Origin of the sequence: Arthrobacter sp. HY1533, assembly GCF_027568515.1 — a bacterium.
In the GTDB taxonomy this organism is placed as follows: Bacteria; Actinomycetota; Actinomycetes; order Actinomycetales; family Micrococcaceae; genus Specibacter.
This window is the reverse complement of record NZ_JANKZF010000011.1, coordinates 55820-106565: the sequence shown is the minus strand read 5'-3', so window position 1 is coordinate 106565 and position 50746 is coordinate 55820. Positions and strand designations below refer to the sequence as shown.

Below are 50746 nucleotides of genomic sequence, written 5' to 3'. Positions count from 1 at the left end.
CAAAAAGTTTTTTTGGCCCCTAACCCCCCACCGGGGGGGCCCACCGGGCATTTCCCGGGGGGGGCCCCGCGACGGGGCAAGTGCTGACTGCTTGGTGCTAGTGGGTTCGGCTGGCCCTGCGCAGCATCAGCGCCAGGACACCTCCGGCCAGCAGGAACCCTCCGACGACCAATGGCAGGACCGCGGAGGAACCTGTGTAGGCCAACTCCCCTGCAGGCTCAGCCGTCGGCGCCGGGGTGTTCGACGCCGGGGCCGTCGCCGGCTTGGTGGGCGTGGCGGCGGTGGTGGGAACTCCCGTGGCCGAGGGATTTCCCGTCGGGGTGGGCGTGGCCGTATCGCTCGGGGTCGGGGTGGGCGTGGCCATAGCGGTCGGGGTCGGGGTGGGCTTCTGCGGCACCACATTGACGGTGGTGCAGGGCTTGTCCACGACACATTCCGCCGGCGGCACCTGGCCCGTGCCAGTGACCGCGTTTCTCAGGGTTGCGCCATCGGCGTCCTGGTTGACCTTGACCTGGTAGCTCAACCTTGCAGTTGCGCCGACAGGCAGGCTGAACGGGCCGGCTGTGAAGATGGCGCCGTCAGGATCGGCCACAGGAACGGATGCTCCCCCGCCAACCACCAGTGTGGCGGAGCTGGGGACGAAGGCAGCATGGTCCAGAACGCCGGAGAGGTCGTCACGGAAGGTGACATCCCCAACCGCTTGATTGCCTGTGTTGCGGGCCTCAACGGTGTAGTTGATGGTGTCGCCCGGGCTGACCTCGCCGGACCGGTCGGAGGTCTTGGCCATGGTCCAGCTTGTGAGCGGCGCCTGCGGGGCCTTGTTCGTGACGGTGCAGGAGGTTATGGTGCCGGCTTCAGCCGTGACCTCAAAGCCGGTGTTGCCTTCGGCGCTTGTGTTCGCAAGCTGCAGTGGATTGCCGTCGCGGGTGCACACGGCGTTGAAGCCGTCTTTTTGCACCACGGAGTATCCGGGCAGTTGGCGTTCGGTGATGGACACCTTCACGGGAGCCTTCTCCGGGAAGGCCATGGTCATGCCGGCCTGGCCGTTGGCGCCAGTGGTCAGGGCCGTGGCCTCGGCAGCTGCGGGGGCCACGTCAAAGGTCCAGCCCTCGCCGGGTGTGGTCTCGGTGGAACCGAAGGCCTCCACTGCCTTGTTGATGTTCAGGCTTCCCGTGCAGCCGGTCGTGGCGATGTCCTTGAGGGTCTGCGCCAGTTCAGCGTAGTTGGTGGTGAAGTAGTCGGCCCCCGCGGTTGGGCCCGAGATCTGGGACAGGCGTCCGGCATCGGCACCGTTGACGCCAACAGCCATGACGCGCGTGCCTGCATCTTTGAGCCTGTTGGCTTCGGGCACAGCTGCGGCCAGGGATGCCGCCACATTGGCGCTGCCATCCTGCCCGGTGCCTCCTGTGCCGTTGGAGGCCGTGCCGGCCGTGTTCAACGGGTTGCTTCCGTAGAAGGTGGGCACCCCGTCGGTGAAGAAGATGACGCCGTCGTAGGTTTGGGTGGGCACGACGCCCAGGCCCTGCTGCCAGTTGGTCCCGCCGGCCCACGTTCTGGCGTCGCCGGGGCGGACCAGGGAATCGATGCTGCCGGAAACGCCGGCGGCACCTTGGGCGGAAACGAGCGAGGTGGCGGCGAGCTCCTGCTTGGCAAAGGTGGCAAAGCTGTAGACGCCCATGGTGGTGGCGGTGCCCTGCAGGGCCGAGACCGCGGCAATGCTGGCGTCCTTGACTGTGCGGACATCGGAATCACTCATGGACGAGGACATGTCAAAGACCATGGCCAGGTTGAGGCCGCACTTTTGCGGCAGTTCAGGGTTGGGCTGCACGCTGACAGCAGCCTGGGCCGCCGGAGTGTCGGTTGCGGCAAGTGCGGGCAGTGCGGTTGCGGCCATGGTGCCGGCGACGGCGAGGGCAGCCGCGGCGCCGGCGATCTTGGGTCCCCGCCAAAGATTGTTCTTCATCATGTGTGGCAAATGTCTTTCGGCTCATGCCAACCGCATTTCCGGTTGAGTCAGTGAGTGAGAGTGAGCCGACGGGGATTCATGACGCGAAAAACCCGCCCGGAGTGAAACGTGTTCACTCCGGGCGGGTTTTGGGGTTTTCTTGCGGCGGTGCGGGCGCCCGCCCTACTTCTTGGAAATGTTGACCATTTGCTCGCGGTCCACGACCTTGATGCGCTCGCGCACCACGTCGAGGCCGGGCTGGCCCGTCCAGTTTTCGCCGAGCAGCTTCTCGTGCGCGTCCAGCTTGTTCCACCCTTCCCAGGTGGTGAATTCGACCCCGCGGGATTCCAGCAGCTCCACAATCTCCGACTCATCCGGCCGTTCGGCGACTGGCAGTGCCAGCCGGTCCTCAAGCAGGCATCCGATCGTCTCCAGGGCGTCACCCTTGGTGTGGCCGATCAGGCCAACGGGGCCGCGCTTGATCCAGCCCGTGGCGTAGAGACCTGGAACGTGGGTTCCGTCGGCACCGAGGACGCGGCCGCCGTCGTTCGGGATGACACCGCGGCGGGAATCGAAGTCCACCTCCGGAAGTTCGGACCCGAGGTAGCCCACGGCGCGGTACACGGCCTGGACGGGGTAGTCGATGAACTCGCCGGTCCCGCGGGCGTTGCCCGTGCCGTCCAGCTCGTTGCGCTCAAACTTGATGCCGGTGACCGAGCCGTTCTCGCCCGTGATCTCCACGGGGGTGTGGAGGAAGTGCAGGTGGAGGCGGCGGGAAGCGGGGGTGCGCGTCCCGTCATGCTCCTCGGCGAGCCAGTTGGTCAGGGTGTTGACCATGGTCTTGACCTGGTTGTTGCTCCTGATGGCGGCGTCGGAGGCGTCGTCGAAGTCGAAGTCCTCCTCGTAGAGGACGATGTCCACGTCTCGCGAGTGGCTCAGTTCGCGCAGTTCCAGCGGTGTGAACTTCACCTGGGCGGGGCCGCGGCGGCCGAAAACGTGGACGTCGGTGACGGGCGATGCCTTCAGGCCGGCATAGACGTTGTCCGGAATTTCGGTGACCAGCATGTCCTCGGCGTGCTTGGACAGCACCCGGGCCACATCCAGCGCCACGTTGCCGTTGCCGATGACCGCGATCTCCTTGGCGTTCAGGGGCCATTCGCGGGAAACGTCCGGGTGGCCGTCGTACCAGGAGACAAAGTCCGCGCCGCCGTAGGAGCCGTCCAGCTCAATGCCGGGGATGTCCAGCACGGCATCCTTTGTGGCGCCGGTGGCGAAGATGACGGCGTCGTAGTGGCTGCGCAGGTCCGCCAGGGTGATGTCCCGCCCGTAGGTCACGTTGCCGAAGAAGCGGATGTCGCCGCGGTCCAGGACCTTGTGCAGGGCGTTCACGATGCCCTTGATGCGCGGGTGGTCCGGGGCAACGCCGTAGCGGATCAGGCCATACGGCGCCGGCTGCGACTCGAACAGGTCAATGCTGACCTGGACGTCTCCGCCGGCCACTTCCTGGGACTTCGTCAAAATGTCTGCCGCGTAGACGCCCGCCGGGCCGGAGCCAACGATGGCAACGCGGAACGGGCGGGTGGCACTCGAGTTAGCCAAGAAAGTAGTCCTTCCGAACTGTGAATCGCAACATCAGCTTGCTTGCTGGCTCAACTGTTGCACAGGGAGGCGCGAATCAAGCGCCACCATCCCAGTCTAAATGTCACGCCGCAGGCCCGTAAGTGGGGCCCTGCGAAAGTGACCAAGCCCTCAGCGGGCCCAACTTCGGCACAGGACATGGCCACCTGCTTTCAGGTGGCCATGGCATTTAAACGGCCAAGGTGTTGTTATGGGGACTGTGAGCGTCAAAGAAACCCCAACCAGCAATGTACGCAAGAACCGGGCGGTGTCCGGCAAGCCCGTCCGCAGTGAAGGAGCAACGGGGGTGCTGTACGGCGTAGGCGCCTACGGCCTGTGGGGGCTTTTGCCCATTTACTTCCTGCTGCTCATGCCGGCCAACAGCGTTGAGATCGTGGCCAACCGGGTGGTGTGGTCGCTGTTCTTCTGCGCCCTGATCATCACAGCCACCCGCGGTTGGGGAAAGGTGGGTGCGGCGCTGAAGAACCGTCGCATTATTGGCACCCTGGCGGTTGCCGGCTTCCTGATTGCCATCAACTGGCTGACCTATGTGTTTGCCGTGACTTCCGGCAGCGCCATTGAGGCGTCCCTTGGATACTTCATCAATCCACTGGTCTCGGTGTTGATTGGCGTCCTGGTCCTGAAGGAAAAGCTCCGGCCGCTGCAGTGGGCCGCGGTGGGCGTTGGTTTCATTGCCGTTGTGGTTTTGACGTTCAGCTACGGCAAGCTCCCGTGGATTGCCCTGGTGCTGGCGTTCAGCTTCGGCAGCTACGGTTTTGTGAAAAACCGGGTGGGCGGCAAGGTCGACGCCATCACCAGCCTGAGCGTTGAAACAGCTGTGCTGACGCCCTTTGCCATCGCCACAATGGTTGTCCTGACGGTTCTGGGCCAAGCCACGTTGACGGGATACGGCCCGGGCCACTTCTGGCTGCTCGCCGCATCCGGCATCATTACTGCCGTGCCGCTGCTGCTCTTCGGCGCCTCCGCAAGCAGGCTGTCAATGACGGGGATCGGGCTGCTGCAGTTCATGACACCTGTCATCCAGTTCGTTGTTGCGCTGACCATTTTCGGCGAGCACATGAGCCTGGAACGCTGGATCGGCTTCTCGATCGTCTGGGTTGCCCTGCTCATCCTCATCGCCGACATGCTGCGCAACTACCGCAAGACTTCCCGCCTGAAAAAGCTGGCCCCGGCCCAATCCTGAGCCGTGCCGGCCGCCGCAACGAAAGGACATCCCATGGAAACTGAGGAATTTGACCTGCTCGTGGTGGGCGGCGGCAAGGCCGGCAAGTCGCTGGCCATGGACCTGGCCGCGGCCGGACAGCGCGTGGCCATGGTGGAGCGTGGCATGATCGGCGGCACCTGCATCAACGTCGCCTGCATCCCCACCAAGACCCTGGTCAACAGTGCCCGCCTGCTCGCACTGACACGCCGTGCCGCCGAGTTCGGGATCACGGTGCCCGGCTCCCCCGCCATCGACCTTGACCGGCTCCGTGACCGCAAGCAGGACGTGGTGGGCACCATGGTTGCCGGGCAGCGCAAGTCGTTCCTGGCTTCCGGCATGGAGCTGGTCATCGGCGAGGCCCGCTTCACTGGCCCGCGCACAGTCGTCGTCACGGACGACGCCGGCACGCGCCGCACACTCTCCGGCACCAACGTTGTGGTCAACACCGGGATGGTGCCCCAGGTGCCGGACATCGATGGCCTGCGGGCCGCGGACCCCCTGACCAGCACCTCCATCCTGGCCCTGGCCGCGCTGCCGGAGAGCATTGCAATCCTCGGCGGCGGCTACATTGGCTGCGAGTTCGCCTCAATGCTCGCCATCATGGGCGTCAAGGTGACCATCATCCAGCGCGGGCCGGCCCTGCTCCCCCGCGAGGACGCCGACGTCTCGGCCGCCGTAACGGCAGCGCTGGAGGCCGACGGCGTGTCCGTGCGGCTGGGTGCCGCGGCCGTCTCGGTGGCCCGGAACAACGGGACCGTGGCGGTCTCCCTGGCGGACGGCACCACCGTGGAAGCCGCCGACATCCTCGTGGCGGTGGGCCGCGAACCCGTCACCGGGGCGCTGGGACTTGAAGCGGCCGGCGTCGAACTTTCAGCCAAGGGCCTGGTCACTGTGGATGAATTCCTGCGCACCACGGCGGAGGGTGTGTGGGCCGCCGGGGATGTGGCGGGATCGCCGCAATTCACGCACGCCTCGTGGAACGACTACCGGATCCTGAAGGCCAACCTGGCGGCCGGGCCAGGCACGCAGCTGCGCAGCACCCGAGACCGCCTGGTCCCCTACTGCGTGTTCACCACGCCCGAACTGGGCCGCGTGGGATTCTCGGAAGAGGAGGCGCGCGCCACAGGTCTTGAGGTCCGGGTGGCCAGGATGCCGGTTTCCGCAATCCCCCGCGCCCGCACCGTGGGCCAGCTGGACGGCCTCTGGAAGGCCGTGGTGGAACGCGGCACGGACAGGATTCTGGGCGTTTCCCTGCTGGGGCATGAGTCCAGCGAGGTCATTGCCGTGGTTCAGATGGCAATGCTCGGCGGGCTGGCGTACCAGCAGCTCCGGGACGCCGTGATAGCCCACCCCACCATGGCCGAGGGCCTGCAGCTGCTGTTCAGCGACGCGTTCCTGGAACAGTAGTCGCCGGCCGACGGTGGTCGAGCTTGTCCAGACCCGGGTCTCGACAGGCTCGACCACCGGTGTCCGTCAGATTCCCTGCGCCACGAAGTCGCGCGGGACCACCACCATGGGCACCGGCAGCGAGCGCAGGATCTTGTTGGCGGTGGAGCCCAGGAAGATCTTGCGGTTCTCGGCCAGGCGGCTGGAACCGACAATGACCAGTTCGCCGGACTTCCAGCCGATGCCGTCAATGGCCTCTTCAATGGTGCGCCCGTGGGCCAGCGTCACGGTGACCTTGGTGCCCGGGACCTTGGCGGCCGCCGCGGTCAGCACCGTGTTGACGTGCTGGCGGGCCGGACTGAGGGCGTTGTCCAGGTTGAAATCGGTCTGCCCCAACTGGTCGATCTCCACCACGGAGACCAGGCGCAGCGGGACATTGCGCCGGCCGGCTGCGGTGGTGCCGACGTCGAGCACGGCCTGCCAGCCTTCGCGCATGCCGGTCATGACTGTCAGTCGGGTGAGCGGGGCCCGGCGGTTGTAGCCGCGCGGGGCAAGGGCCACAGGGACGGGAGATGCGTGCAGCAGCCCGTTGGCCACCGAGCCCACTGTGAATCGCTTGAACAATCCGTTGCTCGCCGCACCCACCACGATCAGGGCGGCATCGTCCTCCCGGGCCGCATCGATCAGCCCGTGGACAAAGGAGTCGGCCTCGCGGACGGTGTAGCTGGCGGCGACATCGTCCGGAACCAAGCCCAGGGCGCGTTTTTCCAGTCCTGGATCGGCGGCCTTGGCACCGCGGACCACGTTGACCAGGTGCAGTTCGGCGCCCTGGGTCCTGGCAATGACGGCCGCAAGGGCCACGGCGTCGTCGCCGCGGTCATCCGGGCGGTACCCCACAACATATTTCATGAATCAACCCTTCGCACAGGCCCGCGGCACCTCGTTGTGCACGGCGGGCATTCGTAGCACTGACTGTACAACCGGCGCCCCGCGCAGGGAACAGTGCCCCGCGGGCGGGTTCCATCCGCAGGGCCTCCGGACGGGACGCGCACCCGTCAGGGGTGGTGCTGCCCAGGATTGCCCACCGAAATGCTGACGGGCTCGAGGCTGTCCTCGGGCACGGGTTCTCCCGGCCCGCGGCGGGTGGTGGCCAGGATCAACAAGGCCCAGAAGAGGGCTCCCGCACCGACGGTCAGCAGCGGCCCGCCGGCCTGGCCCACAACGTAGGTCCACGCCTGAACCGCATAGGACTGGCTCTCCAACAGCTCGACGGTCCTGCCCTCGGCAAGCGGAAAGGCCTGCGGGGCAAACCAGGTCCACACCCCTGCGCACGCCAGCACGGCTCCCGTCCACAGCGCGGCCGGCACCGACGGTCGGCCGGGCGCTCCGTTCCCGTCCGGCCGCACGACCAAGGTCAAGACAAGGATTGCCAGCCCCAGCAAGAGCAGCTGCCAGGATGCCTGCTGGAAGACCATGTACCAGGAGATGAAGTTGTTGCCCTGGTTCATGGCCTGTGTGTACAGCATCTCGGCGAAAAGGCTTTCACTGAACATGGCGACGGCTCCGCCGGCCAAGGCCGCAAGGCCCACCGCGGCCGCAGCAATGTGGAACCACCACGCGTGTCCCGTGTAGTGGCGCGACGCCACCAGGAACAGTGCCGCCAACATGCCCAGGCCGGCGGTGAAAAGGGCCGGCGCCCCCGGGGCAATGGCAATGCCCCAAGGAACCATCAGTATTCCGTGGAAATCGGACGGATCGGTGCTGCCCGCGGCCGGAATGAGGGCGGCGGCCAAGAGGCAAAACGCTGCCGCAGCGAAAGTGAGCCCGATGGCGGAAAGCCCCAGGACCCAGGACCTGGCGCCCCATCGCGGTTCGGGCACCAAGGGCAGGTGCCGGGTTTGCGGTTCAGCACTGGTCTCGGGGGCTTCAGTGGGAGGTTCGGGCTGCACGCCCTCCGGAGCCGCTTCGGGCCATGCCTGGGCCGGTGGCACCGGCTCCCGCATTGGCGCCTGCATTGGCGCCTGCAGCAGCCCGGGCTCATATGGCTCCTCCGTGTGCCCCTCGCCGCCAGGCTGGAACATCGCCGGATACCGCTGGTCAAATCCCTGCTTGCCCATGCCACCCCACTGTGCCGCAACAATCGGAAAATGTTACGTCCACCCTACCCACCCAGTCCGCGAACGCTTGCCGTGACCCACCATTCGCCCTAGGGTCGGAAATAATTACACTCACAGGGCAGGGGACGCTCCACTATGACCAAGCGACTAATGGCGGCTTTGATGGCGGTGCTCGCCATGATTGGGGCAACCATGGCTGCGCCCCTGCCGGCCCTGGCCGCAACACCCGACAACGGCGCCGTCGCCGCGAAACTTGCCGCCAATCCGCAACTTGGGGGTGCCATCACACCGCTGCGCTGCAACCTGCCCCAGGGGGGCTGCTACCAGGCCTACCAATCCGGCAGCATCTATTGGTCCGCGGCCACCGGGGCCCACATCACCACCGGTGCCATTGCCCGCAGGTGGGGGTCGCTGAACTGGGAACGCGGACAAATGGGCTTCCCGAAGACCGACGAGAACTGCACGCTGGCCAACGGCGGCTGCGTGCAAACATTCCAAGGTGGGCGCATCTACTGGCAGTCCACTGCCGGGGCCAACGCCGTGACCGGCGCAATCGGGTCCGCCTGGGACCGTTCCGGCGCAGAACAAGGGAAGCTCGGCTATCCCATCAGCGGCGAAAACTGCACCCTCATCAACGGTGGCTGTGTGCAGAAATATGAAGGCGGGTACGTGTACTGGCGGCCGTCCCTGGGCGCCCACTCTGTCCACGGGAGCATCGGCAACAAGTGGGTTCAGATGGGCTACGAGCGCAGCCCCCTGGGATACCCCACCAGCGAGGAAAACTGCGGCGGGGCGCCGCTGCGCTGTGTGCAGTATTTTCAGGGCGGCACCATCAACTGGCCAACAAGTGCCGGAGTCAGCGTCAATCCCTACCAGTCCAGCGTCGGGGTGGTGGTCAACAAGCGCCGCCCCAACTCACCCATCAACCAGACACCGCCAGACCTGGTCTGGGTCGGGTCCCAAGTCATGCGCAGCGAAGCCGCAAACCAACTGGCTCAGTTGATTTCGGGCGCATCTGCCGCGGGCGTCCCCATCACCACGGTCAGCGGTTTCCGCTCCCACGCAACGCAGACCTCGCTGTACAACTCCTATGTGGCCCAGTATGGGCAAGCTGTCGCCGACACCATCTCGGCACGGCCTGGCTACAGCGAACACCAAACCGGCCTGGTCATGGACATTGGCAACCCGAGCGGGGCCTGCTCACTCCAGGCCTGTTTCGCCAACACTGCGGCCGGGCAATTCGCCGCTGCCAATGCCTGGCGCTACGGCTTCATCATCCGCTACACCAGCGGCTTTGATGCCATAACGGGATACACCTACGAGCCCTGGCACCTTCGCTACATTGGGGTAAGGGCCGCCACCGACATGCACAACCGCGGCTACCGGACGCTGGAACAGTACTTCGGTTTGGCAGCCGCCCCAACGTACTAAATCCCTGCAAACGACGGCGGCACCCGGGTGGGCCACAAAGGCCAAACCGGGTGCCGCCGTCGCGCTTTAAAGCGCGTGTTTCGTTGGCTAGGCCGCTGCGCGGATGGCGTCGGAGAGGACGTCCAGGCCGTCGTTCAGGAGCTCGTCGCTGATGACCAGCGGCGGGAGCAGGCGGATCACGTTGCCGTAGGTGCCGCAGGTCAGGATCACGACGCCGGCCTGCAGGCAGGCACCGGCGATGGCCTTGGCGGCCTCGGCGTTGACTTCCTTGGTGGTGTTGGCCGTGCCGGGCTTGACCAGTTCGATGGCCATCATGGCGCCGCGGCCGCGGATTTCGCCGATGATGCCGGCCTCGCCCATTTCGGCAACGAGTGCCTCGAAACGCTCGGTGACGATGCGCTCGATGTTGGCGGCGCGGCCGTTGAGGTCGTGCTCCTTCATGGTCTTGATGGCTGCCAGGGCGGCGGCGCAGGCGATCGGGTTGCCGCCGTAGGTGCCGCCGAGGCCGCCGGGGTGCACGGCGTCCATGAGGTCGGCGCGGCCCGTGATTGCGGAGAGCGGCAGGCCGCCACCGATGCCCTTGGCCATGGTGATGATGTCGGGGACAACGCCCTCGTGCTCGGAGGCGAACCAGGCGCCGGTGCGGCAGAAGCCGGACTGGACCTCGTCGGCGATGAAGACAACGCCGTTTTCCTTGGCCCAGGCGGCCAGGGTGGGCAGGAAGCCGTCGGCGGGGACAATGAAGCCGCCCTCGCCCTGGATCGGTTCGATCAGGATGGCGGCGACGGAATCGGCACCAATCTGCTTCTCGATCATGGTGATGGCGCGGCGTGCTGCCTCTTCACCCTTGATGTCCGCTTCCTCGCGGTACGGGTAGCTCATGGGCACGCGGTAGATCTCCGGTGCGAACGGGCCGAAGTTGGTCTTGTACGGCATGGCCTTGGCGGTCAGCGCCATGGTCAGGTTGGTGCGGCCGTGGTAGGCGTGGTCGAAGGCAACGATGGCGTCGCGGCCGGTGGCCAGGCGGGCCACCTTGACGGCGTTCTCCACGGCTTCGGCGCCGGAGTTGAACAGCACGGTGCGCTTCTCGTGGGTGCCGGGGGTGAGTGCGTTGAGCTCCTCGGCAACAGCCACATAGCCCTCGTAGGGGGTGACCATGAAGCAGGTGTGCGTGAAGTGGCCAACCTGCTCGCGGACGGCGTCCACCACGTTGGCGTCGGAGGCGCCGACGCTGGTGACGGCGATGCCCGAGCCGAGGTCGATGAAGGAGTTTCCGTCAACGTCCTTGATGATGCCGCCGTCGGCATCTTCAACGTAGACGGGCACGCCCGAGGCAACGCCGGCTGCAACAACTGCCTTGCGGCGGGTCTCAAGCTCAACTGACTTCGGGCCGGGGAATGCGCCGAGGATCTGGCGCTTCTGCTCGAGACGGAACTGGATTTCAGACATGGGGATACCTTTCAAAAGGGAAGTGCAAAAGAAGTTGTGTGGGCGGACTCAGGCGTCCAGGTTGCTCATGACGTGCTTGATGCGGGTGTAGTCCTCCACACCGTACATGGACAGGTCCTTGCCGTAGCCGGAGAGCTTGAAGCCACCGTGCGGCATCTCGGCCGTGAGCATGATGTGGGTGTTGATCCAGACTGCGCCGAAGTCCAGGTCGCGGGAGACGCGCATGGCCACGCCGTGGTTGGAGGTCCACACGCTGGAGGCCAGGGCGTATTCGACGTCGTTGGCCAGCTCGACTGCTTCTTCCTCAGTCTTGAACGTCTGCACAGTGATGACGGGGCCAAAGGTTTCCTGCTGGACGATGTCGTCACTCTGCTTGACGCCGTCCACCACTGTGGGCTCGAAGAAGAAGCCCTTCTCCCCCACGCGCTTGCCGCCGGTGACGACGGTGGCGTAGTCGGGGATGTTCTCAACCACGTTGACCACGGCGTTGAAGTGGTTGATGTTGTTCAGCGGGCCGAAGTAGTTCTTGGAATCGTCCGCGTTGCCGGTTTCCAGGCCCTTGGCGGCCGTGGCAAGTGCTGCCACGAACTCCTTGTGGGCGGATTCCTCCACGAGCACGCGCGTGATGGCCGTGCAGTCCTGGCCGGCGTTGAAGAAGGAGTACTCGGCGATTTCCTGGGCGGTCCGGCCCAGGTTGGCGTCGGCGAAGACAATGGCCGGGGCCTTGCCGCCCAGTTCCAGGTGGGCGCGCTTGAGCCCCTTGGCGGCACCCGTGGCGACGGCGATGCCGGCACGGACGGAACCTGTAATGGAGACCATGGAGGGGGTCTTGTGGTCCACCAGGGCTGCGCCGGTGGCGCCGTTGCCCAGGACAAAGTTCAGCACGCCGGCCGGGACAATGTCCTTGGCGATGTCGGCAAAGACCATGGTGCTTTCCGGGGTGGTGTCGCTGGGCTTGAGCACCACGGTGTTGCCGGCGGCCAGGGCGGGGCCGATCTTCCAGATCATCATCAGGAACGGGTAGTTCCACGGGGTGACCTGGGCAATGACGCCCACGGGTTCGCGGCGCACATAGGAGGTGAAGTTCTCCATGTATTCGCCGGCGGAGCGGCCTTCAAGCAGCCGGGCTGCGCCGGCGAAGAAGCGCAGCTGGTCGGCGCCCGCCCCGACTTCCTCGGAGGCAATCATGGCCTTGACCTGCCCGGTGTTGCGGTGCTGGGCCTCAACGAGCTCGTCGCTGCGGGCCTCGATGGCATCGGCAAGCTTGAGCAGCACCGCCTGGCGCTGGCTCGGGGTGGCGTGCTTCCACGTCTTGAACGCGGTTGCTGCTGCGGCCATGGCCGAGTCCACATCAGCCTGGCTGGAGACCGGGGCCTTCGCCACAACTTCCCCGTTGGTGGGGTTGACGATGTCCAGCGTCTCGGTGCCGGTTACGGGGACGAATTCGCCGTTGATGAAGTTCTGTAAGGTTTGGACCACAGTGTTCAACCTCTTTAAGTTCGGTGCGGGTGGTGCGGCATGTCAACCGCTTATGCGAAAGCCTAAGCCCGCGGACCCCGCAATCGAATAGCCAATTGCACCACAATGCGCAATCGGGGTAGTGCGTTTGTATAGTTGCACCATGGCACTTTCCTTGGCAGACCTGCTGGTTGTTCCCAGCCTGCACCTGAAGAACCTGGGTTCCACCCGCACTCCGCTCAACGCCCCGATCGACTGGGTGGCCGTCACGGAGCTGGAAAATCCCCAGTCGTTCCTCAGCGGCGGCGAACTGGTCCTGACCACGGGGGCCCGGCAGGGCACCGCCGACTCACAGCGTTCCTTTGTCCGGCAGATCAAGCGCGCGGGCGCCGTCGGAATTGGCTTTGGCATTGGTTTTGAGCACGCCACGGTGCCCGCGGCGCTGCTGGCCGAGGCCAACCGCTGGGCCGTCCCCGTGGTGGAGGTCCCGTACAGCACGCCGTTCATTGCCATTGGCAAGCTCGTGGCCGACGCGCGGTCCTCTGACCACTACACAAAGCTGGAACGGCTGCTGCGCGAGCACCAGGTGCTGGCACGAACCCTGCTGACCGGCGGCGGGCTGGCGGCACTGCTGAAGAAGCTCGCCTCCATGGTGTCCTCGGACCTGGTCATCACCCAGTACGGCGGCCAGGTGGCGTCCACGCACCCCGATGCAGTTCCCGACGACGGCGCCTGGCATGCCGTGGCGCTGTCCACGGGCAAGCGCGATTCAAGCACGCTGTGGCTGCGCAAGCCCTTTCACGACGACGGGATCGTGGACTATGCGCGCGGGCTCATCAGCATTGAGTTGAACAACCTGGTGCAGCGGCGCCAAAGTGCACGGCAAATCGCCGGACAGGTCCTGGCGGACATCATCCGGGGCACGCTGGAGCCGGCCGATTCCGCGGCCCGCCTGGAAAACCTGGGCATCCTCCCGACTGCCAAGAACCTCGTGCTGCTTGTCAGTGCCGAGGAAGGCAGCTTCCCCACCTTGTCGACCATCACGCTGCCGCCGGGGCTGGAACGCGCAGTGGCCGCCACCATCACCTCCGAGGGCAGGTCGGAGCTGCTGCTGGTGGTGCCCGCCCAGGCCGGGGATCCGGCCACGCTGGGCAGGGCGCTGAGCCGGCAGATGAACAGCATCGGCATCAATGCCCCCGTGGGCATCGGCGGCGCATATTCCCAGGCCAACGGCCTGCGCTGGAGCTACTTCGAGGCCCGGGAGGCAGCAACGCGCGGCCTGGACGTCAACGTGCCGGAACGGCTGAGCCTGACCTCGCTCCTGCTGGCCAGCGAGGACGTCCCCATGGCCGACATGGCTGCGGAGGCGCTGGGTCCTCTGGCCGCGTTTGACGAGGCCCACGGCTCCGAGCTGCTGGACACCCTTGAGTCGTACCTGCGGCTCAATGGCTCCGTGGCCGCCGTGGCGGAGGCGTTGGCGCTGCACCGGAACACTGTCCGTTACCGCCTGACGCAGATCGCGGAACTGACCGGCTACGACCCGGCCCTGACGCCCGACCGGGTGCAACTGTGGCTCGCACTTGCTGTGCGTCGGCTTTCGCCACACTCCTAAACTGGCCGGTGGCCGGCTGTGGGGCCGGACTGCCTGTCCGGGTTGGCGCACCCCTGGCCCGTGGGGTCCGGCAGCTGCCAACGGCGCTGCCTTGCCCACGGGCCATTGCCGGGGAGCGGGCCGGCTAGCCCATGCGGCTCATCCGGCGCAGCGTCAGCAGCACCAGTCCGGAGACCAGTGAACCGACGGACCAGAAGATGGGCCACCAGCCGGAGCCTGTGTAGGCAAGCTGGGCCGGTACGGCACTGCCGAGTGCGTGGATGCCCGAGCCCATGGCCTGCAGGCCGGCGGTGTGCACCGTGTTGACCGACGGCGCCGCAGGAACCACGGGGGTCACGGGTGTTACCGGAGTAACAGGCGTTACGGGGGTTACGGGGGTTACGGGAGTCACCGGTGTAACGGGTGTAACCGGCGTTACGGGGGTTACCGGCGTGACCGGCGTGACCGGGATTTCCGGCGTCACCGTGTTGGTGGCGTGGGAACCATTGGAAATGGCGTTGCCCAGGACGCCCACGGCGTTGCCGGAAATGTTCACCGGAACCGTGACGGGCAGGGACACCTGGACGTTGCCCAGGACGTCACCCAACAGGCCGCCCAACAGCCCGCCGTCGTTGTTGCCGTAGCCGTTGCCGGACCCCTGTGTGGAGTCCTGCTCAACTGCCGGCACCGTGGTGGTGTTGGTGGCCTCGGAACCATTGGAAACCGCATTGCCCAGGACACCCACGGCGTTGCCTGAAATGTTCACCGGAACCGTGATGGGGGCGGCCACCTGGACATTGTCCAGGATGTCGCCGACCACTCCTTCGAGCAGCCCGCCGTTGCTGCCGTTGCCGGAACCCTGCGTTGATTCCTGTTCGACTGCCGGCGCCGCGGTGGTGTTGGAGGCCTGCGAACCATTGGAAACCGCGTTGCCCAGAACACCCACGGCGTTGCCGGAAATGTTCACCGGAACCGTGATGGGGACGGCGACCTGAACGTTGTCCAGGATGTCGCCGACCACCCCGCCCCCGCCCTGGGAAGGCGCAGGGGCGCCCTGGCTGGATTCCTGGTTCACTGCCGGCACCGTGGTGGTGTTCGTGGCCTGCGAACCATTGGAAACCGCATTGCCCAGGACACCCACGGCATTGCCGGAAATGTTCACCGGAACCGTGATGGGGGCGGCGACCTGGACGTTGTCCAGGACGTTGCCAGCCACACCCCCAACGACTCCGTCCAGCAGGCCGCCAAGAAGGCCCTGCGAGCTGTTGGAAGCCTGGGCCAGCTGGCCCTGGACTGCTGCGGGGGAACCCGCTGTTGCGGAACTGGATGAATCTGCAGCACTGGCTGCACCTGCGCCGAGGGCAAGAAGCCCTCCGGCAAAGACCGCTGCACAGAGCGATCGGCGAATGATGACATGCATGATGACAAACTCCTGACGGGGATTTTTGGCCCTGCCTGCGATTGCAGAACAAGGAAAGACCGTGGCCCTCCCGAAGATCGGGAATGGCAGGCGGTCATCTAGCCAGGTGTTGAACCGGGGTTGTCGGGCATGGAGGCAGGCAGGGGCCAGTCGGCATTGGGCTGCGCCGCGCCACCGCCTGCGGAGGGGAAGTAGTTGGAGAATCCCTGCTGGGCGGCTGCGGGCCCGGCTGAGCCGCCAGGGCCGCCCGATCCGCCAGCGGTCAGGCTGGAGGAGGGGGCTGCTGCGGGAGCCGTGGCGACCGCGGGGGCACAAGGCCCAAGTGCGGAGCCGCCGGAATCAGCACTGCAGGATCCAAGGGCGTTTCCGCCGGTTGGTGCGGCCGTGGCAGACTGGGCGGCCAGACCGCCGGTGGTTGATGAGGGCGGCATGAGGGCGGCGGTGAGATATTGGGCCAGGGATCCGGCGCTTGTTGCAGCTGCGGCCCCCCGTGCGGGATCGGCCTTTGCCCCGGCGGCACTTGCCACGCCGTGGGCGGTGGGACCGGCATCTGGAATTGCAGTTCCCGGTCCGTCGCCGCCCGGCAGGACTCCACTGCCGCCGTCGTGCCCGGGCAGGCCGGGAACCACAGTGCCGGGACCACCTGGCGTGCCAGGGGTTTCAATCCCTCCGGGCGTTCCGGGGGTGCCTGGAGTGCCAGGGGTTCCGGGAATGACCGGCACGGTAGGAGTCCCAGGTGTCCCGGGAACCACCGGGGCCACCACGTTTTCAACAACCTCGGCAACACCGCCGGTGACGCCGTCCACAATTGGCTTGACCGTCCCGGTGATGGGATCCACCACGGGGGAAACGATTTGGACAACTGGTGCCGTGGCTTGGTCCACCGCCCCCAGGACCGGCGAGGTGACGGAGCCGACCACATCGACAACAGGCGGGATCACGGTGTTCGTCACCTGGCGCACGGGGGCAACAACGTTGCCAACAACAGGCACCGAGGAGACTGCGGCTTCAACCTGGTCCGTCACGGCGGCGACCGGGGCAACGATCTTGCCCACCGTGTTGCTGCCCGTGACGTCCCTGACAACGGGAACCTGGGCCAGTGTTTCGTCAACAACGTTGACCACCGGGTTCAGGATTCCGGACAACAGGCCCTTGCCCTTGTCCGGAACATGCTTGGCGGAGACCGAGGTGGAAGATGAGCCCGAAGAGGCGAATGCGCCGGAGGACCCCAAGACAATCAACACGGCCGCAAAAAGTGCGGCTCCGACAGCAAGCCTCAGGCAGCGCGCAAACGAGAAGACAACATGCGGTGACATTTGACTGCCAACCACTGCGCCCACCCCCAAGTTTGCTGCCGCTGTCGAGACCTGCCACTGGTGATTCGCACCGCCCGAGGGGCGATGCAGGAGACCACCCTGCCGCCAAGAGACCAATTGCGGCGGACAGGAACCTGCCCCCACCATACGACTCCCGCATCGAGAACTCCATAGCTGGGTCCAAAATTCTGTGTGTGACGCCAAGGCCCGCTGATACATCAAACGTCCAACGTTTTACTATTGAAGGGATGTCACAAACTCTCCAGCACCCCCAGCAGTCCCCCACCATTTCAAACACCACCACGGCAAAGGACCCCAACAAGCGCCTCGTTGCCGTCCTGGGAATCCTCGCCGTCGCCCTGATCGGGCTGAACCTGCGTGCAGGAATCTCAAGCGCCTCCGCCCTGTTCCACGACCTACAGCAGGTCCTGGGCTACGGCGCACTCACGGCGGCGCTGCTGCCGTCCATCCCAACACTCTGCTTTGCCATTGCCGGCGCCGCCACCTCGTGGCTGGTCCGCCGCGTGGGCGTGGAGAAGGGCATCGCGATTGCCCTGGCCACCCTGACCCTTGGCCTTGCGCTGCGCGTTGTCCCCAGCACGGGCATGCTGGTGCTGGGAACCGTGGTGAGCATGTGCGGCCTGGCCGTGTGCAACGTGGCCATGCCCTCGTTCATCCGCGAGCACTACGCCCACCGCACCGCCGCCATGACAGGCGTCTACACCATCACCATGTCACTGGGGGCCACCACGTCGGCCGCAGTCAGCGTCCCGCTGGCACTGCAGCTCGGTTCGCCGTCGCTGGGACTGGCCGCGTGGTCCATCCTCTCCGTCGTGACCATGCTGGCGTTCCTGCCGATCGCCCTTGCCGCGCACCGCCGCCCCGCCGTCGCCCCCGTGCCGCACGCCTCTCCATGGAAGCTCCTGGCGACCCGCCAGGGCATCCTCATCACGGCGTTCTTCACCATCCAGGCCATTGCCGCGTACTCCATCATCAGCTGGCTGCCGCTGATCCTGATTGACGGCGGGCTCGACCCCGCCACCGCAGGCCTCATCCTGGGCCTGGCCCAGGTGGTCTCCGTGGTCACCAACATTGGCCTGCTGTCCCTCGCGGCGAAGCCCGGCGGATTGCGCCGCGCCTTCATGCTGGCCAGCGGCTCGTACCTGCTCGGCGCCATCGCCCTGCTGGTGCTGCCTGCCCGGGCCGCCGTTGCCCCGGCGCTGCTCCTGGGGTTCGGCTTTGGCGTGTTCGCCCTGGTCCTGGTGGTCATCAGCAAGAGCGGAAGCACGACGGCGGAGGCCACCTCCATGTCCACCGTCGCCCAGTCGGTGGGTTACCTCGTGGGGACCATGGGCCCCTTCGGCATGGGCATGGCGCACACCCTCAGCGGCGGCTGGACCCTGCCGCTGGCCCTGCTGGTGGCCGTGGCCGCCATTCAGATGGTGCTGGCCTGGCTGCTGACGGCGTCACGCCCGGCAGCAGTTGGCGCACACAACGGCAAGCCGGAAGAATGACCCGGGACCACCGGAACAACTGAGAAGAGCCCAGCCTGATGTCCGCTGCACCGCACCTGACCCCGTCGCACCGGGAACCACTTGCCCAGGAAGTGACGGCCAAGCTGCGCCTGGCCATCAGCTCGGGTGCGTGGCCCGTGGACGGGCGCATCCCCTCCGAACAGGTGCTCATGAAGGAGCTCGCGGTGTCGCGGGGGACGCTGCGGGAGGCGGTGAAGTCACTGGCACACGTGGGCATGCTTGAGGTGTTGCGCGGCGACGGCACCTATGTGCGGGCCACCAGCGAAATTTCCGGCGCCACGCAAAAGCTCATCGGCCAACACGGCACCCGGCACGTGGTGGAAGTACGGCTTGCCCTGGACACCCAGGCGGCACGGCTGGCCGCCCGCCACGCCACCTCGGGGCAGCTGAGCGCGATGCGCACCCTGCTCGAGGGCCGGCGCGGGGCCTGGGAGAAACAAGACAACGCGGCGTGGGTGGAGTGTGACTGGGAATTCCACCTGGCCGTGGCACGGGCCTCCGCCAACCCGCTGCTGGCAGAGCTGTACGAATCCTTTGGCGACGTTTTCCGGGCCCAGCTGCAGGGGCGGAGCGGCACCCCGGGCCTCGGCTGCCCGCGGGAGGGCCACGAGGAACTGCTGGCCGCCATCGAGGCCCGCGACCCCGAGGCCGCCGCAGCCACGGCCACCGCCGGCCTGAGCACGTAGGTCCTCCTGACGGCTTCCCGGAGCGGGGATGGATTTCGGAGGCCGCCCGCGGCCGAGGAAATCTTACTGCCCGCGAGGGAAGCCGGCAGGAGGACCTCCCCGGCCAAAGGCCGGGGAGGCGGAAGCGGTGTGACTAGCCCACTACGGAAGCGCCGCGGGAAACGTTGACCATGTCTTCGCGGGGCACCACCTTGACGCGCTCGCGCTGCACGGGGCCGGCCTCGGTGGCTGCCGCGCCCAGTGCCTTCTCGTGGGCGTCGAGTTCCAGCCAGCCTTCCCAGCTGGTGAACTGCACGCCGCGGGAATCCAGCAGCTCGGTGATTGCCTCGGGTGCCGCGACGGCTGCCAGCGGCAGTTCTTCGCGGTCGGCGAGCAGGTGGGTGATGGTTTCCAGGGCATCGCCCTTCGTGTGGCCGATCAGGCCAACGGGGCCGCGCTTGATCCAGCCCGTGGCGTAGATGCCCGGAATGTGGCTGCCGCGGGTGTCCAGGACGCGGCCGCCGTCGTTCGGGACAACGCCGCGCTTGTGGTCAAACTCCACGTCCGGCAGGGCCGAACCGAAGTAGCCCACGGAGCGGTAGACGGCCTGGACGGGGTAGTCGATGAACTCGCCGGTGCCGCGGGCGTTGCCCGTGCCGTCCAGCTCGGTGCGCTCGAACTTGATGCCGTTGACCTTTCCGTCTTCGCCGGTGATCTCAACGGGGTTGTGGAGGAAGTGCAGGTGGAGGCGGCGCGAGGCACCCGTGGCGGGGTCGGCGGCGTCGTCCTCCTGCTCGGCGAGCCAGTTGGTCAGGGTGTTGACCATGGTCTTGACCTGGTTGTTGGTCTTGACTGCCTCGTCGGAGGCGTCGTCGAAGTCGAAGTCCTCTTCGTAGAGCACGATGTCCACGTCGCGGGAGTGGCTCAGTTCGCGCAGCTCCAGCGGGGTGAACTTCACCTGGGCGGGGCCGCGGCGGCCAAAGATGTGGACGTCGGTGACGGGCGATGCCTTCAGGCCCTCAAAAACGTTGTCCGGAATTTCGGTGACCAGCATGTCTTCGGCGTGCTTGGACAGCACCCGGGCAACATCCAGCGCCACGTTGCCGTTGCCGATCACGGCAATTTCCTTGGCGTTCAGGGGCCATTCGCGGGACACGTCCGGGTGGCCGTCGTACCAGGACACGAAGTCCGCACCGCCGTAGGAGCCGTCCAGCTCGATGCCGGGGATGTTCAGGTCCGCGTCCTTGATGGCGCCGGTGGCAAAGATGACGGAATCGTAGTGCTTCTGCAGGTCCTCAAGGGAGAGGTCCGTGCCGTAGTCCACGTTGCCGAAGAAGCGGATGTCGCCGCGGTCCAGGACCTTGTGCAGGGCGTTCACGATGCCCTTGATGCGCGGGTGGTCCGGGGCAACGCCGTAGCGGATCAGTCCGTACGGGGCGGGGTAGCGGTCAAAGAGGTCAATGCTGACCACGAGTCCGTCACGCACCTCGGCGCTCTTGGTCAGGATGTCCGCTGCGTAGACGCCTGCCGGGCCGGAGCCGATGATGGCAATGCGCAGTGGGCGTTCCTGCGTTCCGGGCGCTGCTGAAGTGTTCGATGACACGGCTGTGCTCATTTCCTTGGGGTCAAAGGGTCTTATGGTCAAGTTTAAGCGAGAGAACTGTGCGTTTCCCGCGTGCCGTAGTGGGCGGTCGCGAGTTCGGCCGGGGCCAGCGGGCTCACGCGCACCACATCGCCGACGACGACGACGGCCGGGTTGCGCACCTGGCCCGCCTGGGCGAGGGCCACGATGGTGCCCAGGGTGCCGATGGTGACGCGCTGGTTCTTGGCGTAGCCGTTTTCAATGATGGCCACGGGGCAGTCCTTGTCGCGGCCGGCGGCCTCGAGGATTGGCATGGAGCGGTTCAGGGTGCCCACGCCCATGAGCAGGACCACTGTGTGGTCGCTGCCGTGCGGGACGTTTTCAAGTTCCTCGTGGCCGCTGATCATGGTGAAGGCCTTGGCCAGTCCGCGGTGCGTCACGGGGATGCCCGCGGCGGCCGGAACACTGACTGCGCTGGTGACGCCCGGGACAACTTCCACGTCAACGCCGGCGTCGCGGCAGGCGATCGCCTCCTCGCCGCCGCGGCCCAGCACGTAGGGGTCCCCTCCCTTGAGCCGGACCACCCGGTTGCCGTTCAGGGCCTCCCGGACCAGGATCGCGTTGATTTCCACCTGGGGCACGGGGTGGTGTCCGGGCGTCTTGCCCACCTCGATGATCTTCACGTGTTCGCCCAGCGAGTCCAGCAGGCCGCGCGGGCCCAGCCTGTCGGCAACCACCACGTCGGCCTCGGCCAGGAGCCGGCGGCCGCGCACAGTGATGAGGTCCTCGGCGCCGGGCCCGCCGCCCACCAGGGCGACCGAACCGCGTCGGTGATCGAGCTCGTCGAGATTTGTACGGTTGGAGCCCGTGGTGGCGGGCCCTCCGGCCGTGCCGCGGTAGCGGCGCAGCGGCAGGTCGCCGCTTTCCAGGGCTGCGGCAATGGCGTTCTTGATGGCGGCGGCACGCAGCGGGTCTCCCCCGGCGTTGACGGCCACCTTGATGTCCTCGACCGTGGCGACGGCGGGCGTCCATGCGGCGGACTCCTGCGCGTCGGAGTGGTTCACGCACCAGGTCCGGTTGGCCTCGGCGTCGGCTGCGATGCGGCCGTCCACCTCGGGGTTGCCGGTGGCTGCGACGGCGTACCAGGCACCGGCCATATCGGCGGATTCGTAGCCACGGGCGTGCCAGGTGATGAGCCGGGCGTCCGCCAGTTCCCGCGCCGGGGCGCTGAGAACGGGGGCCACGAGCGTGACCTGGGCACCGGCGTCGAGCAATGCCTTGGCACGGCGTGCCGCAACCGTGCCGCCGCCAGCCACGAGGACGGGGCGGCCCAGGAGCCGGAGCGAGGTTGGGTAAAGATCCACAATTGCCATGGAAACGACCTTAGGGAAGTGCAATAAAGCGAAACAAGGGGCGCGTTACACCCGTTCACGCGGCGTCACGGGAGGAAATATTCAACAGGGCGCCGTGGGGTCGCATTTGTGGCCCCTTCCGGCGGGGGAAGGGGCCACAAGTGCGAGTTCACGGGGCGTGGGAGGGCGTGGGGATTAGCGGGTGCTGCCGGCCAGCAGGCCGCGGCCGCGCAGCAGGCGCTTCTCCACGGGGGCGAACACCACGAGCTCCACCAGGATGCCCACGAACAGGATGACGAGGATTGCCGACATCACGATGCCCATGTCGGAGAGCTGGCGGCCCTGTTCCAGCAGCGAGCCCAGGCCGAAGCCCAGCGAGCCGCCCATGGCAATGATTTCGGCGGCCATGAGGGAGCGCCAGGAGAACGCCCAGCCCTGCTTGAGCCCGCCCACATAGCCGGGCAATGCTGCCGGGAGCACCACGTTCACGGCCATCTGCCAGCGTGAGGCGCCCAGGATCTGGCCCACGCGGCGGTGCTGCGGCGGAATCTGGTCCACGCCGGCAATGAGCCCGTTGATGATGGAGGGAATGGCGCCCATGAACATGACGAAGTAGACGGTGGCGTCGGTCAGCCCGAACCAGATGATCGCGGCCGGCACCCAGGCCACGGACGGCAGCACCTGCAGCCCGGAGACCAGGGGCCCGAACGCCCGGCGCAGCACGCGCACCTGCGAGAGCAGCAGGCCAATGGGGGTGCCCACGGCGATGCTGATGACGAAGCCCATGATGCCTCGCTGCAGCGAGGTCCAGACGGCTTCCTGCGCCGTCCCCTCCTGCCACAGTGAGCCGAGCGAGCCGAGCACATCCAGCGGCCCGGGCACCAGGTCGCGGCGGCGCAGGCCCAGAGACACATAGAACTGCCACGCGAGCAGCAGCACAATGAACGCGGCCAGCGGCAGCAGGATCCGCGACCAGTCGACGCCGCGACGCTCCACGGCCTCGGACTGGAGCGAATCCAGGCCGGCCTCGAGGGAGCGCATTTCCTCTTCGGTGCCGCTCTTGACCATGGGGGAGGTGATTGTTTCAGGCATGTTTGCGGATCTCCTGGCGCAGTCGGGCGGTGATGTCGGAGGTGAGCGCCCCGGCCGCTGTGGCATTGGTGCGGTGTTCCTCGGAGACGTCCCACTCCGCCACCACACGCCCGGGCCGGGAGGACAGCAGCAGCACACGCTGCCCCAGCCGAACGGCCTCGCGCACGTTGTGGGTGACAAAGATGATGGTCCGGCCGGTCTCTTTCCAGATCCGTTCCAGCTCGTTGTGGAGCAGGTCGCGGGTGATGGCGTCCAGCGCGGCGAACGGCTCGTCCATGAGCAGCAGCGGCTTGTCCTGCGAAAGTGAGCGGGCCAGCGCAACGCGCTGGCGCATGCCGCCGGAGAGCTCGTGCGGGCGTTTCCCGGCCGAGTGGCCCAGGTTGACCAAATCCAGCAGCTCGGCGGCACGCACCCGGCGCTCGGCCCGGCCCACGCCGCGCAGCTTCAGCGCCAGCTCCACATTGCCCTGCGCCGTAAGCCACGGGAACAGGGACGAGTCCTGGAACATGAACGCCGCACCGTCCTCGGGCACCTCCAGCGCGCCGGAGGTGGGCACGTCGAGCCCGGAGATGATGTTCAGCAGCGTCGACTTTCCGCAGCCCGAGGCGCCCAGCAGGGCCACGAACTCGCCCTGGTGGACGGTTGCCTTGATGTCCTCCAGCACGGGCGCGCCGTCGCCGAAGCGCTTGCCCAGGTTCTCCAGCACGACGGCGGGTGCCCGGCCGCCGCCCGCGGTTGCGCGGGGCTCCGTTGTGGCCGCGGGAATCAGCAATTCAGTCATTCTGCACCCAATCCTGCCGCCGAGGCGGGTTGTCCGCCGGCAGCCTTTAGTACCTTGTTGAGCAATGTCAGGTCGAAGAGGCCTTTGAGGTCCGCGGGCTTGGAGACCCCCACGCCGACACCGTGCTCCAGAAGTGTGGGGAACGTTCCGGCCAGGGGGTCGGCCGTGAACTTCAGCTCCGACAGGGAACGGGCCACCACGTCGGCCTCCAGCGGCTGGCCGATGGCGACGGTGAGGGCCTTGTTGATGACGGCCCCGGCCTGGTCGGGGTGGTTGTTGAGCCAGTCGACCGACTCGACATGCCCGGCCAGCAGGGCTTCAACGGTTTGCGGGTGTTCGGCCAGGAATTTCTTGTTCACGGCCAGCACGGTGGTGCTGAACTGGCCCTTGTCCCAAAGATCGGCCTCGTTGACCAGGACCTTGGCCCCGGCCTGCAGCACCAGGCGCGAGGTCCAGGGCTCGGCGACCCAGGCGCCGTCGATCTTTCCGTCCTGGAACAGGCGCAGGGTCTGGGCGTTGGTGGTGGGGGTGATGGTCACGTCCCCGCCGCCGGTGGCGTTGGTGGCCAGTCCGCGGTCGCCCAGCCACTTGCGCAGGGCCACGTCCTGGGTCCCGCCCAGCTGCGGGGTGGCGATGGTCTTGCCGCGGAGGTCTTCGGCGCCGTTGATGCCGGGCCGGACCACGAACTGGGCCCCGCCGGAAGCCGCCCCGGCAATGATGCGGATGGATTCGCCACCGCTTTGCACGAAGGAGTTCAGCGCGGGGTTGGGGCCAAGGTAGGCGGCGTCGATGGCTCCGGCGTTGAGTGCCTCGACGGTGGCCGGGCCGGTGGTGAAGACCTGTGTCCTCAACTCAGTGGTGCCGAGGCTGTTTGCAATGGTGCCGTTTTCCACGCCCACCAGGGCCGGGCCGTGGGTGATGTTGCCGAAGTAGCCCAGGTTCAGCACTGCGGCCGGGGCCGTTGCCGGGGCTGCGGCCACCACGGCTGCCTCGTTTCCCTTGGCATTGGCGCTGGCCACGGCCGCACCGCCGCCAATGAGCCCCACCAGGGCTGCCAAGACCAGGACTTCCAGCCCGCGCCATTTGCGGCCGGCCTGCTCTCCGGCCGCGATGCGTTTGAGGCGCAGCGCCTGTGCAGGCACGGGGTGTGCCTGCACAGGCGTCGCCGCCTGCTGCGGCCCGGAAGTGTTGGGGATGGTCATGTTTCAACGGTAGGGACAGCGCGGGGCCGCTTCAATGAACGGGACACCCAAGGTCACGCGGGGTCACGCAGCGTCACAAAACGGCCGACTCAGTCCAGGCCGGCACCGTCGATGGCGGGCTTGGACGCCGCGGCGAGGATCTTGTTCAGCGGGCCGAGCTCGAAGATTCCGGACAGGTCCGCCTGCTTGCCGACCCCGGCCGTGACGCCGTCGGCCAGCAGCTTGGGGAAGGTGCGGGCCAGCGGGTCCGCCGTGAACGTGAGCTCGGTCAGCGAGCGGTCAATGACGTCCTTGGGCAGTTCCTTCCCTGCCGCCGACTTCAGCGCGGCGTTGACGGCCGACGCGGCGTCCTTCGGGTGCGCGTTGAGCCAGTCGATTGATTCCACGTTTCCGGCCAACAGGGCGTCCACGGTCTCGGGATGTGCCGCGAGGAAGGTCTTGCTGACGATCAGGATGGTCGTGGCAAACTCGCCCTTGTCCCAGAGATCGGCCTCATTGACCAGGACCTTGGCCCCAGCCTCCAGGACCAGGCGGGAGGCCCACGGTTCGGGCAGCCAGGCGCCGTCGAGCTTTCCCTCCTGGAACAGCTTCAGGGTGCTGGCGTTCTCGGTGGGGTTGATGGTGACGTCGCCGCCGCCGCTGGGGGTCGTGGCCAGGCCCTGCCCGGCCAGCCATGAGCGCAGGGCAACGTCCTGGGTGCCGCCGAGCTGCGGGGTGGCAAGGACCTTGCCGCGCAGCTGTTCGGCATTCTCGATGCCGGGCCGCACCACCAGTTGGGCGCCGCCGCTGGTGGCGCCGGCGATGATGCGGATCGACTCGCCGCTGCTCTTGACGAAGGAGTTGATGGCCGGGTTGGGGCCCAGGTAAGCGGCGTCGATGGCGCCGGCGTTGAGTGCCTCGATGGCGGAGGGGCCGGCGTTGAAAACCTGGGTCTTCAGCTTCGTGGCGCCCAGGTTCTTGGCCAGGATGCCGTTGTTGACGCCGATCAGGGCCGGGGCGTGGGTGACGTTGGCGAAGTAGCCAAGCCGCAGTTCGGCCGCGGGGCCCGCTGCGGGCGCCGCCTGCTCCGGGGCGGACTTGTTGTTGCCGGCGGCCACGGTGGCCACGGCAGCGCCGGCGCCGATGAGGGCCACGAGCGCTGCGAGGGCAACGATTTCGATGCCGCGCAGCTTGCGCCGCTGCTTTTTTTGGCCTGCCGTGACGCGGGTGGTTTTCAGCTGGGGGCCGGCTGGGTCTTGGTTGGCGGGGTTTTGCTCAGACATGGGGATTCCTTGAAGACGATGGGATGTGGGCTCAGCGCTGTGGCGTGCAACATCGCGGCGTGAACCTTGCCTGCCGGGTGGGTCCGGGCCTGGCGGCGGCCGTCCGGGGCGCTCCGGCCGCGGGGGCTGCGCCCGTGGTCCGGGCGGTGGCAAATGTGGTCATGGCACAAGGCTAGGGACGGCCGGGGCGCCTGTTCAACGGTTGCGACGCCCCGCGTCACGCGGATTCACGCGCCGTCACAAACTGCTGCCGCGGGCCACCGTTTTCCGGTAGTTGCTGGGCGTGAAGCCCAGAAAACGCTGGAAGTCCCCGGCCAGGTGGGCCTGGTCCGCATAGCCGAACTCGGCAGCAATGGCCGCCAGTTCCAGTTCGGGATGGGTGCGCGCACGGTCGGCGGCTTCCTGCAGCCGGCGCCGCCGGATCAGGGCCGCCGGGCTCACGCCAACGTACTTCGCCGCCATCCGCTGCAGGGTGCGGGTGGACACCGCGAGCAGCCCGGCCACATCCTCAATGCGGACAAGGTCCGGATTGCCGTCAATCGCCTCCGCCATGGCGTTGGCCAGCAGGGCCTCCCGGGAGACCTCCGGAATCCGGTCCGCCAGCCACTCTGCGAACACGGCCGCCGCATCCGCGCGCCGCTTCTCCGGGTCCTTCAACGCCATGGCCTGGGCAACGGCAGCCAAAAGTTCCGGGGCGTCGACTGGCGCCCTGGAGTCGCGCAGCCCGCCGGGGTTGCCTGCAAAGAATGGCACAGCCGCCGGGCGCAGCAGCGCGCCGACCGCCCAGCCGCGCCCGGCCAGGTCCTGGTGCGAAACGCGGGTGGTGGGCCCGGACAGTTCCACGCCGCCGTGCTGCACCACAAGGTTGCTGGCCGCGAAGGCAATGAGCTGCTGGCGCGAGGTCCGGCCGGGCTCAATGTCCCATTCGGGGATCCAAAACCACTGCACCAGGTGCTCCAAGGCCGCTGGCGCAGGCAGGCGGTGGAACGTTGGAAGACTGGCGGGGTACAGGATCCCCTTGAAGGTGCTGGCCACGCGGCAAGTCTACGGTTGGGGTTGTCGCGAATCTACAAGCCCCGCCCGGGCCCAGGCGCGTAGCGTTGCCGGCATGAGCACATCACCAGACACCGAGACCACCACGGCAGCCAACGGCAAGCACACCAACAACGGCACTCCGCACGGATTCACCAGCCTGACCCCGTTCCTGTCCATCCCCCGGGCCGCCGAGGCCATCGAGTTCTACAAGGATGTTTTTGGTGCACGCACCGTGGGCATCACGGAATTCGGCGGTGTGGTGGTGCATGCCGAGATGGACTTTGGCCAGGGCCGCCTGCAGCTGGGCGAACCCAACCCGGAATACCACCTGGTCCCGGCGCCCGAAGGCGACGACGACTGCTACTCCATTGCCCTCTACTGCCCCGACGTGGACGCCGTGCTGGAGCGTGCCGTGGCGTCCGGGGCCACCGTGCGGGAGGCAGCCACAGGCTTTGTCTCCGGCGACCGCTTTGCCAGCATCCGCGACCCCTTCGGCGTCCGCTGGTCCATCATGACCCGCGTCGAGGACATCTCGGAGGAAGAGAGCACGGCCCGGGTCGCAGAGTGGGCTGCGACGCAGGGCTGACAGGCGGACTATTCGTCCTGCTGGCCTTCCCATCCGTCGCGGAGGCGACGCAGTCGCGCCCGGAGCTTCGGCTCGCGGTTGCGGTCGCTGCCCACTGACTTCGTGGCGTTCACATACGCCTCGCCAAGGGACTGCAGCAGGAGGTCGTCGGCGATGCGCACCTGGCCCGGGTTGAATCGGTAGGCCATGAGCTTGGCAACCTTGCGGGCGTCAATTGACTGGAACCAGTCCTCGGCCGCGGTGACTGTGTCGATGCCGTTGGCGGCGAGGACGTGCACCATCCAGTCGTACTGGTTTTCCTTGCTGCTGCGGTACATGGGGAAGGCGCGGTTCAACACGCCCTGGAGGGATCCGGCGTCGAGCTTCTGGAACTCGGGAACGGGCTCAATGGCCCCCTCGGCCTGAAGGCGCTTGAGGGTGTCGGCGATGTTCACGAACTGCTGGTCGGCCAGCTCGATCAGGGTGGAGGCCATGGTGAAGGCGCGGCTGATCTCCGCGTTGTCGCCGCTGCTGCCCTTGAAGCGGATGTCGTGCTCAAATTCGGCCCAGGCATGCTGCAGGACCGTGCGGATCTGAACCTCGAAGCGGTGGCCGGAGTACTGTGCGCAGTTGACGGGCGGGTTCTCCGCCGGCACCTCCAGGGTCAGGTGCCGCCCGGCGTAGCCAATGCCGCCGTTCTTGCGCATCATGGCTGTCTTGTCTTCGTCGTCATGGCAGATGAAGGCGCTGCTGAGTGCGATCGCCACGGCCTCAATGTCGGACTCCACGAACAGGATCACGCGCACGCCGATGAGATCGTCGAGATTTTCCAGCCCGCCCGGGTACTTCAGCTCACCGGCGTTGTCGCGGCGGGACATCTTCTCGCTGGCCGATGCCGCCGACTTGACCCTGAATTGGACGTCGTGGTGGTTCAACCCGTCGTCGTGGAGCCTGCCAACGATGGTGTTTCGGATGGCCAGCGCTGCCTCCGAAAGGCCCTGCTGCCCGAATCCTGGCTGCTGCACTGCACTGTCCGCCTCGTCCACGGCCACACGTTCGATGGTGTCCCCCTCGCAACTCCCGGGCCGGCGCGCACACCGGTCCTTCTCAAATTCTCCCAGCTTTGCAGGCCTTGTCCAGCCCAACGGGCGGGGCCCTTTTTAGGTTCCGCTGCGGCTTAGTCCCGGGGCCGTGACCAGGGCGGGGAAATCCATTCGCTGCCCACCGTGAAGAGCGACGCCGGTGCCCCCACCGCCTGCACCTTGCCTCCCGTGGGGGTCAGGAATGCGCGCATTTTCCGGGTGAAGTTTCCGGCCGGAAGTTCGCCCTGCCACACGGCCGTGTAGATGTCGCGAAGGGCGGAGATGGTGAACTCCCCCGGCAGCAAGGAGGCGGCAATCGTGGTGTATTCCATTTTTCCGGCCAGCCGTTCCAGCCCGGCGGCGAGGATGTCGGCGTGGTCGAAGGCCAGGGTGGCCAGATCCAGCCCATGGACCGGCTGCCACGTGGCCGCGGCGGCGTCGGTGCCGGGGATCAATTCCGGCAGCTTTCCATCCGCGGCCAGCAGGACCAGGTGCGCCACGGACACGACCCGCATGCGGGGGTCGCGTTCCGGCGCACTGTACGTTGCCAGCTGTTCCATGGCGACCCGGTGCGCGGCCAGGTCCAGCCCCGTTTCCTCGGCGAGCTCGCGGTGCGCGGCAGCCAGTGCATCCTCCGCCGGGCCCACAAATCCGCCGGGCAGCGCCGGGCGGCCCAGGAAGGGCTGGGCGCCGCGTTCCACAAGGGCCACATGCAGCGCCTTGTTGGCCACCGCGAAGACCACCAGGTCCACGGTCAGGGCCACGGGTGGGAAGGCCGTGGGGTCGTAGCCGGAGAGGAATTCGGCTTCCGCTTCGTTGTGCGTGCCCGGGCTCATGCGGCGGCGCCCTGTGCGGCTGCGTCCACGGCGGCCGCGCCCGACCAGGCCGGCGAGCTGAACGTGATTTGCTGCTCCAGCATGGCGTCGATGACAGCTATGGCGGTGGCCAGCCGGCGTTCGCGGCTGCCTGTCACCAGGATCCAGGAGTGGCCGCCCTCGGTGAGTGCCTCCTTGAACCATTCGGTCATCTCGGGGCGGCGGTGCTCGCCCTCGCGCCAGCCGTCATCCTCGAAGTCAACGCCGGTGTGGTCGGTCAGCAGGTACACGTCGCGGCGGGGCAGTGCGGCGAGGGCGCCGTAGGATCCGTAACTGCCGTCGCCCAGGTAGTAGCGCTCCCAGAGGGTGGTGGCCAGGGCGTCGGTGTCCGCAATGACGAGCGGGGCGGCCTCGGCGGCGGCCTGCTCCATGGCCGTCTGGCGGGCGGCGATGACGCCGAAGTCGGTGTCGGTCCAGAGCAGGTCCTCGACCGTGGCGTCCGGTTGTGTGGCCTGCAGCGCCTCGAGCAGCTCGTAGGTGTAGTACCGGCCGTGTTCGGGGACGTCGGCCAGGGCCGGGAACTGGCGGCGATAGTGCTCGGTGAGCGCCTCGCTGAGGGTGGTGGTGCCGGTGGATTCGGCACCCACCACAATGATGCGCACGGCCATTCCGCGGCGGGCGGCCGGCACCAGCTGCTGCCAGTTTCCGGCCAAGTCGGCCCGGCACATGGTCCCGCTGACGGGGTTTGCGTTGCGGGCCGGATCCACGGAAACATGGACGGCGCCGAAGGCCGCGGCCAGGCGGTCCCCGTAGCCCTCCGAGCTGTAGACGGCGTCGATCTTTTCCATGCCGTGCGCCTTCAGGGCCCAGCGCATGTTCTCCACCTGGGCGGTCCAGATCTCATCGCTTGCGTAGTCCACGGGGCAGTCGTTGCGCACGGGCAGCACGGTGACGTGGTCGCCGTCGAACTCCTCCGCGAGCCAATCCGCGCGCTGCGCCACGGTGAGCGACTCGAAGCGGCTGCCCTGGACCAGGACCCAGGTGTGCCGGGCCCCGGCCGTGGCGGTTTCGATCAGGTGCCGGTGGCCGGCGTGGGGCGGGTAGAACTTGCCGATGACGAGGGCGTTTTCAAACATGGCTAGACTCCTGCCGTTGCGGGTGCTGGTGTTTTGGTGGCGGTGCGGAGGCGGTTCCAGCCCACCAGGCCGTAGACGCACAGGGCCAGGAAGCCGATGTACAGGATCGCTGTCAGGGCCAGGCCGCGGCTGAAGTAGAGCGGGATCGAGACCAGGTCAATGACGATCCACAGGTACCAGTGCGCGAAGATCTTCCTGGCCTGGGCGTAGGTGGCCACGAGCGATGCGGCCAGGACGAACGCATCCGGGATGGGCACCACCGAATCCGTGCCCGCGTGCAGCAGGTATGCCACGGCTGCCGTGCCCAGCACGACGGCGGCCACTCCCCCGATTGCCTCGGTGCGGCTTGCGTCGCGGATGGGGAGGTCATTGCTGCCGGTGGTTCCGCTGGCGCCGCGGCTCCACTTGATCCAGCCGTAGACGGCGATCACGGCGAAGATGAGTTGGAGAACCGTTTCGCCGTAGAGGCCGGCCCCGAGGAACAGGATCACGAACGCAATGTTGTTCAGGATGCCGACGGGCCAGTTCCAGATCTTCTGCCGTGCCACGCCCCAGACGCAGGCGGCGCCGGTGGCGAAGCCAATGACCTCAACCCAGGTGACGGGGTTCTCCAGCAGGGTGAAGGCGGTGGCGTTGAGCCAGTCGATGAGCGCTTCCATGGTGTCCCCTTTGCGTAGTTATTATCAACTTGATAATAACCATAGCACAGGGGTTCCCCATGGCGGGCGGGCCCCAAGGACCCAGGTCAGGCGTGCCCCAGGCCCTCTTCGTCCTGCTGCTCCGCCATGAACGCCTCGGGCCCCTGCTCTGCAGCCTTCGGGTCCATCCACACGGCGCTGAACAAGTTCCCGTCCGGGTCCTCGAAATCGCGGGAGTACATGAAGCCGTATTCCTGGGCCGGGCGGGGCTCGGCACCGCCGGAGGCCAGCGCCTTCTCCATGATGGCGTCCACGTCCTCGCGGCTGTCGCGGCTCAGCGCCGTCTGGACCTGGATGGCCGTGGCGGGATCCACGATGGGCTTGTCCGTGAACGTCTCGTAGAACTTCTTGGTGAGGATCATCAGGAAGATGCCCTCATCCACCACCACGCAGGCGGCGTTCTGGTCGGTGAAGTTCGGTTCGATCCGCCAGCCCACACCCTCAAAGAACGCCTTTGAGCGGTCCAGGTCGGACGTGGGCAGGTTGATGAAAACTTGGGTGGGCATGGCTGTGGCTCCCTGGTTTGGTGGTTCCGGGATCGTGCTTGCTTGAACATTTTCATGCTTCCGAACCCCGGGGGCGGTGTCAATGGCAGGCCCCACGAAAAATGATCCCGGTCCCGCTTTCTGACACCGGGATAACGGTGTCAGAAAGCGGGATCGGGATCAGGTCTCGACAAGCTCGACCACCGAAGGGCTAGATGCTATAGCGCTCGTCCTCGTGGTCGCCGGGGTGGTCGTTGACCAGGCCCGCGGCCAGCGTGTTGCCGTCCTGCGGGTCGATCACCAGGAACGCGCCGGTGCGGCGGTGGCGGGCGTAGGACTCCACGGGCAGCGGCGAGGACAGGCGGATCTGGGCCGTGCCAATGTCGTTCAGGTCCAGTCCGGAGGCCGGCTGCAGCTCGAAGGTCTCCAGGTCCAGCTTGCCGGACACGGCTCGGATCAGGCCCTGCACGGTCTTGCTGCCGTGCTTGATGAGCACCTTGGCGCCCTCGCGCAGCGGCTTGGTGGACAGCCAGCACAGCTCCGCGTACAGGTCCTGGCTGACCTCACCGAACGTTCCGGTGGCGGCGATGACGTCGCCGCGGGCAATGTCGATCTCCTCGCTCAGGCGCAGCGACACCGACTGCGGGGCCACGGCACGCTCCAGCGAACGGCCGGCAAAGTCGATGCCCACCACTGTGGCTGTGCGGCCCGAGGGCAGGACAGTGATCGACTCCCCCACCGAGACGCCGCCCGAGGCGACCTGGCCGGCATAGGCGCGGTAGTCGCGGAAGGAGGCACCGGCGTCGTCCGCGAGGGTCAGCTCGGGCGCAAGCGCACCCTGCGGGCGGACCACCAGCTGGACGGGGAAGCGGAAGGGCTCCAGGCCGCGCTCCAGCTCGTCAGTGGTGGGCAGCGTCTCGAGCAGGTCCAGCAGGCTGGCGCCCGTGTACCAGGGGGTGTGGGCGGAGCGCTCCACCACGTTGTCGCCCTCCAGCGCGGACACCGGAATGACCACCACGTCGCCGAGGCCAATGCTCGCGGCAACTGCCTGAACATCGGTCTCGATGGCGCGGAAAACGTCCTCGCTGAAGTCCACCAGGTCAATCTTGTTCACGGCCACCAGCACGTTGGGCACGCGCAGCAGGCGCAGCACTGACAGGTGCCGGCGGGTCTGTTCCAGCACACCCTTGCGGGCGTCGATGAGCACGACAACGGCGTCCGCGGTGGACGCGCCCGTCACCGTGTTCTTGGTGTACTGGATGTGCCCGGGGCAGTCGGCCAGGATGAAGCTGCGGCGGTCCGTGGCGAAGTAGCGGTAGGCAACGTCAATCGTGATGCCCTGCTCCCGCTCGGCGCGCAGGCCGTCGGTCAGCAGCGCCAGGTCGATCTTCTGCGTGCTGCCGTTCTCGCCGCCGAAGCCGCGGTCCGCTGAGGTGCGGGCGACGGCGTCGAGCGTGTCAGCCAGGATGGCCTTGGAGTCGTGGAGCAGGCGGCCCACCAGGGTGGACTTGCCGTCGTCGACGGAGCCGGCGGTGGCAAAGCGGAACAGCGTGGCGTGCGCCAGCGGGGTCTCGACAGGCTCGACCAGCGATGAAGTAATTGTGCTCATTAGAAGTAGCCGTCTTTCTTGCGGTCTTCCATGGCTGCCTCGGAGATGCGGTCATCGGCCCGGGTGGCGCCACGTTCTGTCAGGGTGGAGGCGGCAACTTCGCGCACTACGTCGTGGACGGTTGTTGCGTCGGAGGCCACGGCGCCAGTGCAGGACATGTCGCCCACGGTGCGGTAGCGGACCTGCTTGATGACAACTTCCTCATCGGGGCGCGGCTCGGACACAGGGCCTACGGCACGCCACATGCCGTCGCGTTCGTAGACCTCGCGGTCGTGGGCGTAGTACAGGCCCGGCAGCTCAATGTTTTCCCGGGCGATGTAGCGCCAGATGTCCAGCTCGGTCCAGTTGCTGATGGGGAACGCCCGCACATGCTGGCCCACCGTGTGGCGGCCGTTGTACAGGTTCCACAGCTCGGGGCGCTGGTTGCGCGGGTCCCACTGGCCAAACTCGTCGCGCAGGGACAGGATGCGCTCCTTGGCGCGGGCCTTGTCCTCGTCGCGGCGTCCGCCGCCAAAGACGGCATCGAACTTGTTCCTGGCAATGGCGTCCAGCAGGGGCACCGTCTGCAGCGGGTTGCGGGTGCCGTCGGCACGCTCGGCCAGTTCACCGGAATCAATGAACTCCTGCACGGAGCCCACCTCCAGCCGCAGGCCCAGGCGCTCCACCGTGCGGTCACGGAAGTCAATGACCTCGGGGAAGTTGTGGCCCGTGTCCACGTGCAGCACGGGGAACGGGACCTTGCCCGGCCAGAACGCCTTGGTGGCCAGGTGCAGCATGACCACGGAGTCCTTGCCGCCGGAGAACAAGAGTGCCGGGCGTTCAAACTCGGCAACAACCTCGCGGATGATGTGGATGGCCTCGGATTCGAGCAGGTCGAGCGAGTTCAGCTCGGGCGCCTCGGGCGGGGTCTCGACAAGGGTCTCGACAGGCTCGACCACCGGGGTGTCTGTAATTTGGGTGCTCATACGTGTAGTCCGCATTCTGTCTTGGAGGTTCCGGCCCAGCGGCCGCTCCTGGGGTCGGCGCCGGGGGCCACCTTGTTGGTGCAGGGTGCGCAGCCAATCGACGGGTAGCCCTGGCTGAGCAGGGGGTTCACGGGCAAAAGGTTGTCTTCCGAGTAGCTCAGGAGCTCCTCGTAGGTCCAGGTGGCCACGGGATTGACCTTGACCAGGCCGTTCTTTTCATCCCACACCACCAGCGGGGTGTTGGTGCGGGTGGGGGCCTCGTCGCGGCGCACGCCGGTGAACCACAGCTCGTAGCCCGAGAGGGAACGGCTCAGCGGTTCGACCTTCCGCAGCGCACAGCACTGGGCGGGGTCGCTGGCAAACAAGTTCTTGCCCAGCAGCGAATCCTGTTCCGCCACGGTGTTCAGCGGCAGCACGTCCACAATGTTCACGCGCAGGTTTTCGGCCACCTCGTTGCGCGTGGCGTACGTTTCCGGGAAGTGGTAGCCCGTGTCCAGGAACAGCACGTCCACGCCGGGCAGCTGCTCGGCAACCAGGGCCGGCAGCACGGCGTCGGCCATGGAACAGGCGACGGCGGCCGTACCGGTTGCGAAGTTGCGCGATACCCAGGCGATGACTTCCTGTGCGGACGCGTCCCATGCCAGTTCGGCGGCGCCGGCAGCCGCAATGGCTTTCAGCTCCTCGTGCGAGCGGAGTGCCGGGGTCTCGACAGGGGTCTCGACAAGCTCGACCACCGGGGTCTCGACAGGATCAATCACACGGGTTGTCATTTGAGCAGCTCCTCATCGGCTCGGTGTGCGAACTCGGCAAAGGTTTCTCCGTCGGTGCGGGCGCCAACGTATTGGCGCACAACGCGCTCCACGTAGTCGGGCAGCTCGGCGGCGGTGACCTTCAGCCCGCGGATGGTGCGGCCCAGGCCGGCCTCCACACGATTGTCGGTGGCCAACCCGCCGCCCAGGTGGACCTGGAAGCCGGGGGCTGTGCCGCCGTCGTCCGTGGGAAGCATCATGCCCTTCAGGCCGATGTCCGCAGTCTGGATGCGGGCGCAGGAGTTGGGGCAGCCATTGATGTTCAGGGCAATGGGCTGGTTCAGAACTCCGGTGTCAACGAGGTCCGCCAGACGGGTTTCCAGCTCGCCGATGGCCGTGGCCGCGGTGTCCTTGGTGTTCACGATGGCCAGCTTGCAGTACTCGATGCCGGTGCAGGCGATGGTGGAGCGGCGGAACAGTGACGGGCGGGCGGAGAGGCCCAGGCCGTCCAGCACGGCGATGAGCGATTCCACCTGCTCCTTGGGCACGTCGAGGATGACGAGCTTCTGGTGCGGGGTGGTGCGCAGGCGGAAGGATCCGTGGGCTTCCAGGGCGTCGGCCACGGCAGTCAGGATGGTGCCCGAAACCCGGCCCACGGTGGGGGTGACGCCAATGAAGAACTTGCCGTCCTTCTGCTCGTGGACGCCAATGTGGTCGCCGGGTGAGGTGGGCTTGGGTGCGGCGTCGCCGTCGGGCAGCTTGTGGCCCAGGTATTCGTCCTCCAGGATTTGGCGGAACTTTGCCGGGCCCCAGTCGGCCAGCAGGAACTTCAGGCGGGCCTTGGTGCGCATGCGGCGGTAGCCGTAGTCGCGGAAGATGCTGGTGACGCCCAGCCACACCTCGGCAGCGACCTCGGGCGAAACAAAGACGCCAAGGCGTTCGGCCAGGCGTGGGTTGGTGGACAGTCCGCCACCCACCCAGAGGTCGTAGCCGGCACCCAGTTCGGGGTGGACGACGCCCACCAGGGCGAAGTCGTTGATCTCATGGACCACGTCCTGGGACGGGTGGCCCGTGATGGCGGTCTTGAACTTGCGGGGCAGGTTGGCCAGCTCGGGATCGCCGATGAACCGCTCGCTGACCTCCTTGATCAAGGGGGTGGGATCGATGATCTCGTCCTTGGCAATGCCGGCCACGGGGGATCCGAGGATGACGCGGGGCACGTCGCCGCACGCCTCGGTGGTGGAAAGGCCCACCGCCTCGAGGCGGTTCCAGATCTCCGGCACGTCCTCGACCCGCACCCAGTGCAGCTGCACGTTCTGGCGGTCGGTGAGGTCAGCCGTGTCGCGGCCAAAGTCGGTGGAAATCTGCCCGATGACGCGCAGCTGATCGGTGGTCAGGGAACCGCCGTCGATGCGGACACGGAGCATGAAGTACTTGTCTTCAAGCTCGTGGGGTTCCAGGGTGGCGGTCTTGCCGCCGTCGATCCCCTGCTTGCGCTGGGTGTACAGCCCCCACCAGCGGAAACGGCCGTGAAGGTCGTTCTTCTCGATGCTGTCGAAGCCACCGGCGGCGTAGATGGTCTCAATCCGCTCGCGGACGCTCAGCCCGCCGTCTTCCTGTTTCCAGACCTCATTGGGGTTCAGCGGCGCCGTGCCGTCAACCTTCCACTGGCCGTGGGGCTTGGCCGCCGGGCGGCTCCGCACGGGCCGGGCCGGCTTGTCGGCGGGGGCGGCTGATGCGGTGGGTGCCTCGGCGTTCGCTCCGGCTAGAGCTGTCTGTGTCATAAATCGAGAGTAGGTTGGCCAGGCACCCGGGCCAACCAAGATTGCAACGCTAGTTCACCTTGGGCAACATTTCGTCACACGGCCCATTTGGCCCCGCAATGTGCATTCCTGAGGTGGGCAGGAGGACACTGTGATCCCCAAACTTATGCGCAGCCCCCGCAGCCTGGCGGTGCGCATGGGGGCCTATGCGCCGGGCCTGCGGCGGGCAATTGCGCATAAGTTCACGGTGAAGCGCCTCAGGCCCAGGGTCCCCGGGCCACGGCGGTGTCAAAGTGTTCCAGCGCCAGCTCCGCCAGCAGGGTTGCAGGCAGCAGCGGCCCAGCCACGGAATCGGCACCGGCAAGCGAGAGCTGGTCGTGGAAGTAGCCGGGGGCCAGCAGGTAGGAGGCAATGGCCACCCCTGCGACCCCGGAAGCCCGGAGCTGGGCCACGGCCTCCGGAACGGACGGCGTGGCACTGGCACCGTAGGCGGCCAGGATCCGCTGGGGCCGGCGCACGGCGAGGTCCGCGGCAAGCACCTCGACCTGTTCCGCGGCCTCGGGCCGGGAGGAGCCTGCCGCGGCCAGGACAATGCCCCAGTCGGCCGGCAGCTCCCCCAGGCGCTCATCGAGCAGCTTTGCCAGTCGCGGATCCGGCCCCAACGGAGCAGCCGCCGCGGTCAGCGGCCGGGAAGCAACAGCCTCGGCGATGTCCACCTGCACGTGGTATCCCACAGTCAGCAGGAGCGGCACCACCACGGCCTGCACGCCCTCCGGCAGGGCTGCAACCACGCCGGGCAGTGCCGGTTCCTGGACGTCGACATACGCCTCGAGCACCTCCAGCCCGGGGCGCAGCCGCGCAATCTCGGCCCGGAGCTGGTTGATGCACTCCTGCCCCTGCGGGTTGTTCGTGCCGTGGGCGCAGGCAATCATGACCGTCCGGTGCTCCATGGGGCGTCCTTTCACGAAGTTCTTTTCTGCTGCCAATCTACGTCACCCACCCGGCAGGCAAGGCACCCGCATTGCGTCAGGAGACCCTCTCGCGCACACTGCGGGCGGCCGCATTGGAGATGCCCAGCGCGGACACCGCCCCGCCGGCCAGGAACAGCAGCGCCGTGATCACCATGACCCGGCGGAACGAGCCATGGTCAAGCACCCCGCCCAGCATGACGCCGGCAAACGCCACGGCAAGCAGCCCGGCCACACGGGCCACGGCGTTGTTGATGGCCGAGCCCACCCCCGACTGCTCCGCGGGCACTGCCCCGAGGATGGCCGCGGTCAGCGGCGCCACAGTCATGGACATGCCCACGGCAAACACGAGCTGCCCGGGCAGGATCTGCAGCCAGAAGTTGAACGGTTCGGCCGCCGCCGTCATGAGCAGGTACCCGGCTGCCGCCACGGCGGGACCGGCCGCCATGAAGAACCTTGGCCCGTGCGTGCCGGCCAGCGTGCCAAACCAGCCCGACAGCATGAGCGAAATGACTGCCACGGGAAGCGAGGCCAGCCCCGCCTGCGCTGCCGTGAAACCTGCAATCTCCTGCAGGAACAGCACCACCATCAGCTGCCCCAGCGACAATCCCCCGTACACAAGTGCCGTGGCAATGTTGCCGATCCCAAAGTTCCGGATGCGGAACAATCCCGGCGGCATCATGGGCGCCGGCGTGCGGCGCTCCCACCACAGGAACGCCGCCAGCGCGGCCACGCCCACGGCAAACGGGAGCCACACGGCGGTGCTCCCCCAGCCCAGCCTCCCCTGCTCGATCAGGGCGAACACCGTCCCGGCAAGCCCGACGGCGGCCAGCACCGCCCCGACGGCATCGATCCGCCGGGCGGGGCGTGGCCCGGCGGCGGACGCGGCAGGGAAAGGACCCGGCAGCACCAGCCCCCGGAGCATGAACAGGGTGGCAGCGATGGGCAGGACGTTGATGGCGAAGATGATCCGCCAGCTGGCAAAGTCCACCAGCAGCCCGCCCACGAGGGGGCCCGCCAGGAACGCCGTCCCCGTCCAGGCTGTCCAGGAGCCAATGGCCTTGCCCTGCGCGGCACCGCTGAAGGTGGAGGTGATCAGCGCCAGTGAGCTGGGCACCAGCATGGCCGCGCCGACGCCCTGCACGCCGCGGGACACGATGAGCCACACGGCTGTGGGGGCCAGGGCGCAGGCCAGGGACGCCGCCCCGAACAGGAGCAGGCCGGCGCGCAGGATCCGCACACGGCCAAAGGTGTCAGAGAGCGAGCCGGCGATGAGGATCAGTGAACCCAGGGCCAGCAGGTACGCGTCCACCACCCATTGCTGCGTGGTGATGCCGCCGCCCAGTTCGCGGGTCAGCGCAGGGAGGGCAACGTTGACCACTGCGCCGTCCAGAAATGCCACGAATGAGGCCAGGATGGCCACCCACAGCACGCGCCGCTGGACCCCCTGCATGCGGCTCAGGACTTCCTGGAGAACGCCGTCCGCAGCGACAACTTGCGGGAGTACTCAATCGAGCCGTAGCGGAACAAGTGCACGGCCACGCGCAGGGCCACGGCCCCAAACACAAACAGTTCCACAATCACAATGGCAGCCGAGACCCCGTTGAGGGATCCGAAGGCGTTGCGGAGCATGGCCGTGATGGGCGCCGTGAAGGGGAAGAACGTGAAGACCTGCACGATCACCGAACCCGGGTCGCTGACCACCAGGGTCACAATGTAGAAGGGGATGAACATCATGATCATGACGGGCGCAAACACGGTGCTCGCGTCCTTGGCCGTGGGCATGACGGCGCCGATTCCCACCAGCACGCCCGTGAACAGGATGAAGCCGCCAATGAACAGCAGCGCCCCGACCAGCATGGGCAGGAACTGGAACTGCAGGTTGGAGAGGTCAAAGTCGGGCATGGCCAGCTGGTCCCGGAAGAAGACATAGCCCAGCGCCATGGGCGTGGCAAAAACCAGCGCCTGCACCGCACCCACCAGGAACAGCGAAATGACCTTGCCCACCACAAGGGTCGTGGGGTTCAGGGTGGTCAGGATCATCTCCGTGACCCGGTTTTCCTTCTCCTCCAGCGTGGAGGCCAGCATCTGGTTGGCGAGCAGGATGATGACCACGTAAAACAGCACCAGGAACAGCAGCGGCGGCACCACGGTCTCCAGCCCACCCGACGGCTGCCCGTCCTTGAACGTCTGCGATTCCGTGCTGAAATTCCCCTGCACGGCGGCGGCCAGCTCCGGCGATCCCACCTTCACCTGGGCGGAGAGCAGCACCAGCTGCTTGGCCACGGCCTCGTAGCTGCCGTTCTTGAAGATGCCCTGGTCGGCACCGTAGACCTTCACGGGCTCCTGGGTGAGGTTGGCCGGGAAGCTGAACCAGGCGTTGAGGGTGCCTGCCTTGACGCGTTCGACGGCGGTGGCCGGGTCCTGCTCGGGGGTGCCGCCCATGGCCGTGGCCAACTTGGCGTCAATGAGTCCGGAGGCGTCCGTGTACGTGAAGGCCAGGCTCTGGTTCTTTTGCGCGTCCGCCCGGCTCTGGGTGGAGGTGTTGCTGGTGAACACCAGCCCAAACACGATGCCGAGCAGCACGGGGATGGCCAGGGTGGCGATCCAGAAGCGGCGTTTCTTCACTGTGCGGGTGAATTCAAAGCCCACCACTGTGCTCAGGTTGTGCCGGGCCATCTCAGGCCGCCTTCCCGGCACCAGGTGCGGCGCCGCGCTTCGCCGCCGGGGCACCCTCGCTGCCAGGCGCCTCCCCGTAGACCTGGATGAAGATGTCTTCCAGGCTCCGTTTGGCGGCCACGAAGCCGCGCACCACCACCCCGGCCAGGACCAGTTCCCGCAGCACCTCGGCCTCGTCCACCCGGTCATCAACCGACAGTTCGGCGTAGTTGTTTTCCCGCAGCGTGACCTTGTAGTTGGGCGAGTCGGGGATGTTGCCAGTGTGCTTGAGCCGGATGGTCCGCCCGCCAAACTGGTTCTGGACCTCGTCGATGGTCCCGTAGGCCTCGGCCCGGCCGTCCTTGAGCAGGATGATGGAATCGCACAGGCGCTCCACTTCCTCCATTTGGTGGGTCACCATCATGACGGTGGCCCCGGCATCCTTGCGTTCCTCGATGATGTCCATGAGCAGGCGCCGGTTGACGGGGTCAAAGCCCTTGGTGGGCTCGTCCAGGATCAGCAGTTCGGGCTCGTTCATGATGGTCACCCCGAGTTGGATCTTTTGTTGTTCGCCGCCGGAGAGCTTGTCCACCCGGACATCGGCCTTGTCGGCCAGGTCCACCCGCTGGAGGTACTGCCGGGAGAACGCCACCGCGTCGGCCTTGCTGAGTCCCTTGAGCCGGCCAAAGTAGCCCATGACATCGAGCACGGATTCCTTCTTGTACAGCCCGCGCTCCTCGGGCAGGTAGCCCAGGCGGGAGCCGAAGTCGTCGCTGAACACGCGTCCGTTGATGTGCAGGATTCCCGCCGTGGGCCGGTAAATGCCCAGAAGTGCGCGGATCGTGGTGGTCTTGCCGCTGCCGTTGCTGCCCAGGAAGCCGAACGTCTCGCCTCGGGCAACGTCGAAGGACAACCCGTCTATGACCTTCTTTTGCCCAAACTGCATGTGGAAGTTCTCAACATGAATCAGCGGCTCTGCGGCGTCCATGCTGCCAGCCTAGCCACTTAAGGCCCCTGCGGCGCTGGGAATTGGCCATCAATCAACTCCTGCCCGTACGCTTGACGCGGCCTCCACAGTGGCGGCCCCCACCCAGGAATGCGCCGATGCACCTTGACCTACCGCTGATCCTTGACCTTCTCGGGGTCTTTTTCTTTGCCGTCTCCGGCAGCCTGCTCGCGGCCCGGAAGGGCTTCGACATTGTGGGTTCGGTGCTGTTGGGCTCCATGGTGGGCCTGGGCGGCGGCGTTGTCCGGGACATTGTCCTGAACCAGGGCCCCCCGGCCGCGTTTGCCAATCCCGTGTACCTGCTGCCGCCTGTGGTCGCGGCCGCACTGGTGTATTTCACGGTGAAGAACGTCCAGCGCAGCGGCCGGCTGCTCTTCATGTTCGACGCCGGCGGGCTGGCCCTGTTCTGCATCACCGGAACGCTCAAGGCGCTCGAATCCGGCATGAACCCGGAAGCTTCCATCCTGCTGGGCGTCACCACGGCCGTGGGCGGCGGCATCCTGCGCGACGTCACGGCCAACGACGTCCCGAGGGTTTTCGACCCGAAGGACCTCTACGCCATTCCCGCGTTCGTGGGCGCAGGTTTGGCCACCGGGCTCTGGAACCTGGGGTGGCTCAACCTCGCCACGGGCACCGTCGCCGCCGTGGTGGTTTTCGCGCTGCGCATGCTGAGCCTGCGCTACGGCTGGCACGCCCCGCTGGCAGCCCGCAGCTGGGCACCGCGGCTGGCCCGGCGCAGATAGGATTGAAGCTAAGCGTTTTGCCCGTTGCCAAATGGTGGAGATTTTGATGTCTGACATGTTCGTAGAGAAGTTCCGCGGCTTGGTGCCCCTGTACCTGGAAGAGCCGTGGCAGGAAGCGGACGGCATCGACTGGGCCGACCTGGACGCCGTCTTCGCGGAACTGCAGATCACCGTCCCCCTGGCGCTGCGTGAATTCCTGCACGCGGTGGGCAACTGCGAGGACCTCATGGAGGCGTACTACTACTTCTGGGACCCCGAGGAACTGGAAATCGAGGACGGCTACCTCTTGTTCCTCGAGGACGAGGACGAGACCTACACCTGGGGCATGCTGGCGGACCAGGCCGACGTCCCGGACCCCATTGTGTGGCGCCGCAACAACGCCACGGGCCAGTGGATCAACGAGGAAGGCACCTTCAGCGAGTTTGTCTTTGACATGCTCGACTGGGTCTTCAACGAAGTCCTGGGCGAAGAGGACTAAACCCACAGCTTCGCCTATGGGCATATTCAGTTTCGAGCGGTACGGTGTCGTTATGAACGCACAGGAGCCCATTGGCGCATTGAATCCGGAACCGGCCGCGGTTGTTGGCCTCATTGAAAAGTTGGTTACGGGCATGTGGCCCCGTTCCGACTTTGACCGCAAGGGCTGGTTTGAACGCCTGGGCCTGGTTTCCGGGGCCTGCTGGGATGACCCCCAGGAAGCCTCGGCCGTGGCGCACTACTCCCTCCGCACGCCGCTGGCCGGCGGGGAGATCGCCTCGTCCTGGACGTCGTACGGCGGCCGGTTCCTGGGCATCAGCATGCAGCTGTACTCCTCGCTGGAAACCGACAACCCCTCCACCAAGGAGGGCTATGAGGACATCCACGCCCGGCTGGCCGGAATCTACGGCGAAGGCACCAACCCCTGGCACGATCCCGTGGTCCAGGCGTGCGTGTGGCACGTCAACGGCCGCCGCATTGTGATCCGCTTCTTCAACCTCCAGCACAGCGGGGTCATGGTGAGCATCGACGACGCCGGACTGGCCACCGCTTCAGAGGTCGAGGCCCGCCACCGCAGCGCCTCCACGCACTGGAACAACAGCGCCGAAGGCGCCAGCCCCTTCGAGCTGCCACGGCTGGGCACCGTCAAGCTCCAGTAGCCGCAGGCCGTCAAACACTTGAGGGTGCGTATGCAATTGCATACGCACCCTCAAGTGTCTGGCGCGCCCTTGGCGCGGCACATCAAACGTCGCGGGAGACCACGGCCTCGGCGAAGCTGGCCAGGGCCGTCTTCACAATTCCCTCGGGCAGCGGGGCAAGCGAGGCAACGGCGGCATCCGACCATTCGCGGGCCACGGCCCAGGATTCCTGGGTGACGGGGTGTTCGCGCAGGGCTGTGACGGCCTGCGCCAGGGCCTCGTCGCTGCTCAGGTCGCCGTCCACCAGCTCAAGAACGGCAGCCGCCGCGGCATCGCCGGCAGCCGCTGCGTTGCGCAACAGCAGCACGGGCAGCGTGGGAACACCCTCGCGCAGATCGGTTCCGGGTGACTTGCCTGAAACCTGCTTCAGCCCGGTGACGTCGATGACGTCGTCGGCCAGCTGGAAGGCCACGCCCACCTTCTCGCCGTACTCGAGCAATACATCCTGCATTTCTTCATCCACCCCGGCAAAGATGGCGCCGAGCTGGCCGGAGGCGGCCACGAGCGAGCCGGTCTTGTCCGCGATCACGGACAGGTAGTGCTCAATGGGGTCCTCGTCTTCGCGCGGGCCGACGGTCTCGTGCAGCTGTCCCAGGCACAGGCGCTCAAAGGTGCGGGCCTGGATTTCCAGGGCGCGCCCGCCCAGCTGCGACACCAGGATCGAGGCGCGGGCAAAGATCAAGTCGCCGGTCAGGATGGCCACGGTGTTGCCCCACACCTCGTGGGCTGTGGGTGCGCCGCGGCGGTATGGCGCGGAGTCCATGACGTCGTCGTGGTAGAGCGTGGCCAGGTGCGTCAGTTCAACCACGACGGCGGCCTGCACCACCTCCGGCAGGTTGGGGTCCCCGAGGTGTGCGGCGAGCAGCACCAGCAGCGGCCGGATGCGCTTGCCGCCGGCCTCAACCAGGTGGCGGCTCGTGGCGTCGGCCAAGGGGTCGGAGTGGGCGATTGCCTCGCGCAGCACCTTTTCCACCTTGGCCATGCTCATGGAGATGGAGGGGCCCAGGTCCGGGTCCTCGGCAACGGCCGTGAATCCGGCCGGCAACTGCAATCCGGTGGCAATGGCCATGGTGCTGGGCTCGGGCTCGTGGGAATCAGGGCGTCCTTGCCCTGCAGGGGTCCAGCTGTGGTTTGCGGAAGTAGTCACTGCTTAACACTAACTATTGGTAGGGATTGTTGCTTGGATGTGCCTGCATTGTCCTGATTGCTGGTGGCGGGGACGAGCTTCTCCAACAAGTGAATCACTCTATCCTCAAAACCCCGTTCTCCGGCGTCGGTGAGGTTGGCCATCAGCCGCACCACAAAGCGCATGAGCACAGGGATGGGCATGCCCGTGCGCAGGGCCAGTTTCATGATCCCCGGATTGCCAATAAGGGAGGCAAAGGTGCGGCCCAGGGTGAAGTGGCTGCCCCACTGTTCCCGGACAAAGTCGGAGTAGCCGGACAGGGCATGCGCCGAGGCCAGCTTCGAGTTGCTGCCCGAAGCCCTGGCGATGAACTCGGCCGCGAACCGGGCCGATTCCATGGCGTAGGAAATGCCCTCGCCGTTGAACGGGCTCACCATGCCGCCGGAATCACCCAGCAGCATCAACCCGTTGGAGTAGTGCGGTGTGCGGTTGAAGCCCATGGGCAGCGCCGCACCCCGGATGGCGCCCACCTGGTTTTCCGGTGTGAAGCCCCACTCGGCGGGCATGCCGGCGGTCCAGTCGCGCAGCACCTGGCGGTAGTCCAGCTTGCCGAACTCCTTGGAGGAGTTCAGGATGCCCAGGCCAACATTGGCCGTGCCGTCGCCAACACCGAACACCCAGCCGTAGCCGGGCAGCGTCTTGCCCTCGGGGGATTTCAGTTCCAGCCACCCCTCCATCCAGTCCTCGTCGTGGCGGGGAGAGGTGAAGTAGGTGCGGTAGGCCACGCCCATGGGCCGGTCGTCGCGCTTTTCCAGGCCAAGCGACACCGCTGTGCGGGTTGAGTTGCCGTCGGCGGCCAGCACCACGTCGGCGTGGAAGTCGGCAGTCTCGCCCGTCTTCCTGCCTGAGCTATCCAAAAGTGACGCCCTGGCACCTACCACGGTGCCGGCGTCGTCCGTGATGGCAGTGGTGACCGAATGGCCCTCAAGGATCGTTGCGCCTGCGGCCCGGGCATGCGCGGCGAGGGACTCGTCGAAGCCCAGGCGGGTGCGGATGAGGCCATAGTTGGGGAAGTTGCTCAGCTCCGGCCACGGGACCTCCACGGTGCGTCCGCCGGCAATCAGGCGCAGGCCCTTGTTCCGGCGCCAGCCCTCGGCGGGGTCGTGCGGCAGGCCCATGAGCTGCATTTCGCGGACGGCGCGCGGGGTCAGGCCGTCGCCGCAGACCTTCTCACGCGGAAACCGGGTCTTCTCCAGCACGGTGACGTCGATCCCGGCCTTGGCCAGGTGCCAGGCGGCGGTTGATCCGGCGGGGCCGGCACCTACAACAAGTACCTTCACGTTTAGCTTGCGGGCTTGGTGGCGCGGTGCACGGCCACGATGCCGCCGCTGAGGTTGCGGTAGGCCACGTTCTCCCAGCCGGACTCGGTGAGCCAGGCGGAGAGGTTGTCCTGGTTGGGCCAGGCGCGGATGGACTCGGCCAGGTACACGTAGGCGTCCGGGTTGGAGGCCACCTTCTTGGCGATGGGCGGCAGGGCGCGCATCAGGTATTCCGTGTACACGGTGCGGAACGGGGAGAACGTGGGGTGGGAGAACTCGGCCACAACCAGCTTGCCGCCGGGCTTGGTCACGCGCAGCATTTCGCGCAGGGCTTTCTTGGGGTCAATGACGTTGCGCAGCCCAAAGGAGATGGTGGAGGCGTCAAAGGAGTTGTCGGCAAACGGCAGGTTGGTGGCGTCCCCGGCAATGAAGTCGATGTCGGGGCGGCGGCGCTTGCCCACCTTCAGCATGCCCACGGAGAAGTCGCAGGCCACCACGTCCACGCCGGCGTCGGCGTAGGGTTCGCTGGAGGTGCCGGTTCCCGCGGCCAGGTCAAGGACCCGCTGGCCGGGCACGGCGCCCACCGCATCAACCACAATGCGGCGCCAACGGCGCGTCTGTCCCATGGACAGGATGTCGTTGACGATGTCGTATTTAGGGGCCACGTCGTCAAACATGGCGGCCATTTCTTCCGGACGCTTCTCCAAGGATGCACGGTTCACCCCCTTAGTCTCTCAAACTTTGCCCCGGTTCGTGCATCGGTGCGGGCCACTTGTGGGCCATCACACCGGCGCTGCGCCGAACTGCCGGGTCCGGGCGAGTAATCTGGTCTCATCATGACTGCTTCCCTGGGCACCCATCCGCTGCGAACCCTCACCCTGGCCCTGGATCCGGCCACGCTGGAGCGGCTCGCCGCGGGCGGGCCCGCCGGGCTCCTGGCCGCCGGGTCCCCCGAAGGCCCCCTGTGCTGGCTGCGCCGCGGCGAGGGCCTGCTGGGCTTCGGCGAAATCACAGCGTTCACGGGCACCGGCACGTCCCGGTTCAGCGACGCCGAGCAGTGGTGGAAGTCCCTGCTGGCCGACGCCGTGGTGCAGGATTCGGTGCGCATGCCCGGCACGGGGGCCATGGCGTTTGGCTCCTTTGCCTTCTCCAAGACCAGCGACCACCCCTCGGAACTCATTGTCCCGGCCCTCGTGGTGGGCTTTGCCGACGGCACCGCCTGGCTGACCCAGCTCACGCTCGACGGCACCATCCCCACAGCCGGTTCCGCCCTGGCCCTGCTGGAGCAGACAGTGGCCATTGGCTCCCCTGTTTCTGCGCGTTCGACGCCGGCACACCCCTCCGCGGGCACCGTGCGTTCCGGGGCGCTCACCGAAGAGGAATGGAAGGCCTCCGTGGCCGCGGGCGTGGCAGCCATTGCCCGCGGCGGCCTGGAAAAGGTGGTTTTGGCCCGCGACGTTCTCGCAACGTTCCCGGAGGCCGTGCAGCGGGTTTCAATTCTGCAACGATTGGTGGGCCTCTACAGCGAATGCTGGACCTACGGGGTGCGCGGCCTGGTGGGTGCCACGCCAGAGATCCTGATCAAGGTGGACGGCCAGACCGCCCAGGCCAGGGTGCTCGCCGGCACCCTTGACCGGGAGGACGAACCGGCCGGATCCACCGGCTTCGCCGACACCGTGCTGGGCGGTTCACTCAAGCAGCGCCAGGAGCACGACTTTGCCGTCCGCTCCCTGACGCGGCAGTTGGCGCCCTTCGCCACGGACCTCTCATTCCCGGCCGAACCGTTCATCCTGGAGCTGCCCAACGTGTGGCACCTGGCCTCGGACGTCACGGCCCAGCTGGCCAGTTCAAATGGCCACCTGCCCACCTCCCTGGCCCTTGTTGAGGCCCTGCACCCCACCGCGGCGGTGTGCGGGACACCGCGCGAGGATGCCGGGCGGCTCATCCTGGAACTGGAGAAAATGGACCGCGGCCCCTATGCCGGGCCCGTGGGCTGGCTGGACGGAGCCGGCAACGGCGAGTGGGGCATCGCGCTGCGCGGAGCCGTCCTGGAAGATGCGCACCGGGTGCGCCTCTACGCCGGCGCCGGCATCGTGGAGGCTTCCGACCCGGAGGCCGAACTGGCCGAGACGTGGGCCAAGTTCCGGCCCATGCTGCAGGCCCTGAACCTGGCGGACCGCCAGTAACCGTTTTCCTGTCCGGTCCACCAGACAGGTCGGCAAAATACCCTCTTGCCAGCCCACTCGCCGAGTTGTTCAATAGTGAAATACAGTTTACCGTGATGCAAATCACGCCGGGTTACACTAGTTCCACTTAAGCAGTGCCCCACGAAACGGCGCTCCAGAACAACATGAGGGACAAACATGCATATCTCAACCAAGCTGACCGTTCGCGCGGCAGCCGTGCTTGCCGTTGCAGCACTGGCACTGACCGGCTGCACAACAGCCTCACAGGACGGTGGCGGCAGCACCCCGGGCGCATCACAGCCCGCGGCATTTGATCCCACCACGGTAGCCAAGGACGACGCCTTGATTGCCCTGCTGCCCGCCAGCGTCAAGGACAAGGCAACCATCACGGTTGGCTCGGACACCTCCTATGAGCCGGCCGAGTTCCTGGACAAGGACGGCCAGACGCCCATCGGCTACGACGTGGACTTCGCCAAGGCAATCGCCGCGACCCTGGGCAAGAAGGCGGAGGTCCAGACCGCTGACTTCTCCTCGATCCTGCCCAAGCTGGGCACCGTCTACGACCTGGGCATCTCCTCCTTCACGATCAACCCGGAGCGTTCCAAGGCCGTGAACTTTGTCAGCTACTTCAACGCCGGCGTGCTGTGGGCCGTGCAGAAGGGCAACCCCAACGGCATCACCATGGAGAACCTGTGCGGGAAGAAGGTGGGCGTCCAGACGGGCACCGTCGAGGAAGACCCGGACGTCAAGGACCGCTCCGCCAAGTGCGTGGCCGACGGCAAGCCCGCCATTGAGATCGTCTCCCTCAAGAACCAGACCGATGTCACAACTCGCCTGGTCGGTGGAACCATCGATGCCATGAGCGCCGACACCCCCATCATCAACAACGCGCTCGCCAAGACGAACGGCCAGCTGGAAACCCTGGGCAGCACCTACGATGCAGCGCAGCAGGGCATTGCCATCGCCAAGGACGATGTTGCCTTCGCCCAGGTCATTGAAAAGGTCATGAACAAGCTCATCGAAGATGGCACCTACACGAAGATCCTCACCACCTGGAACAACACGGACGGCGCCCTGACCAAGGCCGTGCTGAACCCGACGGCCGGCTAAGCCAGTGGCCAGACCATTTGGCCGCAAGGCCACGCCGGGTTCGGCGGCCGGGCTGGAACTGATTGACGCAGTTCCGGTCCGGCACCCGTGGCGCTGGGTAGGTGCCGCCGCAATTCTTCTGGTCCTGGCCCTGGCCATCCAGTCGATGACCGTCAACCCCAAGTTCTACTGGGGAACGTTCAGGACCTACCTGTTCGATGTGCTCGTCATCCGCGGCGTTGGCTGGACCCTGGTCCTGACGGTCAGCGCCATGGCAATCGCCATTGTGCTGGCCATCCTGCTGGCCTTCATGCGCCAGTCCGACAACCCCCTGTTCAGGTATGTTTCCTGGGTGTGGGTTTGGTTCTTCCGCGGCACCCCTGTCTACACCCAGCTGCTGTTTTGGGGTTCCATCGGTGCGCTGTACCCGAAGATCATTGTTGGCGTGCCGTTTGGCCCGGAGCTTTTCTCCTGGGACACCGCCACTGTCATCAATGCCACGGTGGCCGCCATTGTGGGCCTGGGCCTGAACGAGTCCGCCTACCTGGCGGAAATCTTCCGGGCCGGCCTGAAGTCCGTGGACAACGGGCAGATGGAGGCAGCCGAGGCCCTGGGCATGCGGCGTTCCAAGGTCATGTGGCGGATCATCCTGCCGCAGGCCATGCGCGTCATCATCCCGCCCACAGGCAATGAGACGATCGGCATGCTCAAGACCACCTCGCTGGTTTTGGCCGTCCCGTTCACCTTGGACCTGACGTTCGTGACCAACGCGCTGGCCAGCCGGACCTTCCTGCCCATCCCCCTGCTCATGGTTGCCGCCTTCTGGTACCTGGTTGTCACCTCGGTTTTGATGGTGGGCCAGTTCTTCATTGAGCGGCACTTCGGCAAGGGCGTGGACAACGTCATGAAGGCACCCGTGAAGGCCACCGCGGCCGTCGCGGCTGCCCACGCCAAACCGGTCGACACCGCCGACGGAACCACGGAAGGCGAAAAGCCATGACCAGCACAGCACCAGCCCCCGTACCGGCCTCCGCCGGCGTAGCGCCCCTGGTGGACATTCAGGGCGTCCACAAGTTCTTCGGCGACCACCACGTGCTGCGCGGCATCGACATGCAGGTCAAGCCCGGGGAGGTCTCGGTCATCATTGG

The 50746-nt window shown here is 66.8% G+C and carries 45 protein-coding genes (1 of these 45 only partly in view); 14 read left to right on the top strand and 31 right to left on the bottom strand.

Annotated features, from left to right (window positions below; genetic code table 11):
• Positions 1 to 97: 97 nt before the first annotated feature.
• Positions 98 to 1966, bottom strand: a complete 1869-nt coding sequence (locus PCK14_RS10595) for a DUF7927 domain-containing protein (protein ID WP_269938459.1) — start codon at positions 1964 to 1966, stop codon at positions 98 to 100.
• A 162-nt stretch (positions 1967 to 2128) separates the two neighbouring features.
• A complete protein-coding gene (locus PCK14_RS10590) occupies positions 2129 to 3544 on the bottom strand; it encodes an FAD-dependent oxidoreductase (RefSeq protein ID WP_269938458.1) in 1416 nt (471 codons plus the stop codon).
• A gap of 238 nt (positions 3545 to 3782) precedes the next feature.
• Between PCK14_RS10590 and rarD the strand changes: the two genes are divergently transcribed.
• Together rarD and PCK14_RS10580 are read left to right on the top strand one after the other, a co-directional pair.
• On the top strand, positions 3783 to 4766 hold the full coding sequence (gene rarD, locus PCK14_RS10585; RefSeq protein ID WP_442864699.1) for an EamA family transporter RarD: 984 nt from the start codon (positions 3783 to 3785) through the stop codon (positions 4764 to 4766).
• 33 nt (positions 4767 to 4799) lie between these two features.
• Positions 4800 to 6194, top strand: a complete 1395-nt coding sequence (locus PCK14_RS10580) for a dihydrolipoyl dehydrogenase family protein (RefSeq protein WP_269938457.1) — start codon at positions 4800 to 4802, stop codon at positions 6192 to 6194.
• Between the two features lie 66 nt (positions 6195 to 6260).
• Here the strand turns inward: PCK14_RS10580 and PCK14_RS10575 are convergent, their stop codons facing one another.
• The gene (locus PCK14_RS10575) at positions 6261 to 7082 is read right to left on the bottom strand and encodes a universal stress protein (protein ID WP_269938456.1); all 822 of its coding nucleotides are present in this window, start codon (positions 7080 to 7082) and stop codon (positions 6261 to 6263) included.
• 146 nt (positions 7083 to 7228) lie between these two features.
• On the bottom strand, positions 7229 to 8290 hold the full coding sequence (locus tag PCK14_RS10570; RefSeq protein ID WP_269938455.1) for a hypothetical protein: 1062 nt from the start codon (positions 8288 to 8290) through the stop codon (positions 7229 to 7231).
• 135 nt (positions 8291 to 8425) lie between these two features.
• Between PCK14_RS10570 and PCK14_RS10565 the strand changes: the two genes are divergently transcribed.
• Complete coding sequence (locus tag PCK14_RS10565) at positions 8426 to 9721, top strand: D-alanyl-D-alanine carboxypeptidase family protein (RefSeq protein ID WP_269938454.1); 1296 nt, start codon at positions 8426 to 8428, stop codon at positions 9719 to 9721.
• A gap of 87 nt (positions 9722 to 9808) precedes the next feature.
• Here PCK14_RS10565 and gabT read toward each other — a convergent pair whose 3' ends face one another.
• Together gabT and PCK14_RS10555 are read right to left on the bottom strand one after the other, a co-directional pair.
• A complete protein-coding gene (gene gabT, locus PCK14_RS10560) occupies positions 9809 to 11170 on the bottom strand; it encodes a 4-aminobutyrate--2-oxoglutarate transaminase (protein ID WP_269938453.1) in 1362 nt (453 codons plus the stop codon).
• A 48-nt stretch (positions 11171 to 11218) separates the two neighbouring features.
• A complete protein-coding gene (locus tag PCK14_RS10555) occupies positions 11219 to 12649 on the bottom strand; it encodes a gamma-aminobutyraldehyde dehydrogenase (RefSeq protein WP_269938452.1) in 1431 nt (476 codons plus the stop codon).
• Between the two features lie 142 nt (positions 12650 to 12791).
• Here PCK14_RS10555 and PCK14_RS10550 point away from each other — a divergent pair, with 142 nt between their 5' ends.
• Positions 12792 to 14240, top strand: a complete 1449-nt coding sequence (locus tag PCK14_RS10550) for a PucR family transcriptional regulator (RefSeq protein WP_269938451.1) — start codon at positions 12792 to 12794, stop codon at positions 14238 to 14240.
• A gap of 124 nt (positions 14241 to 14364) precedes the next feature.
• On the opposite strand, the gene PCK14_RS10545 is transcribed toward PCK14_RS10550, so the two are convergent.
• Both PCK14_RS10545 and PCK14_RS10540 read right to left on the bottom strand, forming a co-directional pair.
• A complete protein-coding gene (locus tag PCK14_RS10545) occupies positions 14365 to 15639 on the bottom strand; it encodes a hypothetical protein (protein WP_269938450.1) in 1275 nt (424 codons plus the stop codon).
• A gap of 98 nt (positions 15640 to 15737) precedes the next feature.
• Positions 15738 to 16955 carry a hypothetical protein gene (locus tag PCK14_RS10540; protein WP_269938449.1) on the bottom strand — a complete coding sequence of 406 codons (1218 nt, stop codon included), beginning with the start codon at positions 16953 to 16955 and terminating at the stop codon, positions 15738 to 15740.
• Positions 16956 to 17203: 248 nt separating this feature from the next.
• On the opposite strand from PCK14_RS10540, the gene PCK14_RS10535 reads away from it, so the two are divergent.
• Entirely contained in the window at positions 17204 to 18469 is a 1266-nt protein-coding gene (locus PCK14_RS10535; protein WP_269938448.1) for an MFS transporter, read from the top strand.
• A gap of 38 nt (positions 18470 to 18507) precedes the next feature.
• Positions 18508 to 19176: a FadR/GntR family transcriptional regulator gene (locus PCK14_RS10530; protein WP_269938447.1), complete on the top strand. Its 669-nt coding sequence runs from the start codon at positions 18508 to 18510 to the stop codon at positions 19174 to 19176.
• Between the two features lie 133 nt (positions 19177 to 19309).
• Here PCK14_RS10530 and PCK14_RS10525 read toward each other — a convergent pair whose 3' ends face one another.
• The 7 genes from PCK14_RS10525 to PCK14_RS10495 all read right to left on the bottom strand — a co-directional run bounded on the left by PCK14_RS10525 (position 19310) and on the right by PCK14_RS10495 (position 27461).
• Positions 19310 to 20770 (bottom strand): FAD-dependent oxidoreductase, encoded by a 1461-nt coding sequence (locus PCK14_RS10525; RefSeq protein WP_269938446.1) that lies wholly within the window; start codon positions 20768 to 20770, stop codon positions 19310 to 19312.
• 32 nt (positions 20771 to 20802) lie between these two features.
• The gene (gene cobA / locus PCK14_RS10520) at positions 20803 to 22110 is read right to left on the bottom strand and encodes a uroporphyrinogen-III C-methyltransferase (protein WP_269938445.1); all 1308 of its coding nucleotides are present in this window, start codon (positions 22108 to 22110) and stop codon (positions 20803 to 20805) included.
• A 174-nt stretch (positions 22111 to 22284) separates the two neighbouring features.
• The gene (locus PCK14_RS10515) at positions 22285 to 23181 is read right to left on the bottom strand and encodes an ABC transporter permease (protein ID WP_269938444.1); all 897 of its coding nucleotides are present in this window, start codon (positions 23179 to 23181) and stop codon (positions 22285 to 22287) included.
• The gene (locus PCK14_RS10510) at positions 23174 to 23962 is read right to left on the bottom strand and encodes an ABC transporter ATP-binding protein (RefSeq protein ID WP_269938443.1); all 789 of its coding nucleotides are present in this window, start codon (positions 23960 to 23962) and stop codon (positions 23174 to 23176) included. Before PCK14_RS10510 ends, PCK14_RS10515 begins: the two co-directional genes overlap by 8 nt.
• Positions 23959 to 25164 (bottom strand): ABC transporter substrate-binding protein, encoded by a 1206-nt coding sequence (locus PCK14_RS10505; RefSeq protein ID WP_269938442.1) that lies wholly within the window; start codon positions 25162 to 25164, stop codon positions 23959 to 23961. The genes PCK14_RS10510 and PCK14_RS10505 overlap by 4 nt, the downstream gene beginning before the upstream one ends.
• Before the next feature lie 89 nt (positions 25165 to 25253).
• On the bottom strand, positions 25254 to 26426 hold the full coding sequence (locus PCK14_RS10500) for an ABC transporter substrate-binding protein (RefSeq protein WP_269938441.1): 1173 nt from the start codon (positions 26424 to 26426) through the stop codon (positions 25254 to 25256).
• A 237-nt stretch (positions 26427 to 26663) separates the two neighbouring features.
• Positions 26664 to 27461 (bottom strand): helix-turn-helix transcriptional regulator, encoded by a 798-nt coding sequence (locus tag PCK14_RS10495; protein WP_269938440.1) that lies wholly within the window; start codon positions 27459 to 27461, stop codon positions 26664 to 26666.
• A 73-nt stretch (positions 27462 to 27534) separates the two neighbouring features.
• Here PCK14_RS10495 and PCK14_RS10490 point away from each other — a divergent pair, with 73 nt between their 5' ends.
• Positions 27535 to 28047, top strand: a complete 513-nt coding sequence (locus tag PCK14_RS10490; RefSeq protein ID WP_269938439.1) for a VOC family protein — start codon at positions 27535 to 27537, stop codon at positions 28045 to 28047.
• Between the two features lie 8 nt (positions 28048 to 28055).
• On the opposite strand, the gene PCK14_RS10485 is transcribed toward PCK14_RS10490, so the two are convergent.
• From PCK14_RS10485 to PCK14_RS10425, 13 genes are all read right to left on the bottom strand, one after another.
• Positions 28056 to 29072 carry a GTP pyrophosphokinase gene (locus PCK14_RS10485; RefSeq protein ID WP_269938438.1) on the bottom strand — a complete coding sequence of 339 codons (1017 nt, stop codon included), beginning with the start codon at positions 29070 to 29072 and terminating at the stop codon, positions 28056 to 28058.
• A gap of 131 nt (positions 29073 to 29203) precedes the next feature.
• A complete protein-coding gene (locus PCK14_RS10480; RefSeq protein ID WP_269938437.1) occupies positions 29204 to 29944 on the bottom strand; it encodes an NUDIX hydrolase in 741 nt (246 codons plus the stop codon).
• Positions 29941 to 31059 carry an AAA family ATPase gene (locus tag PCK14_RS10475; protein WP_269938436.1) on the bottom strand — a complete coding sequence of 373 codons (1119 nt, stop codon included), beginning with the start codon at positions 31057 to 31059 and terminating at the stop codon, positions 29941 to 29943. The genes PCK14_RS10480 and PCK14_RS10475 overlap by 4 nt, the downstream gene beginning before the upstream one ends.
• A 2-nt stretch (positions 31060 to 31061) precedes the next feature.
• Positions 31062 to 31718 (bottom strand): nicotinamide riboside transporter PnuC, encoded by a 657-nt coding sequence (gene pnuC, locus PCK14_RS10470; RefSeq protein WP_269938435.1) that lies wholly within the window; start codon positions 31716 to 31718, stop codon positions 31062 to 31064.
• Positions 31719 to 31804: 86 nt separating this feature from the next.
• Positions 31805 to 32263 carry a VOC family protein gene (locus PCK14_RS10465; RefSeq protein ID WP_269938434.1) on the bottom strand — a complete coding sequence of 153 codons (459 nt, stop codon included), beginning with the start codon at positions 32261 to 32263 and terminating at the stop codon, positions 31805 to 31807.
• A gap of 190 nt (positions 32264 to 32453) precedes the next feature.
• Positions 32454 to 33851 carry a sulfate adenylyltransferase subunit 1 gene (locus PCK14_RS10460; protein ID WP_269938433.1) on the bottom strand — a complete coding sequence of 466 codons (1398 nt, stop codon included), beginning with the start codon at positions 33849 to 33851 and terminating at the stop codon, positions 32454 to 32456.
• Positions 33851 to 34816, bottom strand: coding sequence for a sulfate adenylyltransferase subunit CysD (cysD, locus tag PCK14_RS10455; protein ID WP_269938432.1), 966 nt, complete (start codon positions 34814 to 34816; stop codon positions 33851 to 33853). The genes PCK14_RS10460 and cysD overlap by 1 nt, the downstream gene beginning before the upstream one ends.
• Positions 34813 to 35586 carry a phosphoadenylyl-sulfate reductase gene (locus tag PCK14_RS10450; RefSeq protein ID WP_269938431.1) on the bottom strand — a complete coding sequence of 258 codons (774 nt, stop codon included), beginning with the start codon at positions 35584 to 35586 and terminating at the stop codon, positions 34813 to 34815. Before PCK14_RS10450 ends, cysD begins: the two co-directional genes overlap by 4 nt.
• Positions 35583 to 37349, bottom strand: coding sequence for a nitrite/sulfite reductase (locus PCK14_RS10445; protein ID WP_269938430.1), 1767 nt, complete (start codon positions 37347 to 37349; stop codon positions 35583 to 35585). The genes PCK14_RS10450 and PCK14_RS10445 overlap by 4 nt, the downstream gene beginning before the upstream one ends.
• A gap of 236 nt (positions 37350 to 37585) precedes the next feature.
• Positions 37586 to 38278 (bottom strand): sirohydrochlorin chelatase, encoded by a 693-nt coding sequence (locus PCK14_RS10440; protein WP_269938429.1) that lies wholly within the window; start codon positions 38276 to 38278, stop codon positions 37586 to 37588.
• Between the two features lie 76 nt (positions 38279 to 38354).
• A complete protein-coding gene (locus PCK14_RS10435) occupies positions 38355 to 39749 on the bottom strand; it encodes an MFS transporter (protein WP_269938428.1) in 1395 nt (464 codons plus the stop codon).
• 5 nt (positions 39750 to 39754) lie between these two features.
• Complete coding sequence (locus PCK14_RS10430) at positions 39755 to 40975, bottom strand: ABC transporter permease (protein WP_269938427.1); 1221 nt, start codon at positions 40973 to 40975, stop codon at positions 39755 to 39757.
• A gap of 1 nt (position 40976) precedes the next feature.
• Entirely contained in the window at positions 40977 to 41942 is a 966-nt protein-coding gene (locus tag PCK14_RS10425) for an ABC transporter ATP-binding protein (RefSeq protein ID WP_269938426.1), read from the bottom strand.
• A 116-nt stretch (positions 41943 to 42058) separates the two neighbouring features.
• On the opposite strand from PCK14_RS10425, the gene PCK14_RS10420 reads away from it, so the two are divergent.
• From PCK14_RS10420 to PCK14_RS10410, 3 genes are read left to right on the top strand one after another with little or no spacing between them, the layout of a single operon-like run.
• Entirely contained in the window at positions 42059 to 42703 is a 645-nt protein-coding gene (locus tag PCK14_RS10420; RefSeq protein ID WP_269938425.1) for a trimeric intracellular cation channel family protein, read from the top strand.
• A 46-nt stretch (positions 42704 to 42749) separates the two neighbouring features.
• Complete coding sequence (locus PCK14_RS10415) at positions 42750 to 43181, top strand: hypothetical protein (RefSeq protein ID WP_269938424.1); 432 nt, start codon at positions 42750 to 42752, stop codon at positions 43179 to 43181.
• Positions 43182 to 43233: 52 nt separating this feature from the next.
• Positions 43234 to 43839 (top strand): hypothetical protein, encoded by a 606-nt coding sequence (locus PCK14_RS10410; protein WP_269938423.1) that lies wholly within the window; start codon positions 43234 to 43236, stop codon positions 43837 to 43839.
• A gap of 82 nt (positions 43840 to 43921) precedes the next feature.
• On the opposite strand, the gene PCK14_RS10405 is transcribed toward PCK14_RS10410, so the two are convergent.
• The 3 genes from PCK14_RS10405 to PCK14_RS10395 are packed head-to-tail and all read right to left on the bottom strand — an operon-like array spanning position 43922 to position 47045.
• Complete coding sequence (locus PCK14_RS10405; protein WP_269938422.1) at positions 43922 to 45025, bottom strand: polyprenyl synthetase family protein; 1104 nt, start codon at positions 45023 to 45025, stop codon at positions 43922 to 43924.
• Positions 45022 to 46344 (bottom strand): geranylgeranyl reductase family protein, encoded by a 1323-nt coding sequence (locus tag PCK14_RS10400; protein WP_269938421.1) that lies wholly within the window; start codon positions 46342 to 46344, stop codon positions 45022 to 45024. The genes PCK14_RS10405 and PCK14_RS10400 overlap by 4 nt, the downstream gene beginning before the upstream one ends.
• A gap of 2 nt (positions 46345 to 46346) precedes the next feature.
• Positions 46347 to 47045 carry a demethylmenaquinone methyltransferase gene (locus PCK14_RS10395; protein WP_269938420.1) on the bottom strand — a complete coding sequence of 233 codons (699 nt, stop codon included), beginning with the start codon at positions 47043 to 47045 and terminating at the stop codon, positions 46347 to 46349.
• Positions 47046 to 47159: 114 nt separating this feature from the next.
• Here PCK14_RS10395 and PCK14_RS10390 point away from each other — a divergent pair, with 114 nt between their 5' ends.
• The 4 genes from PCK14_RS10390 to PCK14_RS10375 all read left to right on the top strand — a co-directional run.
• Positions 47160 to 48509, top strand: a complete 1350-nt coding sequence (locus tag PCK14_RS10390) for an isochorismate synthase (protein WP_269938419.1) — start codon at positions 47160 to 47162, stop codon at positions 48507 to 48509.
• Positions 48510 to 48686: 177 nt separating this feature from the next.
• Complete coding sequence (locus tag PCK14_RS10385; RefSeq protein WP_269938418.1) at positions 48687 to 49619, top strand: ABC transporter substrate-binding protein; 933 nt, start codon at positions 48687 to 48689, stop codon at positions 49617 to 49619.
• A gap of 4 nt (positions 49620 to 49623) precedes the next feature.
• Positions 49624 to 50598 (top strand): amino acid ABC transporter permease, encoded by a 975-nt coding sequence (locus PCK14_RS10380; RefSeq protein ID WP_269938417.1) that lies wholly within the window; start codon positions 49624 to 49626, stop codon positions 50596 to 50598.
• Positions 50595 to 50746 carry the 5' portion of an amino acid ABC transporter ATP-binding protein gene (locus PCK14_RS10375; RefSeq protein WP_269938416.1) on the top strand. It continues 652 nt past the right edge of the window, so the window shows 152 of its 804 coding nt (coding positions 1-152); the start codon lies at positions 50595 to 50597; its stop codon lies off the right edge, out of view. The genes PCK14_RS10380 and PCK14_RS10375 overlap by 4 nt, the downstream gene beginning before the upstream one ends.

Excerpts from the sequence above, each read along its gene's own strand:
- PCK14_RS10420 (WP_269938425.1), top strand. The coding sequence starts at position 42,059 with ATGCACCTTGACCTACCGCTGATCCTTGACCTTCTCGGGGTCTTTTTC.
- PCK14_RS10440 (WP_269938429.1), bottom strand. The coding sequence starts at position 38,278 with ATGGAGCACCGGACGGTCATGATTGCCTGCGCCCACGGCACGAACAAC.
- PCK14_RS10385 (WP_269938418.1), top strand. The coding sequence starts at position 48,687 with ATGCATATCTCAACCAAGCTGACCGTTCGCGCGGCAGCCGTGCTTGCC.
- PCK14_RS10530 (WP_269938447.1), top strand. The coding sequence starts at position 18,508 with ATGTCCGCTGCACCGCACCTGACCCCGTCGCACCGGGAACCACTTGCC.
- PCK14_RS10480 (WP_269938437.1), bottom strand. The coding sequence starts at position 29,944 with ATGAGCCCGGGCACGCACAACGAAGCGGAAGCCGAATTCCTCTCCGGC.
- PCK14_RS10595 (WP_269938459.1), bottom strand. The coding sequence starts at position 1,966 with ATGATGAAGAACAATCTTTGGCGGGGACCCAAGATCGCCGGCGCCGCG.
- gabT (WP_269938453.1), bottom strand. The coding sequence starts at position 11,170 with ATGTCTGAAATCCAGTTCCGTCTCGAGCAGAAGCGCCAGATCCTCGGC.
- PCK14_RS10540 (WP_269938449.1), bottom strand. The coding sequence starts at position 16,955 with ATGTCACCGCATGTTGTCTTCTCGTTTGCGCGCTGCCTGAGGCTTGCT.
- PCK14_RS10450 (WP_269938431.1), bottom strand. The coding sequence starts at position 35,586 with ATGACAACCCGTGTGATTGATCCTGTCGAGACCCCGGTGGTCGAGCTT.
- PCK14_RS10490 (WP_269938439.1), top strand. The coding sequence starts at position 27,535 with ATGAGCACATCACCAGACACCGAGACCACCACGGCAGCCAACGGCAAG.
- cobA (WP_269938445.1), bottom strand. The coding sequence starts at position 22,110 with ATGGCAATTGTGGATCTTTACCCAACCTCGCTCCGGCTCCTGGGCCGC.
- PCK14_RS10475 (WP_269938436.1), bottom strand. The coding sequence starts at position 31,059 with ATGTTTGAAAACGCCCTCGTCATCGGCAAGTTCTACCCGCCCCACGCC.
- PCK14_RS10525 (WP_269938446.1), bottom strand. The coding sequence starts at position 20,770 with ATGAGCACAGCCGTGTCATCGAACACTTCAGCAGCGCCCGGAACGCAG.
- PCK14_RS10430 (WP_269938427.1), bottom strand. The coding sequence starts at position 40,975 with ATGGCCCGGCACAACCTGAGCACAGTGGTGGGCTTTGAATTCACCCGC.
- PCK14_RS10500 (WP_269938441.1), bottom strand. The coding sequence starts at position 26,426 with ATGTCTGAGCAAAACCCCGCCAACCAAGACCCAGCCGGCCCCCAGCTG.
- PCK14_RS10575 (WP_269938456.1), bottom strand. The coding sequence starts at position 7,082 with ATGAAATATGTTGTGGGGTACCGCCCGGATGACCGCGGCGACGACGCC.
- PCK14_RS10415 (WP_269938424.1), top strand. The coding sequence starts at position 42,750 with ATGTCTGACATGTTCGTAGAGAAGTTCCGCGGCTTGGTGCCCCTGTAC.
- PCK14_RS10425 (WP_269938426.1), bottom strand. The coding sequence starts at position 41,942 with ATGGACGCCGCAGAGCCGCTGATTCATGTTGAGAACTTCCACATGCAG.
- PCK14_RS10535 (WP_269938448.1), top strand. The coding sequence starts at position 17,204 with ATGTCACAAACTCTCCAGCACCCCCAGCAGTCCCCCACCATTTCAAAC.
- PCK14_RS10460 (WP_269938433.1), bottom strand. The coding sequence starts at position 33,851 with ATGAGCACAATTACTTCATCGCTGGTCGAGCCTGTCGAGACCCCGCTG.
- pnuC (WP_269938435.1), bottom strand. The coding sequence starts at position 31,718 with ATGGAAGCGCTCATCGACTGGCTCAACGCCACCGCCTTCACCCTGCTG.
- cysD (WP_269938432.1), bottom strand. The coding sequence starts at position 34,816 with ATGAGCACCCAAATTACAGACACCCCGGTGGTCGAGCCTGTCGAGACC.
- PCK14_RS10545 (WP_269938450.1), bottom strand. The coding sequence starts at position 15,639 with ATGCATGTCATCATTCGCCGATCGCTCTGTGCAGCGGTCTTTGCCGGA.
- PCK14_RS10565 (WP_269938454.1), top strand. The coding sequence starts at position 8,426 with ATGACCAAGCGACTAATGGCGGCTTTGATGGCGGTGCTCGCCATGATT.
- PCK14_RS10515 (WP_269938444.1), bottom strand. The coding sequence starts at position 23,181 with ATGCCTGAAACAATCACCTCCCCCATGGTCAAGAGCGGCACCGAAGAG.
- PCK14_RS10505 (WP_269938442.1), bottom strand. The coding sequence starts at position 25,164 with ATGACCATCCCCAACACTTCCGGGCCGCAGCAGGCGGCGACGCCTGTG.
- PCK14_RS10570 (WP_269938455.1), bottom strand. The coding sequence starts at position 8,290 with ATGGGCAAGCAGGGATTTGACCAGCGGTATCCGGCGATGTTCCAGCCT.
- PCK14_RS10410 (WP_269938423.1), top strand. The coding sequence starts at position 43,234 with ATGAACGCACAGGAGCCCATTGGCGCATTGAATCCGGAACCGGCCGCG.
- PCK14_RS10435 (WP_269938428.1), bottom strand. The coding sequence starts at position 39,749 with ATGCAGGGGGTCCAGCGGCGCGTGCTGTGGGTGGCCATCCTGGCCTCA.
- PCK14_RS10510 (WP_269938443.1), bottom strand. The coding sequence starts at position 23,962 with ATGACTGAATTGCTGATTCCCGCGGCCACAACGGAGCCCCGCGCAACC.
- PCK14_RS10465 (WP_269938434.1), bottom strand. The coding sequence starts at position 32,263 with ATGCCCACCCAAGTTTTCATCAACCTGCCCACGTCCGACCTGGACCGC.
- PCK14_RS10445 (WP_269938430.1), bottom strand. The coding sequence starts at position 37,349 with ATGACACAGACAGCTCTAGCCGGAGCGAACGCCGAGGCACCCACCGCA.
- PCK14_RS10580 (WP_269938457.1), top strand. The coding sequence starts at position 4,800 with ATGGAAACTGAGGAATTTGACCTGCTCGTGGTGGGCGGCGGCAAGGCC.
- PCK14_RS10550 (WP_269938451.1), top strand. The coding sequence starts at position 12,792 with ATGGCACTTTCCTTGGCAGACCTGCTGGTTGTTCCCAGCCTGCACCTG.
- PCK14_RS10390 (WP_269938419.1), top strand. The coding sequence starts at position 47,160 with ATGACTGCTTCCCTGGGCACCCATCCGCTGCGAACCCTCACCCTGGCC.